The 45867-nt window shown below is 41.3% G+C and carries 39 protein-coding genes, 2 pseudogenes and 1 riboswitch; of the genes and pseudogenes, 23 read left to right on the top strand and 18 right to left on the bottom strand.

Annotation, left to right across the window (positions count from 1 at the left end; genetic code table 11):
• Positions 1–292: 292 nt before the first annotated feature.
• Together glpK and glpD are read left to right on the top strand one after the other, a co-directional pair.
• A complete protein-coding gene (gene glpK, locus ND6B_RS15885; RefSeq protein WP_033102736.1) occupies positions 293–1798 on the top strand; it encodes a glycerol kinase GlpK in 1506 nt (501 codons plus the stop codon).
• Positions 1799–1803: 5 nt separating this feature from the next.
• Complete coding sequence (glpD, locus tag ND6B_RS15890; RefSeq protein WP_033102735.1) at positions 1804–3306, top strand: glycerol-3-phosphate dehydrogenase; 1503 nt, start codon at positions 1804–1806, stop codon at positions 3304–3306.
• A 7-nt stretch (positions 3307–3313) separates the two neighbouring features.
• Here the strand turns inward: glpD and ND6B_RS15895 are convergent, their stop codons facing one another.
• Positions 3314–3712 carry an acyl-CoA thioesterase gene (locus ND6B_RS15895; RefSeq protein ID WP_024602231.1) on the bottom strand — a complete coding sequence of 133 codons (399 nt, stop codon included), beginning with the start codon at positions 3710–3712 and terminating at the stop codon, positions 3314–3316.
• Positions 3713–3743: 31 nt separating this feature from the next.
• Here ND6B_RS15895 and ND6B_RS15900 point away from each other — a divergent pair, with 31 nt between their 5' ends.
• Positions 3744–4448 (top strand): 2OG-Fe(II) oxygenase, encoded by a 705-nt coding sequence (locus ND6B_RS15900; protein ID WP_024602232.1) that lies wholly within the window; start codon positions 3744–3746, stop codon positions 4446–4448.
• A 144-nt stretch (positions 4449–4592) separates the two neighbouring features.
• Here ND6B_RS15900 and ND6B_RS15905 read toward each other — a convergent pair whose 3' ends face one another.
• The 6 genes from ND6B_RS15905 to ND6B_RS15930 form a co-directional block, all read right to left on the bottom strand.
• Entirely contained in the window at positions 4593–5825 is a 1233-nt protein-coding gene (locus tag ND6B_RS15905; protein ID WP_033102734.1) for a cysteine desulfurase-like protein, read from the bottom strand.
• 10 nt (positions 5826–5835) lie between these two features.
• On the bottom strand, positions 5836–6468 hold the full coding sequence (locus tag ND6B_RS15910; protein ID WP_013463817.1) for a 2OG-Fe dioxygenase family protein: 633 nt from the start codon (positions 6466–6468) through the stop codon (positions 5836–5838).
• Between the two features lie 201 nt (positions 6469–6669).
• Positions 6670–9267, bottom strand: a complete 2598-nt coding sequence (acnB, locus tag ND6B_RS15915) for a bifunctional aconitate hydratase 2/2-methylisocitrate dehydratase (protein ID WP_028835937.1) — start codon at positions 9265–9267, stop codon at positions 6670–6672.
• Between the two features lie 255 nt (positions 9268–9522).
• Positions 9523–10587 carry an OmpA family protein gene (locus tag ND6B_RS15920; RefSeq protein ID WP_013463815.1) on the bottom strand — a complete coding sequence of 355 codons (1065 nt, stop codon included), beginning with the start codon at positions 10585–10587 and terminating at the stop codon, positions 9523–9525.
• A 320-nt stretch (positions 10588–10907) separates the two neighbouring features.
• Positions 10908–12317, bottom strand: coding sequence for a protein adenylyltransferase SelO (locus tag ND6B_RS15925; protein WP_033102733.1), 1410 nt, complete (start codon positions 12315–12317; stop codon positions 10908–10910).
• Positions 12318–12325: 8 nt separating this feature from the next.
• Positions 12326–13024, bottom strand: a complete 699-nt coding sequence (locus ND6B_RS15930; RefSeq protein WP_033102732.1) for a DNA-3-methyladenine glycosylase I — start codon at positions 13022–13024, stop codon at positions 12326–12328.
• A gap of 187 nt (positions 13025–13211) precedes the next feature.
• A riboswitch (Lysine riboswitch) is annotated at positions 13212–13391 on the top strand.
• A 127-nt stretch (positions 13392–13518) separates the two neighbouring features.
• Between ND6B_RS15930 and dapA the strand changes: the two genes are divergently transcribed.
• The 5 genes from dapA to ND6B_RS15955 all read left to right on the top strand — a co-directional run bounded on the left by dapA (position 13519) and on the right by ND6B_RS15955 (position 18700).
• Positions 13519–14403 (top strand): 4-hydroxy-tetrahydrodipicolinate synthase, encoded by an 885-nt coding sequence (dapA, locus tag ND6B_RS15935; protein ID WP_033102731.1) that lies wholly within the window; start codon positions 13519–13521, stop codon positions 14401–14403.
• 15 nt (positions 14404–14418) lie between these two features.
• A complete protein-coding gene (locus ND6B_RS15940; protein ID WP_013463810.1) occupies positions 14419–15159 on the top strand; it encodes a 2,3,4,5-tetrahydropyridine-2,6-dicarboxylate N-succinyltransferase in 741 nt (246 codons plus the stop codon).
• A complete protein-coding gene (locus ND6B_RS15945; protein WP_033102730.1) occupies positions 15159–16364 on the top strand; it encodes a PLP-dependent decarboxylase in 1206 nt (401 codons plus the stop codon). The genes ND6B_RS15940 and ND6B_RS15945 overlap by 1 nt, the downstream gene beginning before the upstream one ends.
• A 5-nt stretch (positions 16365–16369) precedes the next feature.
• Positions 16370–17491, top strand: coding sequence for a succinylglutamate desuccinylase/aspartoacylase family protein (locus ND6B_RS15950; RefSeq protein ID WP_033102729.1), 1122 nt, complete (start codon positions 16370–16372; stop codon positions 17489–17491).
• Between the two features lie 177 nt (positions 17492–17668).
• The gene (locus ND6B_RS15955; RefSeq protein WP_033102728.1) at positions 17669–18700 is read left to right on the top strand and encodes a phospholipase A; all 1032 of its coding nucleotides are present in this window, start codon (positions 17669–17671) and stop codon (positions 18698–18700) included.
• Between the two features lie 53 nt (positions 18701–18753).
• Here the strand turns inward: ND6B_RS15955 and ND6B_RS15960 are convergent, their stop codons facing one another.
• Positions 18754–19647 carry a bifunctional GNAT family N-acetyltransferase/hotdog fold thioesterase gene (locus tag ND6B_RS15960; RefSeq protein ID WP_033102727.1) on the bottom strand — a complete coding sequence of 298 codons (894 nt, stop codon included), beginning with the start codon at positions 19645–19647 and terminating at the stop codon, positions 18754–18756.
• A gap of 122 nt (positions 19648–19769) precedes the next feature.
• On the opposite strand from ND6B_RS15960, the gene ND6B_RS15965 reads away from it, so the two are divergent.
• Positions 19770–20516 carry a spermidine synthase gene (locus ND6B_RS15965; RefSeq protein WP_033102726.1) on the top strand — a complete coding sequence of 249 codons (747 nt, stop codon included), beginning with the start codon at positions 19770–19772 and terminating at the stop codon, positions 20514–20516.
• On the opposite strand, the gene dtd is transcribed toward ND6B_RS15965, so the two are convergent.
• Positions 20513–20950 carry a D-aminoacyl-tRNA deacylase gene (gene dtd / locus ND6B_RS15970; protein ID WP_033102725.1) on the bottom strand — a complete coding sequence of 146 codons (438 nt, stop codon included), beginning with the start codon at positions 20948–20950 and terminating at the stop codon, positions 20513–20515. The two genes, ND6B_RS15965 and dtd, sit on opposite strands and share 4 nt — an antisense overlap.
• On the bottom strand, positions 20951–21832 hold the full coding sequence (locus tag ND6B_RS15975; RefSeq protein ID WP_033102737.1) for a virulence factor BrkB family protein: 882 nt from the start codon (positions 21830–21832) through the stop codon (positions 20951–20953). It abuts the gene before it with no gap.
• A gap of 86 nt (positions 21833–21918) precedes the next feature.
• Here ND6B_RS15975 and ND6B_RS15980 point away from each other — a divergent pair, with 86 nt between their 5' ends.
• The 4 genes and pseudogenes from ND6B_RS15980 (at position 21919) to ND6B_RS15990 (ending at position 25126) form a co-directional block, all read left to right on the top strand.
• A complete protein-coding gene (locus tag ND6B_RS15980) occupies positions 21919–22572 on the top strand; it encodes a DUF2959 domain-containing protein (protein ID WP_013463802.1) in 654 nt (217 codons plus the stop codon).
• Between the two features lie 138 nt (positions 22573–22710).
• A pseudogene (locus tag ND6B_RS19535) lies at positions 22711–23802 on the top strand (MBL fold metallo-hydrolase).
• Between the two features lie 88 nt (positions 23803–23890).
• Complete coding sequence (locus ND6B_RS15985; protein WP_033102724.1) at positions 23891–24316, top strand: BLUF domain-containing protein; 426 nt, start codon at positions 23891–23893, stop codon at positions 24314–24316.
• A gap of 78 nt (positions 24317–24394) precedes the next feature.
• Complete coding sequence (locus ND6B_RS15990; protein ID WP_200882072.1) at positions 24395–25126, top strand: CBM9 family sugar-binding protein; 732 nt, start codon at positions 24395–24397, stop codon at positions 25124–25126.
• Between the two features lie 217 nt (positions 25127–25343).
• Here the strand turns inward: ND6B_RS15990 and ND6B_RS15995 are convergent, their stop codons facing one another.
• Positions 25344–25619 carry a hypothetical protein gene (locus tag ND6B_RS15995; RefSeq protein WP_033102722.1) on the bottom strand — a complete coding sequence of 92 codons (276 nt, stop codon included), beginning with the start codon at positions 25617–25619 and terminating at the stop codon, positions 25344–25346.
• A 368-nt stretch (positions 25620–25987) separates the two neighbouring features.
• Positions 25988–27811: a translational GTPase TypA gene (gene typA, locus ND6B_RS16000; RefSeq protein WP_013463797.1), complete on the bottom strand. Its 1824-nt coding sequence runs from the start codon at positions 27809–27811 to the stop codon at positions 25988–25990.
• A 508-nt stretch (positions 27812–28319) separates the two neighbouring features.
• Here typA and glnA point away from each other — a divergent pair.
• The 5 genes from glnA to ND6B_RS16025 all read left to right on the top strand — a co-directional run bounded on the left by glnA (position 28320) and on the right by ND6B_RS16025 (position 33405).
• Positions 28320–29726 carry a glutamate--ammonia ligase gene (glnA, locus tag ND6B_RS16005; protein ID WP_013463795.1) on the top strand — a complete coding sequence of 469 codons (1407 nt, stop codon included), beginning with the start codon at positions 28320–28322 and terminating at the stop codon, positions 29724–29726.
• A gap of 114 nt (positions 29727–29840) precedes the next feature.
• Entirely contained in the window at positions 29841–30362 is a 522-nt protein-coding gene (locus tag ND6B_RS16010; protein WP_033102721.1) for a DUF4124 domain-containing protein, read from the top strand.
• 81 nt (positions 30363–30443) lie between these two features.
• A complete protein-coding gene (glnL, locus tag ND6B_RS16015) occupies positions 30444–31514 on the top strand; it encodes a nitrogen regulation protein NR(II) (RefSeq protein WP_033102720.1) in 1071 nt (356 codons plus the stop codon).
• A 15-nt stretch (positions 31515–31529) separates the two neighbouring features.
• Positions 31530–32915 carry a nitrogen regulation protein NR(I) gene (gene ntrC / locus ND6B_RS16020; protein WP_008108382.1) on the top strand — a complete coding sequence of 462 codons (1386 nt, stop codon included), beginning with the start codon at positions 31530–31532 and terminating at the stop codon, positions 32913–32915.
• A gap of 31 nt (positions 32916–32946) precedes the next feature.
• The gene (locus tag ND6B_RS16025; protein WP_013463792.1) at positions 32947–33405 is read left to right on the top strand and encodes a Crp/Fnr family transcriptional regulator; all 459 of its coding nucleotides are present in this window, start codon (positions 32947–32949) and stop codon (positions 33403–33405) included.
• A 1-nt stretch (position 33406) separates the two neighbouring features.
• On the opposite strand, the gene ND6B_RS16030 is transcribed toward ND6B_RS16025, so the two are convergent.
• Entirely contained in the window at positions 33407–34072 is a 666-nt protein-coding gene (locus ND6B_RS16030) for a hypothetical protein (protein WP_033102719.1), read from the bottom strand.
• A gap of 56 nt (positions 34073–34128) precedes the next feature.
• Positions 34129–34407 (bottom strand): annotated as a pseudogene (locus tag ND6B_RS19530) (hypothetical protein).
• A 244-nt stretch (positions 34408–34651) separates the two neighbouring features.
• On the opposite strand from ND6B_RS19530, the gene ND6B_RS16035 reads away from it, so the two are divergent.
• The 4 genes from ND6B_RS16035 to ND6B_RS16050 all read left to right on the top strand — a co-directional run bounded on the left by ND6B_RS16035 (position 34652) and on the right by ND6B_RS16050 (position 38900).
• Positions 34652–35035 carry an RNA-binding S4 domain-containing protein gene (locus ND6B_RS16035; RefSeq protein ID WP_013463789.1) on the top strand — a complete coding sequence of 128 codons (384 nt, stop codon included), beginning with the start codon at positions 34652–34654 and terminating at the stop codon, positions 35033–35035.
• 96 nt (positions 35036–35131) lie between these two features.
• Positions 35132–35560, top strand: coding sequence for a hypothetical protein (locus tag ND6B_RS16040; RefSeq protein WP_033102718.1), 429 nt, complete (start codon positions 35132–35134; stop codon positions 35558–35560).
• A 199-nt stretch (positions 35561–35759) separates the two neighbouring features.
• On the top strand, positions 35760–38504 hold the full coding sequence (gene acnA, locus ND6B_RS16045; protein ID WP_033102717.1) for an aconitate hydratase AcnA: 2745 nt from the start codon (positions 35760–35762) through the stop codon (positions 38502–38504).
• A 159-nt stretch (positions 38505–38663) separates the two neighbouring features.
• Positions 38664–38900: a hypothetical protein gene (locus ND6B_RS16050; RefSeq protein ID WP_024601183.1), complete on the top strand. Its 237-nt coding sequence runs from the start codon at positions 38664–38666 to the stop codon at positions 38898–38900.
• A gap of 10 nt (positions 38901–38910) precedes the next feature.
• Here ND6B_RS16050 and ND6B_RS16055 read toward each other — a convergent pair whose 3' ends face one another.
• From ND6B_RS16055 to ND6B_RS16070, 4 genes are all read right to left on the bottom strand, one after another.
• Positions 38911–39441, bottom strand: a complete 531-nt coding sequence (locus tag ND6B_RS16055; RefSeq protein ID WP_013463785.1) for a DUF4124 domain-containing protein — start codon at positions 39439–39441, stop codon at positions 38911–38913.
• A gap of 136 nt (positions 39442–39577) precedes the next feature.
• Positions 39578–40318, bottom strand: coding sequence for a phosphoadenylyl-sulfate reductase (locus ND6B_RS16060; protein WP_028835921.1), 741 nt, complete (start codon positions 40316–40318; stop codon positions 39578–39580).
• Positions 40319–40360: 42 nt separating this feature from the next.
• Positions 40361–42058 (bottom strand): assimilatory sulfite reductase (NADPH) hemoprotein subunit, encoded by a 1698-nt coding sequence (cysI, locus tag ND6B_RS16065; RefSeq protein ID WP_028835920.1) that lies wholly within the window; start codon positions 42056–42058, stop codon positions 40361–40363.
• A gap of 62 nt (positions 42059–42120) precedes the next feature.
• The gene (locus tag ND6B_RS16070) at positions 42121–43935 is read right to left on the bottom strand and encodes an assimilatory sulfite reductase (NADPH) flavoprotein subunit (RefSeq protein WP_033102716.1); all 1815 of its coding nucleotides are present in this window, start codon (positions 43933–43935) and stop codon (positions 42121–42123) included.
• Between the two features lie 298 nt (positions 43936–44233).
• Between ND6B_RS16070 and ND6B_RS16075 the strand changes: the two genes are divergently transcribed.
• Positions 44234–45847 (top strand): endonuclease, encoded by a 1614-nt coding sequence (locus tag ND6B_RS16075; RefSeq protein ID WP_033102715.1) that lies wholly within the window; start codon positions 44234–44236, stop codon positions 45845–45847.
• Positions 45848–45867 lie beyond the last annotated feature (20 nt).

Below are 45867 nucleotides of genomic sequence, written 5' to 3'. Positions count from 1 at the left end.
GAGTTGTTTGATTAATGGTGTTAGAACACCGTCTTCGCCAGTAAGACCTTTACCAGCTTGAAGTTCAGCTAATGCTTTGTTGAAGTCGAAAGATTGAGTCATGTGTCACTCCTGTTTTCTTAATAATACTGAAATGACACAGATTTCTAAACACTACCGCCAGAATTGAGTTTTCACCTCCCTCTCCTACCTTTCGCTCATCTATAATTTAACCATTATGATGCAAAAGCATTGCTATTCGTTTAGCTTAAAGACAAGCTGTCTTTATCTAAATTAAACAACACTATTTTTTATGTCTAAATACATACTCTCGATTGACCAAGGAACGACAAGCTCTCGAGCTATTTTATACACTAAAGATGCCGAGGTTTTTGACACGGCTCAACAAACCTTCCCTCAACACTTTGTGAAAAATGGTTGGGTTGAACATGACCCTGTAGATATTTGGCAAACCGTATTAAGCAGCGTTAAAAACGTATTATCGCAGCAACAAGTCACTGCCGCCGACATTATTGCCATTGGCATTGCTAACCAACGAGAAACCACCTTAGTGTGGAATAAAAAAACCGGGCAACCTATCTACAATGCGATTGTGTGGCAAGACCGACGCACCAGTGAATATTGCGATAGTTTACGTCATGCAGGGCATACACAAATGGTGAATGATAAAACTGGTTTAGTGCTCGATCCTTACTTTTCTGCAACCAAAATTCGTTGGATTTTAGATAACGTCAAAGGCGCTAAAGAGCAAGCACACGCAGGTGAACTAGCATTTGGTACGATAGATACCTACTTGCTATGGCAACTCACTAACGGTAAAGCTCACAAAACCGATGCTACCAATGCCTCTCGTACATTACTGTTTAACATTCATCAGCAATGCTGGGATGAAGAGTTACTGGCTTTATTTAATATTCCAGCGTCGATGCTACCTGAGGTAATGGACTCAGCGGCTGACTTTGGGGTGACTGCAAGCGAGCTATTTGGTGGTGAAATTCCAATTTGCGGTATAGCAGGCGATCAACAAGCCGCCTTAATTGGTCAAGCTTGTTTTGAAGAAGGAATGGCAAAAAGTACTTACGGAACGGGCTGCTTTTTAATGCTTAACACTGGTGATAAAGCACTAAAATCAAATAATCGTTTATTAACCACTCTTGCGTATCGGCTCAACGGCAAACCCACCTATGCGATTGAAGGCAGTATTTTTATGGCTGGTGCCACCATGCAGTGGATAGTAGAAGGCTTAAAGTTATTAGAAAACGCAGGTGAAAGTGAAGCCCTCGTCAAAGATGTTCCCTTGGATCATGGGGTATTCTTGGTTCCCTCGTTTACAGGCTTAGGTGCGCCCTATTGGGATGCAAATGCCCGAGGCGCAATTTTGGGCCTAACCCGAGACTCAGGCATTAGCACTATTGTTGCAGCTGCCTTGCAGTCGGTGGGTTATCAAACCAAAGATCTACAAAAAGCCATGGAAGGTGACGGACTCCGCCCTAGTATTCTAAGAGTTGATGGCGGCATGGCAAATAATAATTGGGCAATGGCGTTTTTAGCCAATATTTTAGGCGCAAGCGTTGAGCGCCCCACTCTAACCGAAACCACTTCGTTAGGGGTTGCTTACTTAGCCGGTTTGCAAACTGGGGTGTATGAATCAACTGCGCAGCTTGCCAGCATGTGGAAAAGCGATCGTCGCTTTGAACCAACCATGAGCAGTGAAGAGCGCAACGATTTATACGCAAAGTGGCTACATTGCATTGCACAAGTTAGACTTTCTAATAGCAATGACGGCGAGAGTGAGTAAAATCTATGAGCGCACACGACAACGAATATGACTTACTCATTATTGGCGGCGGTATTAACGGCGCTGGCATTGCTGCCGATGCCAGTGGTCGCGGTTTAAAAGTATTATTGTGTGAGCAAAACGATTTAGCCTCAGCCACCTCCTCTAATAGCAGCAAGCTTATTCATGGCGGGCTACGCTATTTAGAGAATTATCAATTTAGATTGGTAAGAGAGGCATTACGTGAACGTGAAGTGCTATTAAAAAAAGCGCCGCATATTATGTGGCCGCTTTCTTTTAGGCTACCGCACCAAGCACACTTACGTCCTTCTTGGATGATTCGTGTGGGGTTATTTATTTACGATCACCTAGCGAAACGTGACACCTTACCCGCCTCAAAAGCGATTAAATTTGACAGCAATAGTGTACTTAACAACAGTATAACCCATGGCTTTGAATACGCCGATGGGTGGGTTGATGACGCGCGTTTAGTGATTTTAAACGCGCAAGCGGCTCATAATTTAGGCGCCACCATTGCAACACGCACCCGCTGCATTAAAGCAACGCGTAACGCAGATTATTGGGATGTGATTTTAGAGCAACAAGCCAGCAAGCAGCACCTAAATATAAAGGCAAAAAGTGTTGTAAATGCCGCAGGCCCATGGGTCGCGTCATTATTTGAAGATGTATTTACCCAGCCCACACCGCACACTATTCGCCTTGTGAAAGGCAGTCATATTGTAGTGCCCCGACTCCACGATGAGCCAGTTGCCTATATTTTACAAAATGAAGATAACCGCATTGTATTTGTCATTCCTTATGAGCAAGATTACTCACTGATTGGCACCACTGATGAAGAGTACACCGGCGATATTGCTGATGTAAAAATTAGTGAGCAAGAAATACAGTATCTCATCAGTATCACTAACCATTACTTTAAAAACACAATAAGCGCGGCCGATATTGTGCACAGCTTTAGTGGAGTGCGGCCACTATTAGATGACAAATCAACAGATGCTCAAGCGGTGACCCGCGATTACAAGCTGATATTAAGCAACGACACCGATCATGCCGCTTTATTAAGTGTGTTTGGCGGTAAAATTACTACCTATCGAAAGCTTGCAGAAAATGCCGTCAATAAATTAGTGCCTTTTTACCCAAAGATGAGTGGCTCGTGGACGAAAGATGCCCCTTTACCAGGCGGCGACTTTAGTAACCAAACATACCTTATCGCTCAGTTAGAAAGTAGCTACCCTTGGCTGGCAATCGACACCTTAAAACGTATGGTTCGCAGCTATGGCACGCTTAGTTATCAATTACTGGGGAACAGCCAAGCAATCGGCGATTTAGGTTATCACTTTGGTCATGGTCTGTATGCGCAAGAAGTTGATTACTTAGTAAACCATGAATGGGCAAGAACCAGCGCAGATATACTTTGGCGACGAACAAAGCTTGGGCTGCGCTTTTCAGAAAAACAAGTCATTGCCTTGGGGCAATATTTAACTAAACATCCAGCTTGTCATAGTTAAGCTGCGATTAACTAACTGCTACAAGGTGCTGTGTTAATGCGGCTTTTTCATCAGTCGAAAGTGGTTGCTTTGTTTTACTAACAAAGTCATAACGTACCATCACCGTTTTACCAATGGCGCAGCACTTATCTTGCTGCCATGCTTCTTGGCGGATCACAAATGAACTATTGCCAATCTGCTCTATGCTGGTGTTAATTGTCACCTCATGGGCATAAAATAGTTCGCCAACAAACGACACTTCAACTTTAGCAATGATTAACTTCCAGTTGTGTGGATTTAGATCTGGCGTAAAAAATTTAAAAATAGGTACTCGGGCCGCTTCAAACCATACGGGGAGTACGGTATTGTTGATGTGTCCGAGTGCATCCGTTTCGCTAAAACGCGGCATCACTTTTTCAGTAAACATAATAATCCAATAATAATTAAACAGGTAACTCATGACGGACTTTATCCGCGTGTATGACAACGCGCTCAGTAATGAATTTTGCGATAACTTTATCACTACCTTTTCTCAAAGCCCGCATATTAAACAAGGGATGACATCGGGCGGTGTTGATCTTAATAAAAAAGATAGCCACGACTTATACTTAAACAATCATCCTGAATACGCAGAACAATTAAAACATATTCAACAAACCACTGCACAGTATGTTTTCAACTACATTGAAGAACATATTTTTATGATGATTGGGGCATTTGGTTTAAAGGTATATCACCCAAAAACAGGACAACCGGTTGATTTAACTCACGCCAACTATGACGAGGTAGGTAAACCACAACTCCCCTTATTGGTGCAGCAAATTTTTAGACTCGGTAATATTCAAGCGCAAAAATACGAAGTAAATAAAGGCGGTTATCCGTATTGGCACAGTGAGGTGTATCCGCAGCTACAGCATAATGAAGCACTGCATCGGGTGTTGTTATTTATGTTTTATTTAAATGATGTTGAAGAAGGCGGAGAAACCGAGTTTTATTATCAAAATCGTAAAATAGCCCCTAAAAAAGGCAGTATGGTGGTTGCCCCAGGCTACTTTACCCATACACATAGAGGCAATAAGCCAGTATCAAACGATAAGTATATTTTAACCTCATGGGTTTTGTTTAATCGAGCAGAGCAAATTTATGGAACGCCACAAAGCTAAAGCGGTCAGCGGTCAGCGGTCAGCGGTCAGCGGTCAGCGGTCAGCGGTCAGCGGTCAGCGGTCAGCGGTCAGAAATTAACTAACTGCTGACTACTGTCAAGTATTTGCATTAAACTGAAAGCTGACGGCTTATAGCTGACAGCTTCAAATCAGCTCATCAAACAAGTCAAACAAAGTGTCCATCTCTTCAATGGTGTTGTAGTGCATACAACCAATGCGTACTACGCCGCCCTTATCAAGCACACCCAGTTGTTTGCATAAACCTTGGGCGTAAAAATTACCATCCCATACACATACATGTTGTTTGCCCAAAAATTCAGACACTTGGCGAGGCTCTAACCCTTCAAAGGTCAGTGCAAACGTAGGGGTACGCTCACTTAAGCGTGCTAAGTCATCAATACCAAACAATTTAATACGCGGGTAATTAACCAGGCGAGTTAAAAAGTATTCACTAAGCGCCATCTCGTGTTGTTTCGTTTTTTCAAACGCAACACGTAGTTTTTCTCGGCGTGAGTGACTGTCATTAAGCTCGCTAATTGCCGCAATGTAATCAACCGCCGCAATAAAGCCCGCTAGTGCTTCAAAACTTTGTGTGCCGGTTTCCCAGCGACCTGGTGCAACATCTTTTGCTGGCTCTACTTTATAAGGTGTAAACCCTTCTAAGTGATCTGTTTTGCCATAAACCATGCCTAAGTGCGGACCAAAAAACTTATATGCAGAACACGCTAAAAAGTCACAATCTAACGCTTGCACATCGATTAGTTCATGAGGGGCATAATGCACAGCATCAACATACACCAATGCACCCACATTATGAGCAAGCTCTATAATACGTTTAATATCGTTAATAGAGCCAGTGGTATTTGATGCATACGTAACCGCAACCAATTTAGTGTTAGCGTTTAATAAGCTTTCAAAATGCGCCATATCTAAACTACAATCGGCTTCGTTAATTAGCGCTGTGTTAACCACTGCGCCTTTATCTTCAGCGGCTTGCTGCCAAGACGATACATTTGAAAAATGATCTGCATTGGTCACAACAATTTCATCGCCTGCTTGCCAATTGCGTGAAATTGCTCGGCTAAAGCTAAATGTTAGGCTAGTCATATTAGGGCCAAACACAATATTTTGTGCACTGGGCGCATTTAACAAATCAGCCGCCGCTTGACGCGCATTCGCCATCAGCTCAACCGTTTTGTCACTTGAGAAAAACGCACCGCCCAAGTTTGAATTGTAATGCCCTAAATAAGCGGTCATGGCACTGAGTACCGACTGGGGTACTTGTGAGCCACCTGGCCCATCTAAAAACACCGGTGACTTGCCATCAACAGTTTGCATTAAAGCAGGAAATTGCGCGCGCAATTGCATTAAATTCATTTTATTTCTCTTAAGCAGTTAGTACAAAGCAATCCAGGTAACCTGGTTTGTTAGCATCAATTTTGTTCATTGGTGTGGCGTTATGCCATACCTGACGGTCATTAATTAGTGCAAACATGCCGTCTTTTATTTCCATTTTAAAACACGGTTCAGCTTGTTGGTTTTCATAAACCAATAGCTCACCACCTTCTAAATTTTCATGAGAAACACCACATACACACACATGGTCAAACCCATCTTGATGCACACCTTCTGGAGCTGCTGGCGTATCGCTATCAATGGCAAGCATTCTAAATTGGTGAATTTCAATATCACGCTCTGCGTCAATGCCGGTGATCGCTGCAAATTCGCTAACAATGCTTTTCATACCCTCAGACTCAAGCAAGCTTTGCTCTAAGTTTTCGTAAGTACGCTCAACATTACCTTGAAAGGTATTAATTGAATCGTCTTGCACAAACGCTTTGGTCGCTTGAAGATTAAGCTCACCATTTTGTAATTTAACCACTGAATAACGGCGTTTACGAAACGCACCATCTGCATAAGGATTTGCAGGTAAGTTATCAAAAGAAGGCTTAACCAAATCAATATTGGCTTGGTTAATAAAACGAAGTTGCAGTAAATTCTGGTTGTTTAATGCGGTCATAAAATCCTGCTTATAATAATGATAATATTGTCGAGGATTTTAATGCATGTAGAGAGGATTTTTTGCTTTATTAACCATATCAATGACGACATTTAACGAAAGTTAATACAATCATGTAACGAATTAAGCATTATCTATCTAATATTTTATTTGGACAATAAAAAACCCGCCGAAGCGAGTTTTTTAAACACACTCTATAAATTATACAGCTTGCTGAATAATTACGTTGTCTGCCTTTTTAGTGTACTGAGGCATACGGTGGAAGTTCAAGTAACGGTAGGTATCTGCTGCCGTTGCATTGATCTTCGCTGCGTATTCTTGGTACTCAGCGGGTGTAGGTAATTTACCTAAAATTGCTGCTACTGCTGCCAGCTCTGCTGATGCTAAGAATACGTTTGCCCCTGTACCTAAACGGTTAGGGAAGTTACGTGTAGAAGTAGACACAACCGTTGCTTTGTCCGCAACACGTGCTTGGTTACCCATACACAGTGAACACCCTGGCGTTTCAATACGTGCACCAACACGACCAAAAATACCGTAGTAACCTTCGTCTGTAAGTTGGTCTTTATCCATTTTCGTTGGTGGAGCAACCCAAAGCTGTGTTGGAATACGCCCTTTAAAGCCATCGAGTAATTTACCTGCAGCACGGAAGTGACCAATATTAGTCATACAAGAACCGATAAATACTTCATCGATTTTCTCGCCTGTCACATCAGAAAGTAGGCGTGCATCATCAGGATCATTTGGCGCACACAGTACTGGCTCTTTAATCTCAGCAAGGTCGATTTCAAGTACGTGTTTGTACTCTGCGTCTTTATCAGCTTCCATTAGCTCTGGGTTTGCTAACCAGTCTTGCATTGCAGTAACACGACGTTCAATCGTACGTACATCGCCGTAACCTTCAGAAATCATCCACTTAAGCATAACAATATTAGACTCAAGGTATTCGCTGATAGACTCTTTAGAAAGCTTAACAGTACAGCCAGCAGCTGAACGCTCTGCAGATGCATCGGATAGCTCAAACGCTTGCTCAACCGTTAAGTGCTCAACCCCTTCAATTTCTAGTATGCGACCAGAGAATTCGTTGATTTTACCTTTCTTCTCAACCGTTAATAGGCCTTCTTTGATACCAAAATAAGGGATAGCATGTACAAGATCACGTAAAGTGATACCCGGTTGCATTTCACCTTTAAAACGAACCAAAATTGATTCAGGCATATCTAGTGGCATTACACCCGTTGCAGCTGCGAACGCTACCGCCCCCGAACCTGCTGGGAATGAAATACCTAATGGGAAACGTGTATGTGAATCACCACCCGTACCTACGGTATCTGGTAATAACATACGGTTTAACCATGAGTGAATTACACCATCACCAGGGCGAAGCGATACACCGCCACGATTCATAATAAAATCAGGAAGCGTATGGTGCGTGTTTACATCGATTGGCTTAGGGTAAGCGGATGTATGACAAAAAGACTGCATTGTTAAATCTGCAGAGAAACCTAAACAGGCTAAGTCTTTAAGCTCATCACGCGTCATAGGACCTGTTGTATCTTGCGAGCCAACCGTGGTCATTTTAGGTTCACAGTATTGGCCTGGGCGAATACCGGCAACGTTACATGCTTTACCAACCATTTTTTGCGCAAGCGTAAAGCCTTTGTCTGATACTTCAGTCACTGCTGGTACTTTAAATACGTCAGTTGCGCCTAAACCTAATGATGTACGTGCTTTGTCTGTAAGACCACGACCAATGATCAATGGAATACGACCACCAGCACGAACTTCGTCTAAAATTACCTCTGATTTAAGTTCAAATGTTGAGATCACATCATCAGTACCATGACGTTTCACAACACCTTCATAAGGGTAGATGTCGATTTGGTCACCCATGTTGAATTCATCAACATTTAATTCGATTGGTAACGCACCCGAGTCTTCCATTGTATTGAAAAAAATAGGCGCAATCTTGTTACCTAAACATACACCACCCACGCGCTTGTTTGGTACGAATGGGATATCATCCCCCATAAACCAAAGCACAGAGTTTGTTGCAGACTTACGCGAAGAGCCTGTACCAACAACGTCACCTACGTAAGCAAGTGGTAAGCCTTTAGTTTTTAATTCTTCAAGCTGAGTGATTGGACCTACTTCACCGTCTTTGTCAGGGTTAATACCATCACGCTCATTTTTAAGCATGGCTAATGCATGAAGCGGAATATCAGGACGTGACCATGCATCTGGTGCTGGTGATAAATCATCGGTGTTTGTCTCGCCAGTGACTTTAAATACCGTAACAGAGATTTTTTCAGCAACGGCTGGCTTATTGATAAACCATTCTGCCGCAGCCCAAGACTCTATAATTTGCTTGGCGTATGCATTACCTGCTTTTGCTTTTTCTTCTACATCGTAGAACGCATCAAACATTAATAATGTGTTCGAAAGGCCTTTTACTACAATTGGCGCTAACGCTTCGTCATCAAGTAGTTCAACCATTGGCGCAATATTGTAGCCACCGAGCATAGTACCTAGTAACTCAGCTGCTTTTTCTTTAGAAATCAACGGAGAAACAGCTTCACCTTTAGCAACAGCCGCTAAAAATCCTGCTTTAATGTAGGCTGCATCATCAACACCTGGTGGTACGCGGTTGATCAGTAGTTCTAGGATGAACTCTTCTTCACCTGCCGGTGGCGTTTTAATTAGCTCAATAAGATCAGCCGTCTGCTGAGCATCTAATGGCGCTGGTACGATACCTAACGCGGCACGTTCTTCTACGTGTTTACGATATTCTTGTAGCACAGTATTGCCCTCTTGGTGACGTTAAAGTATTCGGTGGTGTTTACTAAACACACCATAACCCAATACTTATAGTATTCTATCTGCCGATTATAAAGCTTTTGTGCATAGATTAAAATCCATCCAGTTAGGCAACTAGTTATACCGATTATTAATAATATGAATAGTGAGAAAAGTAAAACTAACTCCCATGAATACCTATTAAGCAGCCATAAAAAAACCCAGCCTAAGCTGGGTTTTTACTCAATAATGAGACTATTAACGTAATACTTTTACACGTTTAATAGATTTTACGTGTGCTTCAACGCGGCGGTTTTCAGCATGCGCTTTTGCCGTATTCGCTTCATTTTTAAGGCGTTCTTCACCTAAACCTGCCGTTGTAATGCGATCTTCTGCAATACCATCAGCAATTAGCTTTTTAGCTACTGCATCAGCACGTTTTTTAGATAACCATTTATTGTAAGACGCTTTACCTACTGCAGACGTATGACCTTCAAGAAGCACTGTTGTATCTGGGTACTCTTTTAAGAAAGTCGCTACTTCGTCAATATCATTTAAGTACTGCTGCGAAACTGACGAGTCATTGTTAGGGAATGTTACTAACAAGCTTACTGTTACTTCAGTATCTTCATAAAGTGTACAACCATCGCTACCAACAGCATCTGTCATAGGTGTATTGGCACATTTATCATCTACATCAGGGATGCTGTCTTTATCTGTATCAGCAAGTGCTACCGGCACAGGAACAATTTCTGGCTCTGGCTGTGGTGCAGGCTCAACCGGTGCTACTGGCGCCGATTTTTGACCAAAGAAGTAGTTTATACCTAATTTAGCGCCAACATCTGTGTAGCCTTTGTCTAAACCTTGGTAAACACTGGTTTCAGCATTAACAAAAAAGTTGTCTGTAACAAAGTGTCGGTAACCTACACCTGCGTTTACAAACGTGTTGTCATCAACAACATCAATATCTTTCAGACCAAATAAGCCGTAGAAAGGACCGCCACCAAAGTGGTAAAGTGCATCGATACCGTAACGTTCGCCGTCAATATCGTTGCGGTTGTTCAATACTTTGTCGTGAGCATTAAAGTCTAGGTCTGCGTACTCTAAACGCGCACTCCAGTAATCATTAAAGCGGTAGCCTAATTCAGCACCCCAGCCTGTTGACTCATTAACGTCAAGGCCAGCTTGCTCACGCATGTTTTTCCACGAAGCATCGTAATAATCGCCGAATGCACCGATGTAAAAGCCTTCTTGCTCGGCTGCGAAAGTAGATGCGCTAGTTGCAGCTAACGCAATAGCCATTGTAAGTGATTTTAATTTCATTGTTTTCTTCCCATTTTAACAACTAAAAATGTAGCTAAGCATTGCTAGCTCTTCTAACTTACCTATACAGTAACTGAGTCTTTGTTAATCAATACTTAACGCAAATATATTTTTTCAATATCTAGGATAATAAAACTAGCTCATAAAAAATGTCGATGAACACAGGCTAGCTCAAAAAGCAAACAATCGCTTTAAACCCCACACGATCACTGGCTTTTATGGAGTTATGGTATCACCCGTTCATAGTTTGCTCTATGAATGAACGTCGCTGGAGTAAAAAATGACCTTTTATATTCATTTTAAAATGCAAAAAATCATACTTAAGTACCGCAAAAAGTACGATAATTCTTATCATCTTCGGGCGGCGTTTGAAACTCTGTGGCCTGCACATGGTTTGTGTAAGGGCTCGCCATCACTTGGCTAAAACGACTGAGTAGCTCACTATCCCCATGCGTAGTGTACTGCGTAATAATATCTTCAATAATATGATTACGCGGAATCACACTTGGGTTTGCCTGTCGCATTATATTATAACTATGCTCATTAGTTCGTGTTTGCCATTGCTGCGCCCATGATACGAGTGCTGATGGTATTTGCGCTTGTCCATTTAACGATTCAGTTAACGCATTAAAAGTATTGGTATAATCAAGCTGGTGTTGTTTTAATAACCCTAGTAACTCTCCCACCAACTCATTATCTTTATCATCCGCGACTGTTAACCCTAACTTTTGCGCCCACATAGCGCTAAATTGTTGGTTAAATTGCGTTGAAAAGCCCTCAATTAAAGGCGTCATCATTGCCACCGCTTGCTCGTCATCGTCACTGATCAGCGCCATTAAACTCTCTGCTAAGCGGGCACAGTTCCAACTTGCCATGTTTGGCTGATTACCAAACGCATAACGCCCTTGTTTATCAATAGAGCTAAACACGGTATCAAAATCAAACTGGTTCATCATGGCACATGGGCCGTAATCTATGGTTTCACCACTAATTAAGGTGTTATCGGTGTTCATAACTCCATGAATAAACCCCACCCTCATCCAACTTACGACTAATTTGACTTGGTTGGCGATCACTGCAGCTAAAAAATCTAAATAACGCTGAGCGCCAGTGCTGTTAATCTCGGGATAGTGTCTTTGAATGGCTAAGTCGGCTAAGTTTTTTAGGCTAGTAACGTCACCTTGAGTGGCTAAATATTGAAACGAGCCCACCCGAATATGACTGCTGGCGAGTCGGGTTACAATAGCACCTGGTTGAGGTGGGTTGCGATAAACGGTTTCGCCACTGCCAACCACGGCTAAACAACGCGTTGTTGGAATGCCAAGCGCGTGCATAGCTTCGCTCATTACGTACTCACGAATAGCTGGACCTAATGCACAGCGGCCATCGCCTCCGCGCGAAAATGGCGTAGCACCAGCGCCTTTTAATTGCAGATCCCAAAGCTGATTTTTATCATCGCTAATCGCACCGAGCAAATGTGCCCTACCATCCCCTAGTCGCGGTGAAAAGTGACCAAACTGATGACCAGAATATCCAAGTGCCACCGCAGAAATCGCTTGGGGTTCATTACCGCTAAATATATTTGCTCGTGAATCGGCACTCACCTGTATATTAAATTGCTTAGCTAGGGGCTCATTCCATAACAATAACTGTGGCGCTGCCACTTTAGCCGGATGATCGCTAATAGCAAACCCCTCACCAATGTCGGTATACCTTGGCACTAATTTCATGATTAATCCTATTGTTGTTGGCTTATTCCTACTCGGTTGTCGCCGACACCATAAGCGACAATTAAGCTTAGCTCTTGCATGCTTAAGCCGCTTTGCTGCTGCAGTTCATTAAAGAATGCCTGCGCCGCACTTAGTGACTTTTTAGTTTGTAATCCGCCATCTATAATTTTATGGGCACGCAAATAGCTTTCTACGTCTCTTGAAAGTAAAAAAGTATCTTTTCCTAAGGCGCGCAGCGCATAAGGGCCGGTATTACCACCAAGCCTTGCACCATGCTTTTTTAAATACGCCCACAAGCCAATAATATCTCCACTTGGCCAGTTAGCAATAAACTCACTAAAGCTGCCGTATTGCTCTGCAACTTCGTGGATCATATACGCATTTTCAGTAATAGTTTTTACTTTTTTATAGTTGCGTACAATCCGCTCATCACTGGCTTTTTGCTCAAGCATATCCGGTGGCATCATCAATAGTTTTTCAACATTGAAATCCCAGAAAACCTCTCTAAATCCGGCCCACTTACTGTTGATCACCGACCAATAAAAACCACTTTGAAAAACTTTCCGAGTAAATTCTTCTAGCCAATCATCATCATTTAATGTGAGGAGTTGTTTGTTAGATAAAGGTTTTGCGAGTAACAACTTAAGCATTTTTTCAGAGCCCTTTCGCTCTACCGCTCGCTTATAAATATCACTAAATTTTTCCATCTGCTTAATACCTTACTTCGACAATAGTACTAGTGTACGAGAAAAGCAGCTAATACGTAATAACTGTCAATCAGGATGAATCTATCTATATTTAGTCACTTGACACCTAGACGGCTAAAATGGTTTAATCGCCACACTTACCCTATTACATTGTATTTGCTGATTGATTTTTCAATAGTAAGTGCAAAGGGCTGGAAGAGGTGCGTTATTCAGGTAGCGTATGTTAGGAGCGCAAACTCCATTGAGCATACGTGAGGGGAATTAACGCCGAGAGGTAACACTTTTTTGTGAAAGATTACTTCGGGCGACTAGGTTGAATCCTAGCGACTGTCACCAATAACATATTTGGTGGAGAGCTTCTGGTCTTAGTATAATAAGGCCGTGCGCCCTGTTATATAAGCCCATTCGCTCTTCGAATTATAAATACATTCAAAGAGTCAGGCACCCTAAATACCCGCCAATAACTCGACGAATGCCCTATAAGTTCGTGAGAGATGATCAACAACTTCAATATTAACAATTTCCATTTATGGACTGCGCTGATCACCCCATTTGATCAAAATGGCCTAGTTGATTACGCAACCTTAAACACCTTAGTGGCCGAACAAGAAGCCGCTAACAATGGCATTTTATTACTTGGTAGCACTGGCGAAGGGTTAGCCCTGACCCTAAAAGAACAGCAAGCCATCGTAGAGCATGTTTGCCAATTACAGCCGAGCGTCCCGCTTATGGTCGCAGTCGGTGGTAGTAACTTAAAGCAACAGCTTGAATGGGTTAATTACTGCAACCAGCTGCCTATCCATGGTTTTTTACTCGGCTCGCCTTTGTATGCCAAACCCGGTGCAGTGGGGCAAACGCATTGGTTTGAAAGCCTGCTCAATGCCAGTTCTCATCCTTGTATGCTTTATAACGTACCAGGACGTAGTGCGGTTAGCATTCCCATTGCAACCATTGAAAACCTCAAACAACATAAAAATTTATGGGCACTCAAAGAAGCCAGTGGCTGTATTTCTCAATTTGAAGCCTTTCGAAAAGCGGCGCCTGAACTAGCCATTTTTAGTGGTGACGATGCCCTCATGCCTTACTTTGCCCAAGCAGGTGCAAAAGGTTTAGTGTCGGTTGCAGCCAATGCATGGCCAGTGCAAACCCATGAGTTTGTAAAGCGCAGTTTAAGCGGCCAACACCCTAATCTTTTTGTCCAGTGGTCTAGTGCTATCAATAGCTTATTTTCAGTAGCCAACCCTATCCCAGTCAAAGTGTTAATGCATTTACAAGGGCGTATTGGCAGTCCGTATTTACGCCCACCTTTAACACACCTTGAGCTGACACACACAGATGACATTTCATCGGCAAACAACACCATTTTATCTTGGCATTAAATACAGGTTTTTATAATGAACTGGTTAGAACTATTAAATAATTTAGAAACGGGCGCGGTTCGCGCAGCAACACAAGACGAAAACGGCCAATGGCACGCTAACGTAGAAGTAAAGCAAGGCATTTTAGAAGCCTTTAAAAACGGTCAAAACACCGAGTTTGCTGGCGGTTTTGTTGATAAACATAACTTAGCGCCGCAAAGCTTTGAAGCCACAGCAGGCGTTCGCATGGTACCCGGTGGTTCAAGTGTGCGCCGTGGTGCACATGTTGCCAAAGGCACTATTATTATGCCACCTGCGTACGTAAATATTGGTGCATTTATTGACGAGGGCACTATGGTAGATAGCCACGCGCTCGTAGGGTCGTGTGCTCAAGTAGGTAAAAATGTGCATTTAAGCGCAGCGGTACAATTAGGGGGGGTACTTGAGCCCATTGGTGCCAGCCCTGTGGTTATTGAAGATGATGCCTTTATTGGTGCAGGCTGTGTGATTGTTGAAGGCGTGGTAGTTAAAAAAGGCGCGGTACTTGCTCCAGGTGTTCGCTTATCTGCAACCATCCCTGTTTATGACTGCGTAAATGAGCGCCAGCTTGATAAAGGCGAAGCAATCCCTGAATACGCGATTGTGATCCCTGGATCTCGCCCTGCGTCAAACGATTGGGCGCGTGAGCAAGGCTTAAGCATGTCGTGTGCGTTAATTGTTAAATACCGTGACGAGCAAAGTGACGCGTCATTATTGCTTGAAGAGGTTTTACGTTAATGACCTTTTTGAGCACGCCCGTTAAAAGCGCTATTGATAAGCTATCAACTGAGCTTGATACGCCCTTTTTTGTTTATGATCTTGATTCACTAAACACACATTTAACGCGTTTAGTAGCACAAACCGAGGTAAAACTCTGGTATGCAGTTAAAGCGAACCCGTTATCTAGCGTGATCCAACGCTTAAATAACGCTGGTTTTAACTTTGATGTCGCCAGTAAAGGCGAGCTTGAGCAAGTCCTTGCTCAAGGAATTAACAGTGGACGCGTGCTCAACACGGGGCCTGCAAAAAGCCCTAAACAAATTAAGCACTTTATTGCGCGTGGCGTACGTACCTTTGTGGCCGAAAGTCTCAATCAGGTACGTTGGCTCAACGAACAAGCGATTGCTCAGCAGTGCCAGTTGCAGGTTTTGCTGCGTGTTCAATTACGCTGGCCCGAGGGTGATAAAAACCCGCTAGGGGGCGATAGTCTTACTCCATTTGGCTTAGGGTGCGACGAGTGGCAGGCGCTAAATACCAGTGACTACTGTGCACTTAATTTTGACGGTCTGCATATTTTTCAGTGGGGCAACATGCTTAGCAGCGACAAACTCGCTGAGCTGTGGACACAAATGATTACGCCGTTAAGGCAACTTGCTGAGGATTTAAATATTAACCTCAAGGTGCTGGATTTAGGTGGTGGTTTAGGTATTCCCTATACGCTTGATACGCCCACTCTAAGTTGGGATGCACTCATAGAGGCGCTTGCAAAAATTAAATGCGATGCGGGGGTTACTGAGCTATGGATGGAACTAGGTCGCTACGCTGTAGGCGAATGCGGCCACTACGCCACACCTGTTGTTGAGCGCAAACTAAATTACGGCCAACAACAGGTGATTATGAGCGGCGGCATTAATCATTTATTGCGCCCTGCGGTCACCAGTCAAGATTTCCCTGCGCGTTTATTACGAGATTCAAACGCAGCAAATCAAGCAATGAGCCTATACGGCCCCTTATGTACTGCACTTGATTGCTTAGGAGAGCACCAATTACCCAGTGATTTAAATGAGCAAGACTGGCTAGTATTTAGTCAATGCGGTGCCTACGGTTTTACCGAAAGTATGCCGTACTTTTTATGTCATGAGCTGGCCGGTGAATATGTTATACACAATGGCGTATTGAGTTGCGTGCGACAAGCAGAAGATGCAAGCCACTACTTGAGGTAAAAAAGATGAATAACACCACAGCTATAAGCCAAGAAAACATTGTAGTTGGCGAAGTCGCAAACGGACTACCACTGACTATTCCTGTGTATCGTTTAAAAGGCGATGGCACCGGCCCAAGTGTGTATGTACAAGCAAATATGCATGGCGCAGAAGTGCAAGGCAACGCGGTAATTTACCAATTACTTGAGCAACTAAAAACACTTAATTTAAAAGGTGATATTACCTTAGTTCCTTACGCTAACCCCATTGGCTGTAATCAAAAGTCGGGGGAATTTACCCTTGGCCGATTCGATCCCATTACGGGGACTAATTGGAATCGCATGTATCACTGCAATAATAAACTTGCGACCCAGTTTGCACAGCAGTTCAGCGATGCCGATGATAAGATTCTGAAAACAGCCTTTAAAGCCGCGTTAATTAATGACGTTGAGCAACAACTCAACGGCCCTGATTATCGTTTAACAACGGGGAAACGGATTGCGCTAAACTTACAAAAATTGGCGCATCAAGCAGATATAGTTTTAGATTTACACACCGGCCCTATTTCTAGTCAGCACTTATATTGCCCTGAGTATGCGACCGATAGCGCGCGTTACTTTAATATTCCCCATGTGCTGGTTATTCCTAATGACTTTGATGGCGCAATGGATGAAGCAAGCTTTTGTCCATGGTGGCAGCTTAGTGAGCAACTTGCTCAGCAAGGGCGTGAATTTAACGTGCAAGTTGAAGCCTTTACGGTAGAGCTTGGCAGCCAAGAAAAAATCGATTTAAGAGCGGCACTAGACGATGCCAATAGTATTTTAAGTTATTTAAATCATAAGCAAGTATTTGTTGATGCCCCCTACAAGCCAAAATTGATGACAAGATATGGCTGCCAACTAAATGATTATATCGCTTATTACGCCCCCATGGGTGGCATGGTCGAATACCTAGCACCTCTTGGCGGGCATGTTAAAGCTGGAGAACCCATTGCTAAAATACTGCGAATGGAGCGCTATTTAAGCGAACAACCGCTGCAAACTCTAAGCTTTGATCTCGATGCAATTGCGATATTGCATTTTGCCTCAGCGAGTGTGAATCAAGGTACCGAGCTGTATAAATTTTTTACCAACGTCTTTGAGCTTTAGCTCACCCCTTCTCATTGCGTGAGAGTTAGCTAGTAAATAACTAGTTACACAGTAAAAGCGACTTAGGTCGCTTTTCTTTTTAAAGTATTAAAGTTCAGGACAAATTCACCGTTTATGTGTTAAAAAGGCGCTATAATTAGCAAAATACTGACTTCCCTCACTTACAAAGGAATTATAATGAGTTGGCGCCATTGGATACTACTTTCTACATTACTCAGCACAACCGTTGTTGCTGAAGAAACAGCGAATAACGAGCAAAACAATGAACTTGAGCTGGTAAAGCAATGTATTTTAAATGAAGTGATCGGTGGAGACGGTAAGCAAACCCTCGATCAATTACGTAAAAAGTGTTCTGCCGTTGAAGAAAGCAAGCAGCTAACGGCTATCGACAAACGCCAAGCCCGTGAAGCGGTTGGTAAAAAAAATCGTAATGTAATTACTCCGCATAAACGTAATTATATTTTACCTGTTTCTTATATGTCGAACCCAAACACTCGCCCGTTTGATGGATTTGCAGAGTTAACCGATAAAAAAGATGGCGACCCACTTGATAACTTAGAAGCTAAATATCAGTTATCAATTAAAGTGCCTTTGTATGATGAGTTTGCCGATTCAGACCAAGCGATATTTTTTGGCTTTACTTTGCAGTCATACTGGCAAGTATATAACGACGATATTTCCTCTCCTTTTCGTGAAACCAACTACGAGCCAGAAGTATTTTGGATTAATTACTTAGACCCTGAAAACGTTTTATGGGGCGATGAAATGGCAATAGCCATTGGTATTTCGCACCAATCTAATGGTCGTAGTCAGCCAAACTCGCGTTCTTGGAATCGCATTTATGCCGATTTCATTTGGGAAAAAGACGGCTTTGTATTTAGCTTTAAACCTTGGTATCGCATTCCTGAAAACAAAAAGCCTGCGCCGTTAGATGCACGAGGTGACGATAATCCAGATATCTATAAATACATGGGTTACTTTGAATTTGGTGGCGCGTATCGCTTTAACGATCATGAATTTAGTTTTATGACTCGTAATAATTTAAATTCAGATAACCGCGGGGCAATTCAGCTTGATTGGTCATTCCCATTATGGGGAAGAGTTCGCGGCTACGCACAATATTTTAATGGCTATGGCGAGAGCTTGATAGACTATAACACCGATATTGAACGCTTTGGTGTGGGTATATTACTGACAGATTTACTGTAAAAAATGCTTATAAAAAAGCCAAGCAACTCGCTTGGCTTTTTCGTTTATTCTTATTATTTTCTAACCACAAACTGCCCTTCAAATTGAGCAACCACCTCGTCACCATCAAAAATGGTTACCGGCACTAGGTAACTTGCTTTACCCGCATCTTGTAACTCATTTAAGTTCCCTTTACAGGTTTGAATATTCACACAGCCCTTAGGGTCGGTATTAAGTGGCTTTAAATACTTAATGTTGGCATCTGCTAACACGATATTCCCTTCAAGCCCTGCTTCTTTTAATGCTAAATACGTTGCACCCCAACCCGTTAACGTAGCTAGGCTATAAATAGAGCCCGCAAACATAGTGTTGTGTAAATTTAAGTTAGCATTTAAATCTGCACGAGTAGTAAATTGCCAATCTGTGTAACTTTCAACTTTTATTCCCATTGCATCACTAATGGGGATTGATTCACGCCATGTGTTTTGCAGTACTTGAGTCCAATTTGGGTGGCGAAACCAACCTGGTTCACTCGGTTTGAGCTTAACCATTTTATAATGCTGTACATCACCATAAGCCAAATGTGCTTTTTCTTTATTTTCATAGCCATGGCGCTGATAAAATTCCAGTGCACGTTCGCGAGCAAACAACACTAATTCATCAGCATCTTGATTCCACGCTATTTTTTCGAGTTCATGTAACAAGCGGCTACCAATATGTTGATTACGATTACCCTCTGCAACCGCCATATAACGTACTTGAGCTTGTTGCTGATTATTAAAGTGCAAACGAGCCACACCCAATACTTCACCCGCTTTATTTTTAATGAAGCGATGCTCAGCCTCTTGCTCTAAATCGTCTTGCTCAGAGCCCCGAGGTTCGCCCCATGGGGCACGTAAAACCTGCCAGCGTAATTGGTAATAGGCTTGCCAGTCTTCACTACTTTGTGGGGTGCTCACTTGAAACATACATACTCCATAAATTAAAAATGTAAAATATTACGCTGTGCATTTTGTGAAAAACACCATACTCGATCTGGATAAAACTGCAAATAAGACTTTGGTGCTGAGAAAACAGCTGTAAAAAATTAATGACAAAAGCCGTTGCGATTTACCTCTGCTGGTTTATGCTCAATAGCATGAATAAATATATCCATTGCAGTAGTGGCCTGATCAGCCAACATTTTATTGAGCATAGCTCATCGCTAGGCCAGTTGCTTTATTGGCATAATCAACATGGTGAGCACATACAAGTAAGAGAGTATCAACAACTTCGCTGGCTACTCATTAATAACACGTTGCAGTCTGTTATTTTAAAAGCAAAACCACATGCATTACTGTTTCCACACCTTGCTTATTTAGCAACGTCTTGGCAACAGCTACCTGCGCCTAAAAAAGTACTCGAACTGGGGTTAGGTGGCGGTGCCATTCGTAATTACTTATTAGAACAGTATCCTCAAGTGCAGGTTACTTCAGTAGAGAAAAGTCCCTATATTATTGACTGTTATCAACAATTTTTTGCCCCCAGTGAACAACAACAGATTCATTGCGAGGATGCGCAAACAATTTTAAAATCAGCAGAGCATATGGACTGGGTCATTTTAGATTTATTTAGTGAGTTAGACGCCCCGCGATTTTTATTTGATTCATGCTTTTATCAAACAATTTATGATGCACTTGATCAACAGGGCATCTTATTTATTAACTTTTTATCGCAGCACTCATCACAACTCACTCAGTTACAACATGTACTACTGACTGTATTTGGGAAGGCTATTAGTATTCAAAAAATTACCGGCTTTGTTAATCATATTGTGATTGTAGAAAAAGCACGTTAAGCGGTTAAATTAAAGGTAACCGGCCCATCGTTACATAAACTCACCTGCATATCGGCTGCAAATTCACCGGTAGCGACTTTAATACCGAGTAATTTAGCCTGCTCTACAAAGTAATTATATAGCGCTTGCGCTTGGTCTGGTGTAGCTGCCGATGAAAAGCTAGGCCGCATGCCTTTTTTTGTATTGGCTGCGAGCGTAAATTGCGATACGACTAACAGTTCGCCTTGTATGTCTTTAAGGCTGAGATTCATTTTATCGTTTTCGTCATTAAAAATACGGTAATTGGTGACTTTGTGTAATAGTTTATCAGCGCTGCTTTCATCATCTTCTTTTTCAACCCCCAGCAATAATACAATGCCTTGTTTAATTTCACCGACAAGCTGTTGGTCTATCACCACATTAGCGTGTGTTACTCGTTGAATTAATCCCTGCATTTACTCTATATCCTCTGCTTGTTGATCTTTTTTATTGTAATGCTGCATGTTAATACACACGGTGAATTCAGCGCCTAGTAGCACCACGACCCACGACAAGTAAACCCATACAAACAAAATAGGAATGGTTGCTACCGCACCATAAATCACTTCGTATGATGGAAAATGGCTAATGTACAAAGCAAAGCCTTTTTTGGTTAGCTCAAATAACATGGCAGCAAATAGCGCACCGGGAACGGCTGCTTTAAACGAAACGCGAGTATTAGGCACTAAGGTGTAAAGCATAATAAAACCGGCCATAGAGATAGCGTACGGTAGTAGCTTTAACAAGAAACCACTAAACCCTGGGATCCCCTGATCGGCAAACGATACCAACGACACAATATATGAGGTTACACCGATACTGGCGCCCAGTAATACGGGCCCTAAGCTGAGTACCATCCAATATACGGCAAACGATATCATCATCGGGCGTTTTTTCTTTACTCGCCAAATACGGTTTAACGTGGCATCTACATTACGAATAAGTAGCAAGGCAATGGCTGCTAAAAAGCCAATACCTACTGCCGTCATTTGATTAGCGTTACTAGCAAACGAGCTAATATGCTCTTTAATAACACCAGAAGAGGTGGGCACAAAATTAGTAAACAAAAAGCTCTCAATGGCTAAACGGGTCGACTCAAATCCTGGAAAAGCAGAAAATATTGCCACACCTACAGCAATAAGTGGGACTAACGAAAGTAAAGTAACGTACGCTAAATACCCTGCATTAATGGTTATTTGATCGTCAATACAACGATTAAAATATTGCATCCACCAGCCTGGTTGCAGTTTTAAAAACGCCTTAACTTGCTGTTTATAATGGGAGAGCTTATCATTCATACAATTAACTTTGTTGGTGAGCTTTTGATTATAATAACAATCAAGGCCATAATTTACAGCATTAACACTCCTAAATAGGAATTCAGATGAAAAAACAAACATTTTTAGGGACAACCATACTTGCGTTAATGCTGATGCTCTCTGGTTGTCAGTCTGCTTATTATTCGGCAATGGAAAAAGTAGGTGTTCATAAGCGTGATATTTTGATTGACCGCGTAGAAGAAACAAAAGACTCACAACAAGAGTCTCAACAAGAATTTCAATCAGCACTTGAGCGTTTAACTACACTCATTAATTTTGATGGCGGTGAATTGCAAGATGCTTACAATCAACTTAATGACGACTACGAGTCAAGCCTTCAAGCGGCAAACGAAGTATCAAGTAACATTAATAAAGTTGAAGACGTAGCAGAAGCTTTATTTGATGAGTGGAATGATGAGTTAGAGCAATACAAAAGTGCCTCACTTAAGCGTGAAAGCAGCAAAAAGTTAGCAGCAACACAACGTCAATTCGACCAGTTACTTCGCTCAATGCGCAGCGCCGAGAGTAAAATGGAGCCGGTATTATCATCTTTAAAAGACAACGTATTGTATTTAAAGCATAACTTAAATGCGCAAGCGGTAGCGGCTATCAAAGGTGAATTTACTAACTTAAAGCGCGATATTCAGTTATTAATGAATGATATGAACAAATCGATTGAAGACTCAAATAAATTTATTGAGCAAATGAATAAATCCTAAATATTTAACCTATTAAACTGAGCCCGCTAAAAATAGCGGGCTTTTTTATACACACTTTTTGTTACTTTTTTGTCCTTTTTTAGCAAACTGCTTTTGTTACACTTTCAGTAAGATAAAAATAACAACTAAAAATGAATTATGAAAATACATACACTTAGCTTAATCATCGCCTCCAGTGTGCTCGTTGCATGCAGCACTGCGAATAATATTGAGGTTATTGCAGGCCCTGATACCGTTATTCCACTTCATCAACAAGGTTAGCAAGCTGGGCGCTACCACAACCTCTACCCAGGCAAAAAAAGTTATCCTGTTAGCTGTGAAACTGATTGCTACCCAAAAAACAATAACTTAGTTTGTGAAACAGAGGCTGAAAATTGCCAATATCAAGGTCAGCAAAAAAATCCGCAGGTTAATGCGGGCTTTACTATTCGTTGGCTCGGACACGCAGGCTTTGTGATCAAAACCCCGAATGGCCAACAAGTTGTATTTGATCCCGTAAAAGAGCAATTTGACTCGCCTATTGATTTAGCTTTTCGCCTTACTTCAGGATTTTATCGCAAGCCTGGCGACTGGCTCACAGACAATGAATTGAAAAACTTAGTCGCCGTTATGTATTCTCACATTCACTACGATCATTTCAATAAAGCCGATATTGAAGAAATTGGTAATCAGCCTCGCTACCTAACCCCCCTTGGCATGGCTGATAACTTTCCAACAGGTGGCTTTAACATTAGTGAAATGGCATGGTATGCAAAAACTAAAATTGATGATTTAACCATTCATGCGCTACCTGCGCATCATTTTAGTAGCCGTGTGTTAGTGCCTTTTATTTATGAAGATAATAATAAAGACCTATGGAATGGCTGGTTACTTGAGCAAAGTGGCAGCACTTTATTTTTTGCAGGCGACACTGGTTATTCAAAACACTTCAACGATATACAGCAAAAATATGGCGATATCGATGTGTGCTTAATGCCTATTGCCTCTTATTACCATAAAGAGAACGGCAACTGGTACCGTTATGTACATACCACTTCTGAGGATGCATTAACCGCAGCACAAGCGCTTAACTGTAAAGTAATGATACCGTGGGGCTATGGTAACTCAAGTTGGAAGATGGGCGATCACAGCAGCCACTCTGCACTACTGCGCTTATTGCATATGCATAAAAAAATGGATTCGAAGATACCCCTGTATATTTTAAATGAAGGTGAAAGTATCCAGCTTTAATTAGTCATTTACGCAAAATGCGTTTACATAATTAGTAATAACCCCCTCACTGAACTATCTTTAATTAACTAAACAGTCAGGGGGTTTTATGTTTCTTGTGCGACTCATTTACGCCAGTAAAATAAGTAGTGGTTTTGGGCCTGAAGATATAGAAAGTATTTTACAAAGTGCGCGAACCTACAATGTAAAAACAAATGTCACCGGCATGTTATGCTTTAGCAATGAGTACTTTTTGCAATACCTTGAAGGCTCCAGAACAGCAGTAAATAACACCTATCAGCAAATATTAAATGACAAACGCCACCACAATGTAATTATGCTCAACTATACCCTAATTCCCGAAAGAGAGTTTGAACAATGGTCAATGGGCTATGTGTCGCAATCACAGCTAACCGAATCACTGAATCTAAAATACTCTGGTAACATTGACTTTAACCCTTTTAAAATGTCGGGTGAAAGTGCGCATTTACTGATGCTGGCATTAAAAACAAGCATAGCTGGAGCAATAAGTTAATATAATAAATACACTATGAGATTGTTTTTGATAGCTATTTAAGCCAAGCTAAATCATCTTTAATTAATGAGATTATTAATGAAAAAAACACTACTCGCTTTTAGTTTGCTTTTTACCCAACCACTTATGGCTATTGAAGTTAGTCATACATCAACAGCTATTATTATTGATGGCGTCTCTGAAAGTACATGGGATAGCGCCACATGGCATCCTATGCCGTACCTAATGGATGGCGCACTTCCCTCATCAGAGGCCGATTTTAAAGGCCGCTACCGTCTTCTATGGGATGAAAACTACTTGTATTTACAAGCAGATATTAGTGACGATGTGCTTATTGATACTCACCCAGATCCAACTGATAAATACTGGGACGATGATGCCTTAGAAGTGTTTATAGATAGTGACGCATCGGGTGGTAATCATCAGTTTAATCATACCGCGTTTGCTTATCATATTGGTCTTGATAACCAAGCCGCCGATTATGGCCCTGATAAAAAAGCGCATTTATATACCGACCACTTAGTTAGTAACTGGAAACGCAATACCACTGCACCTTATAACATCACGTGGGAAGTGGCGATAAAACTCTACCCAAATGATTTCCAAGAAGGCGCACAAAACACACCGATTAAATTAACTGAAAAACACGTTATTGGCTTTATGCTCGCCTACTGCGATAACGATGGTAGCGAAGTACGTGAACACTTTATGGGCTCACACGAAGTAAAGCCAGTGAATGGTGACAGAAACCGTGGATTTATCGACGCCAGTGTATTTGGCAAAATCACTCTACTGCCAAAAAGTAAGTAACTTCCAATAAGGTAATTGAAAACGTAGGTTGGGTTGAGCGAAGCGAAACCCAACAAAAAAATATCCTACCAACAAAAACAGCTGCTTTTCATTATCAGTTGCTTCCCCCTCCCTCATTGACTTCTCATTATCTCCTCTTTGTGAAAAGATTTTTTAAGTGAATTATTCAAACAAAAGCCTAACAGCACGGTAATGCTAAAAAAGAAAAACGTCTATTTTATAAGGTGTTATTCGGGTAAATGTGCTCTTGCTGTTTACTACTACACTCATCATCATTGAGAGAGCGACCAATAGGGCCAAATAACATATTCAAAAGACCATTAATCACGTTTACGTTTTGATTTTTATCATTGCTATTAAGCCCACTAGCGTGCTTATGACGCTCATTACTTTTCGCCGCCCCTGTAACAAAATCACACCCTGATCTTATGGCTTGTGACGAAGTACAACCAGATAAAAAAACACTGATCACAATAAGTATTACTTTAACCAAAACTATTCCCTTAATTTATGTGAATTTTAAAAACATGATCACTTTAACAACTCGCTCTACAAAGTAGTGTAAAAAATTGTATTAAATCTGATTATTCAACCTGTAGACACTAAAATTGACCTGAACATACTGAGTATTATCTACTTGTATTTATTGCTATATTTTAACTTAACTAGTTACTAAGCGGTACAAATGCACATTATTTTCATAGAGAAATAATTACCTGAGATCTTTGGAGCTAACTTTATCTATCTAGTTTAATCTGACACCTGACGACTTATAGCTAACAGCGCTTGTTTTCATCCACAAAAAAGCCGCTGTATTTTGCAATACAGCGGCTTTTAAAATCATGATTCTAAATTAATAGATTATGACTTTGGCGCACGACCCGCACGTTTACGCTCATTTTCAGTTAAATGACGTTTACGAATACGAATGTTCTCAGGTGTAACTTCTACTAACTCATCATCAGCAATAAACTCAAGCGCTTGCTCAAGTGAATAGTTAAGAGCTGGTGTTAGTGTTTGTGCTTCATCGGTACCAGATGCACGAACGTTAGTAAGTTGCTTACCTTTAAGCGCATTAACTGTAAGGTCGTTATCACGGCTATGAATACCGATAACCATACCTTCGTATACTTCAACACCGTGACCGATGAATAAACGGCCGCGCTCTTGTAAGTTAAATAATGCGTTAGTTAGTGCTTTACCTGTTGCATTTGCAATCATTACACCGTTCTTACGAACACCTAGCTCGCCACCTTTGTGCGGACCGTAGTGATCGAACGTATGGTAAAGTAAACCAGAACCCGATGTTAACGTCATGAACTCAGTTTGGAAACCGATTAAACCACGGCTTGGGATCATAAAGTCCAAACGCATACGGCCTTTACCATCTGGGGCCATATCAGTAAGCTCACCCTTACGAAGACCAATTTGTTCCATGATAGAACCCTGGTGCTCTTCTTGACAGTCAATTGTTAGTGTTTCATACGGTTCTTCTAACACACCATCAACAGTACGTAAGATAACTTCTGGACGAGATACCGCTAACTCGTAACCTTCACGACGCATGTTCTCGATTAAGATACCTAAGTGTAATTCACCACGACCCGATACACGGAAGCTATCTGGGTTATCAGTGTCTGCAACGCGAAGTGCAACGTTGTGTACTAATTCTTTGTCTAAACGCTCACGGATATTACGTGATGTTACAAACTTACCTTCTTTACCACAGAAAGGTGAGTTATTTACAGAGAACGTCATCGTTACTGTTGGCTCATCAACACTTAGTGGAGGTAATGCTTCAACGTTGTTAGGACAACAAAGCGTATCTGAAATCTTAAGCTCGCCAAGACCCGTTACCGTTACGATGTTACCAGCGTAAGCTTTGTCAGTGTCAATACGCTCAAGACCTAAGTAGCTTTGTACTGAACCAATTTTACCGTTACGTTTAGACCCGTCAGCGCTAATAACCGTAACTTGTTGGTTAGGTACAACTGAACCGCGTTTGATACGACCAATGCCAATTACACCTTTATAAGAGTTGTAATCAAGCTGTGAGATCTGCATTTGGAAGTCACCTTCAGGATCTGCATCCGGTGGTGATACTTCGTCAACGATCATCTTGAACATAGGTTCCATGTTATCAGATGCTTCGTCTAAATCTAATGTAGCCCAACCATTGATTGCTGATGCGTAGATTACTTTAAAGTCTAACTGTTCATCAGTTGCGCCTAGGTTATCGAACAAATCAAAGATTTGATCCATAACCCAATCAGGGCGAGCACCTGGCTTATCAATTTTATTGATAACAACGATTGGCTTTAAGCCTTGCGCGAATGCCTTTTGCGTTACGAAACGCGTTTGTGGCATTGGACCTTCCTGAGCATCAACAAGTAGTAATACTGAGTCAGCCATCGAAAGTACGCGTTCAACTTCACCACCGAAGTCGGCGTGTCCAGGAGTATCTACGATATTGATATGGTAATCATTCCATGAGATAGCGGTGTTTTTCGCTAAAATGGTAATACCACGTTCTTTTTCAATGTCGTTTGAATCCATCACGCGCTCTTCATTACCGCCGCGTGTTTCTAATGTACCTGATTGCTCAAGTAGTTTATCAACCAGTGTTGTTTTACCGTGGTCAACGTGGGCGATAATTGCTATATTTCTTAACTTTTCGATGCTCATATATTCACTCAGAGAAATTGAATCTCATTGATCCTGCAGGGGCTATACGTTCTCACCTGCGCTTTCACGAGATGTCCCAGCATAGGATTTAAAAGGGCGCATATTATCCCCTATAAATGGAATGGATGAAAGTTTATCCAAAATAAAATTTCAAACTTTCGCAATAAAATAATTAACCCATTGTTTTAAAATAATTAATTATGATAATTAATTTTTAGATATTTATATAAAAAGATGGTTTTGGGTTAATTTAAAGCGACTTTACTGCGTATTTTGCATTTTCTTTGTGCTAGTCTAAGGTGATTAATTTACAAGCAATTATTGCTTTGTAAATATTGCACCATTTTGGAAAAATTACGCACTAAGATGGTGCTTAATCTATATCACCTTTATTTTATTTATATTTTTTTACATAAAAAACAAATAATTATAATAGTGGCACAAAATCAGCTTGTAGATATTCAACGTATCTAAGCAGCAATAATAAAACCCAATAGTTGGAGGACACATGTCACAATCGGTTTTAGATTTTATTAAAGAAAATGACGTTAAGTTCATTGATTTACGCTTTACTGACACAAAAGGTAAAGAGCAACATGTTTCTATTCCTCATCATCAAGTTGATGAAGACTTTTTCGAAGATGGAAAGATGTTTGACGGTTCTTCAATTGCTGGCTGGAAAGGCATCAACGAATCAGACATGGTGTTACTACCAGATGCAGATTCAATTAAACTTGACCCTTTCACAGAAGAAACAACACTCATCGTTCGTTGTGACGTGGTTGAACCTTCTACATTACAAGGTTACGAACGCGACCCTCGCTCAGTTGCTAAGCGCGCTGAAGAGTACATGCGCTCTACGGGTATTGCTGACACTGTTTTATTTGGCCCAGAACCAGAGTTTTTCGTATTTGACGATGTTAAATACAAATCTGACATGTCAGGTTCAATGTATAAAATTGATTCTAAGCAAGCAGCTTGGAACTCAGATAAAGAATATGCAGATGGCAATACAGGCCATCGCCCAGGTGTTAAAGGCGGTTACTTCCCAGTTGCACCTGTTGATGATTTCCAAGATTGGCGTTCTGCAACGTGCCTAGTTTTAGAAGAAATGGGTCAAGTTGTTGAAGCGCATCACCACGAAGTGGCGACTGCCGGTCAAAACGAGATCGCAACGCGTTTTAACACTATGGTGTTAAAGGCCGATGAAATCCAAGAAATGAAATATGTTATCCACAACATGGCTCACCTTTACGGTAAAACGGCAACATTTATGCCTAAGCCGGTTGTTGGTGATAACGGTTCTGGTATGCACTGTCACCAGTCTTTAGCAAAAGATGGCGTAAACTTATTCGCAGGTGATAAATACGGCGGACTTTCTGAAGATGCACTTTACTACATTGGCGGTATCATCAAACATGCTAAAGCGATCAACGCTTTTGCTAACGCGTCAACTAACTCGTACAAACGTTTAGTACCTGGTTTTGAAGCTCCGGTAATGCTTGCATACTCGGCTCGTAACCGTTCGGCGTCAATCCGTATTCCAGTTGTGCCATCTGCAAAAGGTCGTCGTATCGAAGTACGCTTTCCAGATCCAACAGCTAACCCATACCTTGCTTTCTCAGCAATGCTTATGGCTGGCCTTGACGGAATTAAAAACAAGATCCACCCTGGCGATGCTATGGACAAGGATTTATACGACTTACCAGCTGAAGAAGCGGCAGAAATTCCAACAGTAGCCTCATCATTAGATGAAGCACTAGCTGCACTTGATTCAGACCGTGAATTCTTAAACCAAGGTGGTGTATTCACCAATGACCTAATCGATGCTTACATCGCACTTAAGTCAAAAGAAGTTGAAAAACTTAACATGACAACTCACCCTGTTGAGTTCGAAATGTACTACAGCTGTTAATTTATTAACCGATAAATAATGTGTGTTTTAAGCCCGCTTTGCGGGCTTTTTTTATGGTAAATTTAACGGTTCTACACTAAAGTGAAGTTAGTTTAAACAATGCAGGATAGCTGGATGGTAGGTAAGATTTTGTTGATATTAATAGCTTTAATGTTAAGCCTTAATAGCCATGCGAGCGATAAAAAAATTTACGCATGGAAAGACAAAAATGGGGTGTTGGTTTTTTCAGATACTCCTCAGCCAGGCGCTAAAGAGGTTAAACTCACGAGCCAACATCTCAGCATGCCCGCTACAAACACTGATATTCTTGATACTGCTCCTACTAAAACAGCAGTAAAGTTTAGTATTAGTATTTCATCGCCTGAACCACACCAAACTATAAGAGAAAACACGGGCTCTGTGTATGTCTCTACCCGTATTGCCCCTCGATTTGAAGCTGGATTTACCATTGGTTTATTTTTAAATGGCGTTGCCATTGGTGAACCTAGTGACACCACTACACTGGCGTTAAGAGATGTGGAGCGAGGCCAACACACACTGCAAGTTAAACTTTATAATAAACAAAATCAGGTAATTGCAACCAGTCCTGACAGTGTATTTTTTATGCACCGTAAAGGCCTTAACATAGGTCGATAATTACAATTAAGTACGCGTGTTTAGCGTATATTTTTCTAAAAACCTTGCCTACCTTCCCAGGCGCACTAAAATGGTGCAATGATGATTAATAAAACACATTTTACCCCAGAGCTACTGAATATAATTTGGCAAAACCAAACCACCGCCCTGATGTTACTCAATGAAAGCTTTCAGCTTATTTACGCTAACACCAGTGCCAGTGAATTACTTGGCTTAGGCGAAAAACGTTTGCTAGGGCAAGCATTCGACGATTTATTTAACTACCATTCTATCGACTTAAAACGCATTGCACAGTACTCGTTAGTAGATGGTGTAGACTGCCACCAGCATAGAGCTGACGTGGTGTTTATCGATTCTCGCCATGCAAAATTAGCGGTAAGTACTCGGCGAATAAAACATAACGACACCTATTATATTTTATTTGAATGTCGACAAACCGATGACGAAATAAAGCACGATCAGGTCTCAAATCAAATGCATCAATACCAAGCTGCACGTAACTTAATTCGCGGTTTAGCCCATGAAATTAAAAACCCGCTGGGTGGAATTCGCGGGGCGGCGCAATTATTGCAGTATGAGGGTGATCAACAAGAAAGAGATCAATGTGCAGAACTGATAATTGAACAAGCCGATCGGTTGCGTGAATTAGTTGATAGACTCCTTGGGCCTAACCAACTACCGCAAAAATCGTATGGCAATATACATCAAACATTAGAGTCGGTTGTTAAACTCAGTACGTTAGATAACAACCGCGATATTCGGTTAGTTAAAGACTACGACCCGAGTATTCCTGATGTTTATATTGATCAGAGCAAAGTTCAACAAGTGGTGCTTAATATTGTGCGTAATGCGCAACAGGCATTGGTAGATGGTGGCGAAATAAAAATAAAAACACGGATTAATTATCAGCATCGTCGTCCGGGAAAAGCCCCTAAAAAGGCATTGCTTATTCAAGTAATGGATAACGGCCCAGGTATTGATGCTAATTTACGCGACACCTTATTTTACCCTATGACCACTAATAAAGAAGGTGGCTCGGGACTTGGATTATCTATAGCGCAAACCTTGATTGATCAACATGATGGCTATATCGAATGCGATAGTTGGCCAGGACATACTGAATTTAATATTTATCTGCCATTTACAGATTAATACTTTGGAGTTTGCATGAAAACAGCTTGGCTTGTAGATGATGATGCCTCAATTCGCTTTGTACTAGAAAAAGCACTGACTCGCGCAGGGTTTGAAGTAGAAAGCTTTGCAGATGCGCAAAACGTTCTTAATGCACTAAAATTTAGTCAACCCAGTGTGTTAATTTCAGATGTACGAATGCCTGGCATGGACGGGATGGCGTTACTTGAGCTAATAGCTGAGCAAACCCCTGGTCTACCCGTTATTATTATGACCGCACACTCTGATTTAGACTCAGCGGTTAATGCTTTTCAAAAAGGTGCGTTTGAGTACTTAGCTAAACCGTTTGATTTAAATGAAGCCGTTGCGCTAGTTGAAAGCGCCTATCGTGCTAATTCGACCAAAAAAACCAAACGAAAAACCGCCCCGCCAAAAAGTGCCCATATTATTGGCGAAGCCCCTGCTATGCAGGAAGTGTTTCGTGCCATAGGTAAGCTGTCAGCATCAAGTATGAGCGTACTCATCAACGGTGAGTCAGGAACCGGTAAAGAGTTGGTTGCCAGCGCCCTGCACAATCATAGCCCGCGTAAAGAAAACCAATTTATTGCTCTTAATATGGCCGCTATTCCTAAAGAGTTAGTTGAGTCTGAATTATTTGGCCATGAAAAAGGCGCTTTTACGGGGGCCGATAGCGTGCGTAAAGGGCGCTTTGAACAAGCCAATGGCGGTACCTTATTTTTGGATGAAATAGGTGATATGCCACTTGATGTACAAACCCGCTTGTTACGCGTATTAGCCGATGGCGAGTTTTACCGCGTTGGCGGCCATCAAAGTATAAAAGTGGATGTGCGCATCATTGCTGCCACTCACCAAAATTTAGAAGAGCTGGTAAAACAAGGTAAGTTTAGAGATGACTTATTTCATCGTTTAAACGTGGTTCGCTTACGCTTGCCGGCTCTACGCGAGCGCCCCGAAGACATAGAACGCTTAGCGCTACACTTTTTACATAAAAGTGCAAAAGACCTGCAAGTAGATAGTAAAGTACTTAGCCCTAAAGCGATTAAACAACTGTGTTTATTTAATTGGCCAGGAAATGTTCGCCAGCTTGAAAACACCTGTCGATGGTTAACCGTAATGGCACCTGGGGAGCTGATTGGTGAGCAAGATTTACCCCCTGAAATTATTGATAATGCCGCCGCAACTCAAGAAGGCGATTGGCTAGATTCATTTCAGCAATGGCTTAATCAAGAGTTTAAACAAGGTAAAGAAAATATTTGGCCGGATATTCAAGCCCAGCTGGAAACCCGCTTAATAAAAACAGCACTCGCTAATTGTTCAGGCCATAAGCAAGAAGCCGCGGTAAAAATTGGTTGGGGTCGCAATACGTTGACCCGTAAATTAAAAGAGCGCAATATTAGCTGATATTTTATAAGGCTAGCGCCCTAGGTTATTGATGAAGTTAATTGAAAACATCCCTTTGTTTAAGCAAATGGAAATTATAAATCGCTTAGAATTCTTTAAAGAGTTCACGCTTAATGAACGTCAAATTCTTTTAGAGTCGTTTGGATTATTATACTTAGTAAGTAAAAATCAGTTTTTATTTAAAGAGTTTGATAATGACAAGCGACTTTTTATTGTCCTCAGTGGCTCTTTGATGGTGTTTAAGCATAGTCACCTACTGGAACTGGGTAGTATAGAGCCTGGTGAATTTATTGGTGAAGGCGCGTTTATTAATAACCGAGAGCGCAGCATTAATGCACGCGCCAAAGAAAATGCCATCGTACTGGCTATTACTGCCGATGCCCTTACCCGCCTACCTAATGTTATACGCGAAAAAATTAAAGACCGTATTATTGAAGGAATGAGCCTGCGCATAGCTAAACTAAGCGAACATATAGAAACCCACGGTTAAATCAGTCCATATAAACAATTTGTAGTGAGCAATCAAGCCAACCTGGGGTGTTAACGCTTGCGGTATATGTGTAGGTATCTGACGGCTTGGCGCCAAAGGGGGTATTTACAAGCGGCTGCGAATGACTGTATGTTTGCGAATAGTCTTTAAAATAAACAACAACATAACCATATAAATATTCCCAGTTTAGCCTCACGATTGCGCCACTTGGTAATGTAAACTCAACAGCTTCATTTGCAAATTTGACTGCTAAATCATTGTATTTATCTTCGCTGCAATGAGTTGTTCTCAGCTGTTTAGGCATAACAAAATTTCTATTGGCATCAGCATTTTTTAAATAAAAGCCTATATTGCCATCACCATAAAAATGATTTGAACGACTTGTATAATTAACTTGTGGCGCGTACCCTAGCTCTTGCATTATAGCTGCAAGTTGCTCCGTCTCTTTGGGGTAAATTTTATCGCTTGAGAGTATTAATGTGGCCTCACCAAAATCTGATGGGATTGCTAGTTCTACATATTCATAGGGAAGAGTTTGTGCATTTAGTGCAGCATCTAGCTGGTTGCGCTGTTCACCTTGCAAGTTTTCAATAAAAACATAAACAGTAGGTCGCTGGCACGCAGCTAATAAAAACACCAATACACATATTAAAATTCCATTTTTCATTATCACCCCCAATCGATTACAAGCGTAGTCTATAAGGGGTGATTTAAAATGGCAATTTAATTTATTTGGTTATTTAACCATGCATCAACACTCTGGCGATTATAAAGTACTTCATTAAATAAACGATGTCGTTCAAATACCAGCTCGCTTTGTTTGGTTTTAAGCCCGCTGACTAACTGACTATGGGTGTCATTAAACTTGGAGATAACTGAAAAACCACGCTCAGTGTCTTCTTATACCTGCTGAGCCAAATGCTTTCTAACATCATCAGCAGTTAACATATCTGAATTGTCTAAGCCCATTAGCTCTTTTTTCATCGCTAATCTTATGCCCATGTTTTACTCCACTGTTTATATTCAATCTCTTTTTACGACAGATATTGGCAATAAGCGCGCCAATGTGTAATTTTTTTCACGCGAAGTGTAGTCTTGAATTACTTCAGTTTTTTTAAAGACAAATGAAAGAGGTAAAAAGTTTCATAAAAAATGCACAATCATCGCATCTAACAAACGCACTTTGGTGCAAAATAACCAGCTAGCCTTTATACTACAGCTAATGCCACCCCCACAGAGAAACATGATGAACGAAGAATATATAGAAATTGAATTAGAAGAAGAGCCTATAGAGCTTTGTAAATTATTAAAAGTATTAGATCTAGTTGAAGGTGGTGGCCAAGCAAAAAATCTAATTAGCGGTGGCTATGTAGGTGTTAACCATGAAATTTGTACAATTAAACGGAAAAAATTATACAGTGGCGATGTTCTTACATTTGATGGCGAGTTGTTCCAACTGACGCTAAGTGAAGATGCAACTCCTGCAGAGCGTCCTGTTATTGATGAAACAGTTACAGCAGAAAAAGCCGCGCCAGTAGCAACAACAGAGCCGGCTAAAAATAAGCGCAAACGTACTAAAAAACCTAAAGTGGATGAAAAAACGGGTCGTCGTCCTATTTCGTTTGGCTAACATTCGCTTACGTCATATGTGTTATTAAAAGCCAGTTTGCATCACTGGCTTTTTTATTCTTTAATAGAATATCAATAATAAAAAATCGATGCTTACATGTCAGAAAACACTGCAAACCGCTGGATAAAACCCGTACTCATCACCGCCCTGTTATGGAATATATTAGGTGTTTTTGCATTTATCATGCAGCTATTATTAACACCCGAAATGGTAAGTAAACTCCCACAAGAACAACAACTTGCTTATAACAGCCAACCTCTATGGGCTACTTTAGCGTTTGCTATTGCAGTATTTGGCGGCGCATTAGGGTGCGTACTTTTATTATTCAAAAAGTCACTAGCCGCATTAACATTAATAATCTCTTTGGCAGCGGTTTTAGCTCAGCAATACTATAATTTTATGATTATTAATAGCATCAGCTTGTTTGGTGTTAGCGCTATTTTTATGCCTATTGCAGTGACCTTAATTGCGATTGCATTGGTGTATTTAAGTTTCCACTTAAAACAACAGGACTACTTTAAATAACACTTTTTTGAGTTTAGTTTTGTGGCCAATTATTACTCAGAGCATCCCTTGAATTTTAACTTTTGGCCTTCATCTCTATTTATATAACAGTCAAAAAAATTACACTGCATGGTATTTTTTATCATGGTACACAGTTTGCAAACTACTACAGAGGTCACTTTTTCAAGAATATCAATCTAATTTATTGAAGGGACAAATAATGAAAAATAGTTTCGACACCCAACAACAGCTTACTATCAATGGCGAGCAATATCATATTAACTCGCTCATGGGACTTGGCGATAAAGCCAAACGCCTGCCTTTTTCGTTAAAAATATTACTAGAAAATTTATTGCGTAATGAAGATGGTGTGAATATTAAAGAGCAAGATATTCAGGCACTACTAGATTGGGATCCAAAGGCTAAGCCCTCGGCCGAAGTAGCCTTCACCCCTGCCCGCGTAGTAATGCAAGATTTTACCGGTGTCCCTGCTATTGTTGACTTAGCCGCCATGCGTGATGCGATGGAAAAGCTTGGTGGCGATCCTGCAAAAATAAATCCGCTTTCTCCGGCTGAACTGGTGATCGATCACTCAGTACAAGTGGATGGTTACGGTAAAGATGGCTCATTCGACTTAAATTCAAAACTAGAATATGAACGTAATAAAGAGCGCTACGAGTTTTTACGTTGGGGTCAAACTGCATTTGATAATTTAAAAGTGGTGCCACCAGCCACAGGTATTGTCCATCAAGTAAATTTAGAATACTTAGCACGTGTAGTATTTAATGATACAAAAAACGGTAAATCGTTAGCCTATCCAGATACACTGGTTGGTACTGATTCTCACACAACCATGATCAACGGCCTAGGCGTACTCGGTTGGGGTGTAGGCGGTATTGAAGCCGAAGCCGCAATGCTTGGCCAACCTATTAGCTTGCTTATCCCACAGGTTGTGGGTGTTAAATTAAATGGTCGCTTACCTGAGGGCACTACAGCAACCGATTTAGTACTTACTGTTACTGAAATGCTGCGTAACCACGGTGTGGTAGGTAAGTTTGTTGAGTTTTATGGTGACGGGCTTGCCGACTTACCACTGGCCGACAGAGCGACTATTGCCAACATGGCACCGGAATATGGCGCAACCTGTGGTATTTTCCCTATTGATGATGAAACGATTAATTACTTACGCTTAACTAATCGCGATGAAAAGCAGCTTAAACTGATTGAAGATTACGCAAAACATCAAGGTTTATGGCGTAATGATGGCGATGAAGCACATTATACCGATAAGCTAGAACTAACTTTAGATGATGTAGTACCAAGTCTTGCTGGCCCGAAACGTCCACAAGACAGAATCACACTGGATAAAGCCGGTGATGTTATTGGTCAACACTTAAAAGACTTCCAAGACGAACGTATGGCACGTCGAGATAAAAGCGATGAAGAGCAAGCGCGTATTGAAAGTGAAGGCCCTACTACCAATCCTGACGAACCCACTGATGAAGCGCAGTTTATGGGCGCAGCAAAAGTTAACTTTAATGGCCAAGAGTTTGAATTAAACGATGGCGCCTGCGTCATTGCTGCAATCACAAGCTGTACTAATACCTCTAATCCAAGCGTAATTTTAGCGGCAGGATTAGTGGCTCAAAAAGCACGTCAATTAGGTATTAATGTAAAACCTTGGGTTAAAACGTCTTTAGCACCAGGTTCGCAGGTGGTTACCGATTACCTTGAAAAAGCAGGGTTAATGGATGATCTTGATGCGCTTGGTTTTAACTTAGTTGGTTATGGCTGTACCACCTGTATTGGTAACTCAGGCCCATTAGCGGATGAAATTTCAGAAGCTATTCAAAAACATAAACTAATTGTAAGCTCTATTTTGTCGGGTAACCGTAACTTTGAAGGGCGTATTCACCAAGACGTTAAAATGAACTTCCTCGCGTCGCCACCACTTGTAGTAGCTTATGCTATAGCAGGTAGAACCGATATTGATGTATACAACGAACCACTTGCGCAAGATAAGCATGGTAACGATATATACCTTAAAAATATTTGGCCAAGCGTTAAAGAAGTGAGTGAACTTGTAAAAAATACGGTAACTAAAGAAATGTTCGAAAAAAGCTACGCTAATGTTTACGATGGCGACAGTCGCTGGCAAAAAATTCAAATACCTGATGGTAAGCTTTACGATTGGGATGCTGCCTCGACTTATATCAAAAAAGCGCCATTCTTTGATGGTATGAGTGTTGAACCACCGGGGATCCCAAAAATAGAAGGTGCGCGCTGTCTAGCTAAACTAGGCGATTCAGTGACTACCGATCATATTTCACCAGCAGGTGCGATTAAAGCGGAGGCACCCGCAGGACTTTATCTACAAGAAAATGGGGTAGAAAAAGCACAGTTTAATTCTTATGGTTCTCGCCGTGGTAATCACGAAGTCATGATGCGTGGTACATTTGCTAATGTGCGCCTTAAAAACTTACTCGCCCCCGGTACTGAGGGCGGTGTCACTCGCACTCAACCTGACGATAAGCTAGAGAGTATTTATGATGCGGCAATGGCATATCAAGAGAGTGGAACACCATTAGTGGTTCTAGCAGGTAAAGAATATGGTACCGGCTCCTCACGAGATTGGGCTGCAAAAGGCTCATTACTACTCGGTATTAAAGCTGTGATAGCACAAAGCTATGAGCGTATTCACCGCTCGAACCTGATTGGTATGGGCGTATTACCTTTACAATTTAAAGAGGGTGAAAGCCATGAATCATTGGGCTTAACGGGGCAAGAACAATTTGATATTCAAGGTTTATACGACAAAACCGACGAAGTCAGTGTCATTGCCACTAACAGTGAAGGTAAACAAGTTAGTTTTAGTGCCGATGTGCGTATTGATACCCCTAAAGAGTGGGATTACTACAAACATGGCGGGATTTTGCAGTACGTATTACGCAATATGCTCGACTAACTAGCCATTAAACAATGGTAGCTTAAAAGCCTAGCTCAGCAATGAGCTGGGCTTTTTTACATTCGCTATAGAAGTAAATATTGATACACCCTTGCGCTAAATCAATGTTGCTCTATCAAGATACCATACACTAAGAAGACACGCTGCGCAGAGGTCGCCATGTCTTCAATAGTAATGATAAGACTACTTAAAACATCTATTTTGCTTGGATTATGCCTGATTGTGACGGGCCATGTATTAATTGTATCGAGCTACTTTACCAGCCAGTACGGTATTAAAGGCATTATTACTGCAGCAGCGTGCATTGCAATTGGTGTGTTTTTATCACTGCCAACTAAAATTTATTTAACCATATTATTAATGGAAGCAGAAAAGCGCTACTTGAAATCGCAGTAACCGTCTAGGGCTAAAAGCCGCTGAAACTTTCGACTTCTTTACTGCGTTGCTCAATTCTCTTTTTGGCTTTTTCAGCATCTTCAAACAACTTATTGATTGACTCACTGTTGTATATTTCAGGCGCTCGCTGAGGAAAAGGTTTTGCTGCAGATTTAGCACTGCCACTTAATATAGCTGTATCTTCGGCTACCACAACATTAATATCTGCAGGATCAAGATGCACTTCAATACTCTTGCCATTTTTATTTGGCACATCGGAGAAATGCCACTGCCCTTGCTCATCTTGCCACTTATAAATTTTACTTTGAGAGTCAGATGCTAACGGTGACGATGTGATTTTATCTCCTACTTTTTTAAGCTCAAGTGTGAGCTGTTCGAATGTATTAGATGAAAGCGCTACCACTTTATCTTTAATAGAAAAAGATTCATTTTTAATCAATGAGCTGGTGAGCCAAGGTTGCCCATTTGGCTTTTTAAGATAAAACAAAGAGATAAGAGCAATGACCATTACTGATATTGCTAAGTAGGTAAAGTATTTCATAGCGTTCCTGCTGTAAATTTAATCCTTTATTATCATTAATATAATAAAAAAACAGCAGTCAGGCAATTATTTTCCACAAAATAAAAACGCAGCTTTAGCTGCGTTTTTAAATTTATAGCTTTGAATAATAAGGTAATTAAATTCCATCACCATCAATATGTAAGCCACACTCACGGTTCAACCCAAAAAAGCGAGTTTCTTCTTCGCTCATACCTGGCTCTAATTTACGCGTAGTATGTACATCACCCATCGACACATAGCCTTGCTCCCATAACGGGTGATATGGCAGGTCATGTTTAGTGAGGTATTGGTACACATCACGATTGTTCCACTCAATAATAGGGTACACTTTTACTGTACCCCGGCTTATTTCTAAAACTTGTTTTTCAGCACGGCTCGACGATTGATCTCGACGCAAGCCACTAAACCAAGTGCTCGCGTTAAGCTCTTTTAAAGCACGCGTCATTGGCTCTACTTTATTGAGCTGGTTGTATTGCTTAATACCTTCTTCACCAAGCTCCCATAGTTTTCCAAATTTAGCCTCTTGCCATGCAGGGCTCAACTGCGCTTTATACACTTTTAAGTTAAGTGATAAACGCTCGCTCATCTGATCGATAAACTGATAGGTTTCTGGAAATAGATAACCCGTGTCTGTTAATACAACAGGTATATCGGGGCGCTGTGATGTCATTAAATGCAACATTACCGCTGCTTGAATACCAAAACTCGATGATAAAAACGCGGTGTCAGGCAAGTGCTCTAGCGCCCATGCAACGCGCTGCTCAGCATTCATGTTAGCCAGCAAACCATTCGCATCAGCTAACATAGCCTGTTGACTTTGCTTATCTAGCTGTAATATGTTTTTAAATTCACTCATGGTCAATTTTAAACCTCACCAGCGCGGTGCGCTGCTTTTAAATTATGCGTAAAAATCGGTAACAGATACTTTTACTTCTGCAACAATACCCTTGCGAATAACAAAATCACCAAAGCATTCGCCTTCATTGCGCTCACTAACCCATTGCCCAATCAGCTTATCAAATGCCTCTAGGTAAACTTCTTCGCCCACATTTTCAAGATAAAGCTTAGGGATACGCGTACCCTCCGTATTCCCGCCAAGGTAAACATTGTACTTACCTGGGCCTTTACCTACTAATCCAGCTTCAGCTAGCATGGCACGACCACAGCCGTTAGGGCAACCAACCACACGCATAATAATGCTGTCATTTGGTACTCCATGCTTAGCCAATAAGCCTTCTATTTTTTCAATTAAACTCGGTAAGTAACGCTCGGCTTCAGCCATCGCTAAAGGACAAGTGGGCAGTGACACACACGCCATTGAGTTTTTACGTTGCTCAGTGTCTTTGTCATCAATCAAACCGTGTTCACGCGCTATTTTTTCAATGATTGCTTTTTGATCCGCAGGCACACCGGCAATAATTAAGTTTTGATTGGCGGTCATGCGAAAATCACCTTGATGAATTTCTGCAATCTTACGACACCCTGTTTTCAGTGGCTTATTGGGGTAATCTAAAATACGACCACTTTGAATAAAGAGTGTTAAGTGATGTTTACCGTCAATGCCTTCAACCCAACCAATACGATCCCCTCGATGAGTAAACTCATAAGGGCGGCTTGGTGCAAAACTCACGCCTGCACGTTTTTCAACTTCTGCTTTAAATACATCGGACCCAACACGGTCAAGTGTGTATTTAGTTTTTGCGTTTTTACGGTTAGAACGATTACCCCAATCACGTTGCACAGACACTACGTGCTCAGCAATTTTTAAGGTATCTTCAAGGGCAATAAAACCAAAATCATCGGCTTTTCGTGGATACGTTGCAGTATCACCATGGGTCATGGCAAGGCCACCCCCTACTAGCACGTTAAAACCAACTAATTTACCGTTATCAGCAATCGCCACAAAGTTTAAGTCGTTTGCATGAACATCCACTTCATTATTTGGTGGAATTGTTACTGTGGTTTTAAATTTACGCGGTAAATAAGTTGAGCCTAAAATTGGCTCTTCTGTGGTTTCGCTTTTTTCGCCATTGAGCCAAATCTCTGCATACGCTTTGGTTTTAGGTAATAAGTGTTCAGAAATCTTTGCCGCCCACTCATACGCCTCCTGGTGTAACTCAGACTCAACAGGGTTAGTGGTACAAAGTACATTTCGGTTCACGTCACCGGCGGTTGCAATAGAATCAATACCCACGCTATTAAGTAATTGGTGCATACCTTTAATTTCAGGTTTTAATACACCATGAAACTGAAATGTTTGGCGCGTAGTTAAACGAATACTGCCATAGCTGGTTTTCTCCCCAGCAAACTTATCAATTGCTAACCATTGCTCGGGCTTAATAATGCCGCCAGGCATACGTGCACGCAGCATGACATTATGTAGTGGTTCTAGCTTTTGCTTAGCACGCTCGGGACGAATATCGCGGTCATCTTGCTGGTACATGCCATGAAAACGAATTAACTGGAAATTATCGGCAGTAAAACCACCGGTAATTTCATCTTTTAAATCTTGCGCTATAGTGCCGCGTAAAAAGTTACTTTCTCTTTTTAAACGTTCGTTATCAGAAAGCTTTACGGTTTTATCTTGTTCGCTCATTTTAAATCCTAAATTTGTTACAGTGACGGCTGTTAGCTTTTAATAAAATAAACAACGTGCACTTAGTACACGTCTTTCTGATAGCGATTTGCGCTACGCAAATCTTTTAAGTATTGATCGGCTTCTTCATTACTTTTGCCGGTATTTTCTGTGATGATATCAATTAAGGCATTGTGTACATCTTTAGCCATACGGTTTGCATCGCCACACACATAAAAATGAGCACCCGCTTCTAACCAGTCAAACACTTCTTTTGAGTTTTTACGTAACTTATCTTGCACGTAAACTTTTTCTGCTTGATCACGGCTAAACGCCACATCTACTTTACTTAACAAGCCTGATTTTAAGTAACCTTGAATTTCTACTTGGTATAAAAAGTCTTGGGTAAAGTGTGGGTTACCAAAAAACAGCCAGTTTTTACCCGTAGCCTCTCGCGCATCACGCTCTTGTAAAAAGGCACGGAACGGTGCAATACCTGTACCTGGCCCTACCATGATGATCGGTGTGTCATCATTTACTGGTAAGCGGAAGTTGTCGTTATGTTCACTAAATACTTTTACTTTACAGCCTTCTTGCGCACGGCGTGCTAAATAGCCTGAACAGCCACCTAAATGCTCTGTGCCAAACGCTTCAAACTCAACCAATGCAATAGTTAAATGCACTTCGTCCTCAACCTCGCTTTGGCTAGAAGCAATTGAATATAAACGCGCTTGCAATTTACGTAGGCAATCAACCAGTGTTTGCGCCTCTAATTTAGCTGGGTTTTGTGCAACCACATCAAAAATTTGGCGAGGCTCAATGTATTCACGCATTGCGGCTTTATCTTCCACAAGCTTAAGAAGTTCAGGCGTGCCTGTAGCCGTGGCATATTTTTCTACAAAACCAGGGTACGATTGTGTCAGCTCTAGTTTTTCAATTAAGGCATCACGCACGCTGAGTTCTTCATCGCCAAGTTTAACGAGGCTAGTTGGATCAATTTGTGTTTGCGTTAGTAGCTCATCTACACGGGCTTCATCATTTAAAAAGTAAATGCCTAACGAGTCACCCGGCGTATAGGTAATGTCAGAGCCTTCAAGTGAAATTTCAACATGGCGTACATCTTTGGTTGAGTCACGACCGGTAATTTTTTGCACTAAGCTTAGCTCTGCCGCAAACGGATTTTGCTTAGTGTATTGGCTAGCCGCTGTTGTGGGTGTGCCAAATGGCATTGATACAACTTGGCCGCCTGTAGCATCCTGCTGAGCTTTTAAATCTGGTTCAAACGCATTTAACGCGCCCTCAATCCAAGTGGCGGCTTCATCATCGTAATCAACGTCTAGGTCGGCACGTTGATAAATAACCTCTGCACCGAGTTTAGTTAAACGCTCTTCAAAGTCTTTAGCGGTTTGACAGAAAAATTCATAGCTAGAATCACCTAAACCTAATACCGCGACTTTAACGCCATCAAGCTTTGGCGCTTTTTTGGTAATTAAAAATTCGTACAGTGTTTCGGCATCTTCAGGTGGCTCACCTTCACCATAAGTTGATACAACAACGGTTAAAAACTTTTCTTTTTTCAATGCGGTTGGCTTGTAATCTGACATGCTAACCAGCTTTGCAGCTAACCCACGAGATTCAGCTTGCTCTTTAAGCTTAGTCGCCACCGCTTTAGCGTTACCTGTTTGTGAACCATACAAAATAGTAAGTACTGCTGCCTCAGAGGTTGCTGGTGTACCTGCAATTGGCGCACCTAGCGCTGCTGAATTAGCATTAGCAGCCAAATAGCCGCTAACCCACGCTTGCTGAATTGGATTAAGCTCAGCCACTAAACCTTGTAGCTTTTGTACTTGCTCTTGCGAAAGCGGACTTGCTAGCGCATTGAGTTGACCTAACAACATGAATTTTTCCTCATAACCCTGAACGTTAAACACAATGCTTGTTCACATTGTTTAAAATGAGTGCCACCTCATTCAGAAGGTTCTGTTGAGGTTAATTGAGTATGCAGGATAGCCGTCTAAGCATAGATAAAAAAAGAATAGAATCTGCTTTGATATTCCATTTAGTTATTAATCTAGTTAAAAACCAGTGAAATTAACCTAAAGGGTTTTTATTGCCTTTTATGAAATTCTAATTTAACAATTTTGTGACCTTTATGATCTAATGTATATTGCTTAAAACTATAAAATAGGAACACCTATGTTACACGGCATATATAAAAACAAATTACTTTTGAGCGCGTTGTTATTGAGCTCTTTGCCTGCGATGGCTAATGTGGTTAATGGCAACTTTGAACAATGGACAGGCAACACCCCACAAGCATGGACGGTGATTGATAGCGGTATTAACGTATCTGCCAACAGCGCAGTCGTGAGTACAGGCTTACAAGCAGCAGCGATTAGCGTAAATACTGGCACACAAAGTAACACTGACTTTTTACAGCAAGTCGCGGTGGAAATGGGTGAAACTTATGAATTTTCAGTGGATGTGTATCATACCGAAGGTCATCTTAAGGCCCGTTTGTTCATAGATGGTTATCAAGGCTACTCAAACCCTGCTTTAACAAACCAGTGGCAAACCATAACTTACAGCTATACCGCTGATAGTAGTAAAACGATTGATGTCGGTTTACGCTTTTACGATACAAGCGGCTTTGATGGTAGTGAGTTAGTTTATGTTGATAACTTCTTACCTAATAATGATAGCGGCGGCGGTTCTCCAAGCTGCGCAGATAACAGCCTTACTTTTAACCTAACCACAGATAACTACGGCGAAGAAACCAGTTGGCAAATAACACACAACCAAGTCGGTATAGTTGCAAGCGGCAGTGGTTATGCCGCAAATACTCAATACACCGAACAATTATGTTTAACCAATGGCGACTATACATTTACTATTAACGACAGCTACGGCGATGGTATTTGCTGTTCATATGGCAGTGGTAGCTACGCCTTGAATAATGAAGCCACATTGCTTGCCAGTGGATCAAGCTTTCAATCAAGTGAGTCTACCGCATTCTCATTAGGTGAGACTCAGCCAACACCGACGCCAACCGGCTACTATGTGACAACCCAAGGCTTAACTGGATACACGCTAAAAACTGAGCTTTATAACATTATTAATAACCATAACGCTCAAGGGTATTCTGCTATTTGGAGTTTTTACGACGCATCAGCACGCGATAAATACTTTGAAAATGATAATAGTATTTTAGATATGTACAGTGAAAAGCCAAATGGAGTTGATAGCTACACTTATACTGCTGTAAGCGATCAGTGTGGCACCTACAATAGCGAAGCCGATTGTTATAACCGCGAACATTCATTTCCTAAAAGCTGGTTTGGCGGCACCATAGAACCAATGAACTCTGATGTTCATCATATTTACGCCACTGACGGCTATGTAAATTCAAAGCGTAGCAACTTCCCGTTCGGTGAAGTGGCCAGCGCTACGTTTACTTCAACCAATGGCAGTCAATTAGGCTCTGCAAGTAATACGATTAATTACACTGGTACTGTATTTGAGCCTATTGATGAATTTAAAGGTGACTTTGCTCGTGCTTATTTTTACATGGCTACACGCTACCAAAACGTAATCGGCTCTTGGCAAAATAACACCACGGCTAGTAATGCCGTACTTAACGGCTCTAGTAACCAAGTATTTGAAAGCTGGGTTGTGGCCATGCTGTTAAAATGGCATAACAACGACCCCGTTAGCCAAATGGAATTAGACCGCAATCAAGCAGCGTTTGAATTTCAGGGAAATCGTAACCCGTATATCGACCACCCTGAATTTGTAGAAATGATTTGGTAAAAGGGCTTCGGGCTTCGGGC

This window comes from Pseudoalteromonas sp. ND6B (assembly GCF_000764215.1).
In the GTDB taxonomy this organism is placed as follows: domain Bacteria; phylum Pseudomonadota; class Gammaproteobacteria; order Enterobacterales; family Alteromonadaceae; genus Pseudoalteromonas; species Pseudoalteromonas tetraodonis.
Note: the sequence above shows the minus strand (reverse complement) of the source record. Positions and strands in the feature narration are given on the sequence as shown.

Bases quoted from the DNA above. Each gene is read 5' to 3' on its own strand.
- glpK (WP_033102736.1), top strand. From the start codon at position 293: ATGTCTAAATACATACTCTCGATTGACCAAGGAACGACAAGCTCTCGA.
- glpD (WP_033102735.1), top strand. From the start codon at position 1,804: ATGAGCGCACACGACAACGAATATGACTTACTCATTATTGGCGGCGGT.
- ND6B_RS15895 (WP_024602231.1), bottom strand. From the start codon at position 3,712: ATGTTTACTGAAAAAGTGATGCCGCGTTTTAGCGAAACGGATGCACTC.
- ND6B_RS15900 (WP_024602232.1), top strand. From the start codon at position 3,744: ATGACGGACTTTATCCGCGTGTATGACAACGCGCTCAGTAATGAATTT.
- ND6B_RS15905 (WP_033102734.1), bottom strand. From the start codon at position 5,825: ATGAATTTAATGCAATTGCGCGCGCAATTTCCTGCTTTAATGCAAACT.
- ND6B_RS15910 (WP_013463817.1), bottom strand. From the start codon at position 6,468: ATGACCGCATTAAACAACCAGAATTTACTGCAACTTCGTTTTATTAAC.
- ND6B_RS15920 (WP_013463815.1), bottom strand. From the start codon at position 10,587: ATGAAATTAAAATCACTTACAATGGCTATTGCGTTAGCTGCAACTAGC.
- ND6B_RS15925 (WP_033102733.1), bottom strand. From the start codon at position 12,317: ATGAAATTAGTGCCAAGGTATACCGACATTGGTGAGGGGTTTGCTATT.
- ND6B_RS15930 (WP_033102732.1), bottom strand. From the start codon at position 13,024: ATGGAAAAATTTAGTGATATTTATAAGCGAGCGGTAGAGCGAAAGGGC.
- dapA (WP_033102731.1), top strand. From the start codon at position 13,519: ATGATCAACAACTTCAATATTAACAATTTCCATTTATGGACTGCGCTG.
- ND6B_RS15940 (WP_013463810.1), top strand. From the start codon at position 14,419: ATGAACTGGTTAGAACTATTAAATAATTTAGAAACGGGCGCGGTTCGC.
- ND6B_RS15945 (WP_033102730.1), top strand. From the start codon at position 15,159: ATGACCTTTTTGAGCACGCCCGTTAAAAGCGCTATTGATAAGCTATCA.
- ND6B_RS15950 (WP_033102729.1), top strand. From the start codon at position 16,370: ATGAATAACACCACAGCTATAAGCCAAGAAAACATTGTAGTTGGCGAA.
- ND6B_RS15955 (WP_033102728.1), top strand. From the start codon at position 17,669: ATGAGTTGGCGCCATTGGATACTACTTTCTACATTACTCAGCACAACC.
- ND6B_RS15960 (WP_033102727.1), bottom strand. From the start codon at position 19,647: ATGTTTCAAGTGAGCACCCCACAAAGTAGTGAAGACTGGCAAGCCTAT.
- ND6B_RS15965 (WP_033102726.1), top strand. From the start codon at position 19,770: ATGACAAAAGCCGTTGCGATTTACCTCTGCTGGTTTATGCTCAATAGC.
- dtd (WP_033102725.1), bottom strand. From the start codon at position 20,950: ATGCAGGGATTAATTCAACGAGTAACACACGCTAATGTGGTGATAGAC.
- ND6B_RS15975 (WP_033102737.1), bottom strand. From the start codon at position 21,832: ATGAATGATAAGCTCTCCCATTATAAACAGCAAGTTAAGGCGTTTTTA.
- ND6B_RS15980 (WP_013463802.1), top strand. From the start codon at position 21,919: ATGAAAAAACAAACATTTTTAGGGACAACCATACTTGCGTTAATGCTG.
- ND6B_RS15985 (WP_033102724.1), top strand. From the start codon at position 23,891: ATGTTTCTTGTGCGACTCATTTACGCCAGTAAAATAAGTAGTGGTTTT.
- ND6B_RS15990 (WP_200882072.1), top strand. From the start codon at position 24,395: ATGAAAAAAACACTACTCGCTTTTAGTTTGCTTTTTACCCAACCACTT.
- typA (WP_013463797.1), bottom strand. From the start codon at position 27,811: ATGAGCATCGAAAAGTTAAGAAATATAGCAATTATCGCCCACGTTGAC.
- glnA (WP_013463795.1), top strand. From the start codon at position 28,320: ATGTCACAATCGGTTTTAGATTTTATTAAAGAAAATGACGTTAAGTTC.
- ND6B_RS16010 (WP_033102721.1), top strand. From the start codon at position 29,841: ATGGTAGGTAAGATTTTGTTGATATTAATAGCTTTAATGTTAAGCCTT.
- glnL (WP_033102720.1), top strand. From the start codon at position 30,444: ATGATTAATAAAACACATTTTACCCCAGAGCTACTGAATATAATTTGG.
- ntrC (WP_008108382.1), top strand. From the start codon at position 31,530: ATGAAAACAGCTTGGCTTGTAGATGATGATGCCTCAATTCGCTTTGTA.
- ND6B_RS16025 (WP_013463792.1), top strand. From the start codon at position 32,947: ATGAAGTTAATTGAAAACATCCCTTTGTTTAAGCAAATGGAAATTATA.
- ND6B_RS16030 (WP_033102719.1), bottom strand. From the start codon at position 34,072: ATGAAAAATGGAATTTTAATATGTGTATTGGTGTTTTTATTAGCTGCG.
- ND6B_RS16035 (WP_013463789.1), top strand. From the start codon at position 34,652: ATGAACGAAGAATATATAGAAATTGAATTAGAAGAAGAGCCTATAGAG.
- ND6B_RS16040 (WP_033102718.1), top strand. From the start codon at position 35,132: ATGTCAGAAAACACTGCAAACCGCTGGATAAAACCCGTACTCATCACC.
- acnA (WP_033102717.1), top strand. From the start codon at position 35,760: ATGAAAAATAGTTTCGACACCCAACAACAGCTTACTATCAATGGCGAG.
- ND6B_RS16050 (WP_024601183.1), top strand. From the start codon at position 38,664: ATGTCTTCAATAGTAATGATAAGACTACTTAAAACATCTATTTTGCTT.
- ND6B_RS16055 (WP_013463785.1), bottom strand. From the start codon at position 39,441: ATGAAATACTTTACCTACTTAGCAATATCAGTAATGGTCATTGCTCTT.
- ND6B_RS16060 (WP_028835921.1), bottom strand. From the start codon at position 40,318: ATGAGTGAATTTAAAAACATATTACAGCTAGATAAGCAAAGTCAACAG.
- cysI (WP_028835920.1), bottom strand. From the start codon at position 42,058: ATGAGCGAACAAGATAAAACCGTAAAGCTTTCTGATAACGAACGTTTA.
- ND6B_RS16070 (WP_033102716.1), bottom strand. From the start codon at position 43,935: ATGTTGTTAGGTCAACTCAATGCGCTAGCAAGTCCGCTTTCGCAAGAG.
- ND6B_RS16075 (WP_033102715.1), top strand. From the start codon at position 44,234: ATGTTACACGGCATATATAAAAACAAATTACTTTTGAGCGCGTTGTTA.